At 56.5% G+C, this 57,671-nt stretch carries 50 protein-coding genes and 3 pseudogenes (1 of these 53 running past the window's edge); 19 read left to right on the forward strand and 34 right to left on the reverse strand.

The features are described from left to right. The 9 genes from BLV81_RS18665 to BLV81_RS18715 form a co-directional block, all read right to left on the reverse strand. Window positions 1-251: transposase (locus BLV81_RS18665; RefSeq protein ID WP_143036376.1), on the reverse strand; the 251-nt coding region annotated here is incomplete at its 3' end. Window positions 252-1,234: 983 nt separating this feature from the next. Next, on the reverse strand, window positions 1,235-1,861 hold the full coding sequence (locus BLV81_RS18680) for a hypothetical protein (RefSeq protein WP_143036377.1): 627 nt from the start codon (window positions 1,859-1,861) through the stop codon (window positions 1,235-1,237). 59 nt (window positions 1,862-1,920) lie between these two features. Then, a complete protein-coding gene (locus tag BLV81_RS18685; protein WP_369823904.1) occupies window positions 1,921-2,298 on the reverse strand; it encodes a hypothetical protein in 378 nt (125 codons plus the stop codon). Continuing rightward, window positions 2,295-3,809 (reverse strand): efflux transporter outer membrane subunit, encoded by a 1,515-nt coding sequence (locus tag BLV81_RS18690; protein ID WP_092359064.1) that lies wholly within the window; start codon window positions 3,807-3,809, stop codon window positions 2,295-2,297. The genes BLV81_RS18685 and BLV81_RS18690 overlap by 4 nt, the downstream gene beginning before the upstream one ends. A gap of 44 nt (window positions 3,810-3,853) precedes the next feature. Further along, complete coding sequence (locus BLV81_RS18695; RefSeq protein WP_092359066.1) at window positions 3,854-4,642, reverse strand: Ig-like domain-containing protein; 789 nt, start codon at window positions 4,640-4,642, stop codon at window positions 3,854-3,856. Between the two features lie 3 nt (window positions 4,643-4,645). After that, window positions 4,646-5,875 carry a hypothetical protein gene (locus tag BLV81_RS18700; protein WP_255365345.1) on the reverse strand — a complete coding sequence of 410 codons (1,230 nt, stop codon included), beginning with the start codon at window positions 5,873-5,875 and terminating at the stop codon, window positions 4,646-4,648. Window positions 5,876-6,124: 249 nt separating this feature from the next. Then, entirely contained in the window at window positions 6,125-6,532 is a 408-nt protein-coding gene (locus tag BLV81_RS18705; RefSeq protein ID WP_092359069.1) for a cupin domain-containing protein, read from the reverse strand. 74 nt (window positions 6,533-6,606) lie between these two features. Continuing rightward, window positions 6,607-7,086 (reverse strand): carboxymuconolactone decarboxylase family protein, encoded by a 480-nt coding sequence (locus tag BLV81_RS18710; protein ID WP_092359071.1) that lies wholly within the window; start codon window positions 7,084-7,086, stop codon window positions 6,607-6,609. A gap of 46 nt (window positions 7,087-7,132) precedes the next feature. Continuing rightward, complete coding sequence (locus BLV81_RS18715; RefSeq protein ID WP_092359073.1) at window positions 7,133-7,888, reverse strand: SDR family oxidoreductase; 756 nt, start codon at window positions 7,886-7,888, stop codon at window positions 7,133-7,135. 416 nt (window positions 7,889-8,304) lie between these two features. Between BLV81_RS18715 and BLV81_RS18720 the strand changes: the two genes are divergently transcribed. The 3 genes and pseudogenes from BLV81_RS18720 to BLV81_RS18730 form a co-directional block, all read left to right on the forward strand. Further along, window positions 8,305-9,888, forward strand: a complete 1,584-nt coding sequence (locus tag BLV81_RS18720; RefSeq protein WP_092359075.1) for a winged helix-turn-helix domain-containing tetratricopeptide repeat protein — start codon at window positions 8,305-8,307, stop codon at window positions 9,886-9,888. A 77-nt stretch (window positions 9,889-9,965) separates the two neighbouring features. After that, on the forward strand, window positions 9,966-10,157 hold the full coding sequence (locus BLV81_RS18725) for a hypothetical protein (protein WP_176992896.1): 192 nt from the start codon (window positions 9,966-9,968) through the stop codon (window positions 10,155-10,157). Between the two features lie 519 nt (window positions 10,158-10,676). Then, window positions 10,677-10,885 (forward strand): annotated as a pseudogene (locus tag BLV81_RS18730) (transposase domain-containing protein); the annotation flags it as partial. 104 nt (window positions 10,886-10,989) lie between these two features. On the opposite strand, the gene BLV81_RS18735 reads toward BLV81_RS18730, so the two are convergent. Continuing rightward, window positions 10,990-11,382, reverse strand: coding sequence for a winged helix-turn-helix transcriptional regulator (locus tag BLV81_RS18735; protein ID WP_176992897.1), 393 nt, complete (start codon window positions 11,380-11,382; stop codon window positions 10,990-10,992). A gap of 95 nt (window positions 11,383-11,477) precedes the next feature. On the opposite strand from BLV81_RS18735, the gene BLV81_RS18740 reads away from it, so the two are divergent. Further along, window positions 11,478-12,062: a glutathione binding-like protein gene (locus BLV81_RS18740; RefSeq protein ID WP_092359081.1), complete on the forward strand. Its 585-nt coding sequence runs from the start codon at window positions 11,478-11,480 to the stop codon at window positions 12,060-12,062. Between the two features lie 275 nt (window positions 12,063-12,337). On the opposite strand, the gene BLV81_RS18745 is transcribed toward BLV81_RS18740, so the two are convergent. From BLV81_RS18745 to BLV81_RS18765, 5 genes are all read right to left on the reverse strand, one after another. Further along, entirely contained in the window at window positions 12,338-13,189 is an 852-nt protein-coding gene (locus BLV81_RS18745; protein WP_092359083.1) for a carbohydrate ABC transporter permease, read from the reverse strand. 10 nt (window positions 13,190-13,199) lie between these two features. Further along, the gene (locus BLV81_RS18750) at window positions 13,200-14,132 is read right to left on the reverse strand and encodes a carbohydrate ABC transporter permease (protein ID WP_176992898.1); all 933 of its coding nucleotides are present in this window, start codon (window positions 14,130-14,132) and stop codon (window positions 13,200-13,202) included. Between the two features lie 119 nt (window positions 14,133-14,251). After that, window positions 14,252-15,490: an ABC transporter substrate-binding protein gene (locus BLV81_RS18755; RefSeq protein WP_092359085.1), complete on the reverse strand. Its 1,239-nt coding sequence runs from the start codon at window positions 15,488-15,490 to the stop codon at window positions 14,252-14,254. Window positions 15,491-15,537: 47 nt separating this feature from the next. Next, a complete protein-coding gene (locus BLV81_RS18760; RefSeq protein ID WP_092359227.1) occupies window positions 15,538-17,505 on the reverse strand; it encodes a beta-galactosidase in 1,968 nt (655 codons plus the stop codon). A 52-nt stretch (window positions 17,506-17,557) separates the two neighbouring features. Beyond that, window positions 17,558-18,697: an ABC transporter ATP-binding protein gene (locus BLV81_RS18765; RefSeq protein ID WP_092359087.1), complete on the reverse strand. Its 1,140-nt coding sequence runs from the start codon at window positions 18,695-18,697 to the stop codon at window positions 17,558-17,560. A gap of 452 nt (window positions 18,698-19,149) precedes the next feature. Here BLV81_RS18765 and BLV81_RS18770 point away from each other — a divergent pair, with 452 nt between their 5' ends. Beyond that, window positions 19,150-20,172: a LacI family DNA-binding transcriptional regulator gene (locus BLV81_RS18770; RefSeq protein ID WP_092359089.1), complete on the forward strand. Its 1,023-nt coding sequence runs from the start codon at window positions 19,150-19,152 to the stop codon at window positions 20,170-20,172. Window positions 20,173-20,979: 807 nt separating this feature from the next. On the opposite strand, the pseudogene BLV81_RS24370 reads toward BLV81_RS18770, so the two are convergent. Beyond that, window positions 20,980-21,163, reverse strand: a pseudogene (locus BLV81_RS24370) (LysR family transcriptional regulator); the annotation flags it as partial. A gap of 34 nt (window positions 21,164-21,197) precedes the next feature. After that, window positions 21,198-22,658 carry an efflux transporter outer membrane subunit gene (locus BLV81_RS18780; RefSeq protein WP_092359091.1) on the reverse strand — a complete coding sequence of 487 codons (1,461 nt, stop codon included), beginning with the start codon at window positions 22,656-22,658 and terminating at the stop codon, window positions 21,198-21,200. Window positions 22,659-22,757: 99 nt separating this feature from the next. Between BLV81_RS18780 and BLV81_RS18785 the strand changes: the two genes are divergently transcribed. From BLV81_RS18785 to BLV81_RS18820, 8 genes and pseudogenes are all read left to right on the forward strand, one after another. Continuing rightward, window positions 22,758-23,375: a TetR/AcrR family transcriptional regulator gene (locus tag BLV81_RS18785; RefSeq protein WP_092359093.1), complete on the forward strand. Its 618-nt coding sequence runs from the start codon at window positions 22,758-22,760 to the stop codon at window positions 23,373-23,375. A gap of 83 nt (window positions 23,376-23,458) precedes the next feature. After that, a complete protein-coding gene (locus tag BLV81_RS18790) occupies window positions 23,459-24,568 on the forward strand; it encodes an efflux RND transporter periplasmic adaptor subunit (RefSeq protein WP_092359095.1) in 1,110 nt (369 codons plus the stop codon). Continuing rightward, a complete protein-coding gene (locus tag BLV81_RS18795) occupies window positions 24,565-27,633 on the forward strand; it encodes an efflux RND transporter permease subunit (protein WP_092359097.1) in 3,069 nt (1,022 codons plus the stop codon). Before BLV81_RS18790 ends, BLV81_RS18795 begins: the two co-directional genes overlap by 4 nt. A gap of 42 nt (window positions 27,634-27,675) precedes the next feature. Further along, window positions 27,676-28,482 carry an oxidoreductase gene (locus BLV81_RS18800; protein ID WP_092359099.1) on the forward strand — a complete coding sequence of 269 codons (807 nt, stop codon included), beginning with the start codon at window positions 27,676-27,678 and terminating at the stop codon, window positions 28,480-28,482. Window positions 28,483-28,569: 87 nt separating this feature from the next. Beyond that, a complete protein-coding gene (locus tag BLV81_RS18805) occupies window positions 28,570-29,112 on the forward strand; it encodes a PaaI family thioesterase (protein WP_092359101.1) in 543 nt (180 codons plus the stop codon). A 1-nt stretch (window position 29,113) separates the two neighbouring features. Further along, window positions 29,114-29,266, forward strand: a pseudogene (locus BLV81_RS24285) (integrase); the annotation flags it as partial. A gap of 67 nt (window positions 29,267-29,333) precedes the next feature. Then, window positions 29,334-30,161 (forward strand): AraC family transcriptional regulator, encoded by an 828-nt coding sequence (locus tag BLV81_RS18815; RefSeq protein WP_092359103.1) that lies wholly within the window; start codon window positions 29,334-29,336, stop codon window positions 30,159-30,161. A 78-nt stretch (window positions 30,162-30,239) separates the two neighbouring features. Beyond that, a complete protein-coding gene (locus tag BLV81_RS18820; protein ID WP_092359105.1) occupies window positions 30,240-30,641 on the forward strand; it encodes a cupin domain-containing protein in 402 nt (133 codons plus the stop codon). A 207-nt stretch (window positions 30,642-30,848) separates the two neighbouring features. Here BLV81_RS18820 and BLV81_RS18825 read toward each other — a convergent pair whose 3' ends face one another. Together BLV81_RS18825 and BLV81_RS18830 are read right to left on the reverse strand one after the other, a co-directional pair. Then, entirely contained in the window at window positions 30,849-32,114 is a 1,266-nt protein-coding gene (locus BLV81_RS18825) for a hypothetical protein (RefSeq protein WP_255365346.1), read from the reverse strand. 72 nt (window positions 32,115-32,186) lie between these two features. Beyond that, window positions 32,187-34,676 carry a hypothetical protein gene (locus tag BLV81_RS18830; RefSeq protein ID WP_092359107.1) on the reverse strand — a complete coding sequence of 830 codons (2,490 nt, stop codon included), beginning with the start codon at window positions 34,674-34,676 and terminating at the stop codon, window positions 32,187-32,189. 898 nt (window positions 34,677-35,574) lie between these two features. Between BLV81_RS18830 and BLV81_RS18835 the strand changes: the two genes are divergently transcribed. Beyond that, a complete protein-coding gene (locus tag BLV81_RS18835) occupies window positions 35,575-37,935 on the forward strand; it encodes an alginate lyase family protein (protein ID WP_255365347.1) in 2,361 nt (786 codons plus the stop codon). A gap of 341 nt (window positions 37,936-38,276) precedes the next feature. Here BLV81_RS18835 and BLV81_RS18845 read toward each other — a convergent pair whose 3' ends face one another. Then, window positions 38,277-39,596: an MFS transporter gene (locus BLV81_RS18845; protein ID WP_092359109.1), complete on the reverse strand. Its 1,320-nt coding sequence runs from the start codon at window positions 39,594-39,596 to the stop codon at window positions 38,277-38,279. Between the two features lie 90 nt (window positions 39,597-39,686). Continuing rightward, window positions 39,687-40,463 (reverse strand): substrate-binding domain-containing protein, encoded by a 777-nt coding sequence (locus tag BLV81_RS18850; RefSeq protein WP_369823906.1) that lies wholly within the window; start codon window positions 40,461-40,463, stop codon window positions 39,687-39,689. A gap of 124 nt (window positions 40,464-40,587) precedes the next feature. Here BLV81_RS18850 and BLV81_RS18855 point away from each other — a divergent pair, with 124 nt between their 5' ends. After that, complete coding sequence (locus BLV81_RS18855; protein ID WP_092359111.1) at window positions 40,588-41,493, forward strand: LysR family transcriptional regulator; 906 nt, start codon at window positions 40,588-40,590, stop codon at window positions 41,491-41,493. A gap of 359 nt (window positions 41,494-41,852) precedes the next feature. On the opposite strand, the gene BLV81_RS18860 is transcribed toward BLV81_RS18855, so the two are convergent. Then, the gene (locus tag BLV81_RS18860; protein WP_092359113.1) at window positions 41,853-42,140 is read right to left on the reverse strand and encodes a YciI family protein; all 288 of its coding nucleotides are present in this window, start codon (window positions 42,138-42,140) and stop codon (window positions 41,853-41,855) included. Between the two features lie 128 nt (window positions 42,141-42,268). Beyond that, a complete protein-coding gene (locus BLV81_RS18865) occupies window positions 42,269-43,159 on the reverse strand; it encodes a LysR family transcriptional regulator (protein WP_092359115.1) in 891 nt (296 codons plus the stop codon). A gap of 182 nt (window positions 43,160-43,341) precedes the next feature. On the opposite strand from BLV81_RS18865, the gene BLV81_RS18870 reads away from it, so the two are divergent. Together BLV81_RS18870 and BLV81_RS18875 are read left to right on the forward strand one after the other, a co-directional pair. Beyond that, window positions 43,342-44,346, forward strand: a complete 1,005-nt coding sequence (locus tag BLV81_RS18870) for a zinc-dependent alcohol dehydrogenase family protein (RefSeq protein WP_092359117.1) — start codon at window positions 43,342-43,344, stop codon at window positions 44,344-44,346. A gap of 85 nt (window positions 44,347-44,431) precedes the next feature. Continuing rightward, window positions 44,432-45,433 carry a LysR substrate-binding domain-containing protein gene (locus tag BLV81_RS18875; RefSeq protein ID WP_255365349.1) on the forward strand — a complete coding sequence of 334 codons (1,002 nt, stop codon included), beginning with the start codon at window positions 44,432-44,434 and terminating at the stop codon, window positions 45,431-45,433. A 19-nt stretch (window positions 45,434-45,452) separates the two neighbouring features. Here BLV81_RS18875 and BLV81_RS18880 read toward each other — a convergent pair whose 3' ends face one another. The 3 genes from BLV81_RS18880 to BLV81_RS23975 all read right to left on the reverse strand — a co-directional run bounded on the left by BLV81_RS18880 (window position 45,453) and on the right by BLV81_RS23975 (window position 47,992). Beyond that, the gene (locus tag BLV81_RS18880) at window positions 45,453-46,652 is read right to left on the reverse strand and encodes an MFS transporter (RefSeq protein WP_092359119.1); all 1,200 of its coding nucleotides are present in this window, start codon (window positions 46,650-46,652) and stop codon (window positions 45,453-45,455) included. Window positions 46,653-46,656: 4 nt separating this feature from the next. Further along, window positions 46,657-47,481, reverse strand: coding sequence for an oxidoreductase (locus BLV81_RS18885; protein ID WP_092359121.1), 825 nt, complete (start codon window positions 47,479-47,481; stop codon window positions 46,657-46,659). Window positions 47,482-47,686: 205 nt separating this feature from the next. Further along, window positions 47,687-47,992: a hypothetical protein gene (locus BLV81_RS23975; RefSeq protein ID WP_176992899.1), complete on the reverse strand. Its 306-nt coding sequence runs from the start codon at window positions 47,990-47,992 to the stop codon at window positions 47,687-47,689. Window positions 47,993-48,045: 53 nt separating this feature from the next. Between BLV81_RS23975 and BLV81_RS18895 the strand changes: the two genes are divergently transcribed. Further along, window positions 48,046-48,348 carry a DUF4148 domain-containing protein gene (locus BLV81_RS18895; protein WP_176992900.1) on the forward strand — a complete coding sequence of 101 codons (303 nt, stop codon included), beginning with the start codon at window positions 48,046-48,048 and terminating at the stop codon, window positions 48,346-48,348. Window positions 48,349-49,034: 686 nt separating this feature from the next. On the opposite strand, the gene BLV81_RS18900 is transcribed toward BLV81_RS18895, so the two are convergent. Further along, on the reverse strand, window positions 49,035-49,943 hold the full coding sequence (locus tag BLV81_RS18900) for a LysR family transcriptional regulator (protein WP_092359127.1): 909 nt from the start codon (window positions 49,941-49,943) through the stop codon (window positions 49,035-49,037). A 112-nt stretch (window positions 49,944-50,055) separates the two neighbouring features. Between BLV81_RS18900 and BLV81_RS18905 the strand changes: the two genes are divergently transcribed. Next, a complete protein-coding gene (locus BLV81_RS18905) occupies window positions 50,056-51,474 on the forward strand; it encodes an aldehyde dehydrogenase family protein (protein WP_092359128.1) in 1,419 nt (472 codons plus the stop codon). A gap of 618 nt (window positions 51,475-52,092) precedes the next feature. Here BLV81_RS18905 and BLV81_RS18910 read toward each other — a convergent pair. The 7 genes from BLV81_RS18910 to BLV81_RS18940 form a co-directional block, all read right to left on the reverse strand. Continuing rightward, the gene (locus tag BLV81_RS18910) at window positions 52,093-53,427 is read right to left on the reverse strand and encodes an MFS transporter (RefSeq protein ID WP_092359130.1); all 1,335 of its coding nucleotides are present in this window, start codon (window positions 53,425-53,427) and stop codon (window positions 52,093-52,095) included. A 160-nt stretch (window positions 53,428-53,587) separates the two neighbouring features. Continuing rightward, entirely contained in the window at window positions 53,588-53,773 is a 186-nt protein-coding gene (locus BLV81_RS18915) for a hypothetical protein (protein WP_092359132.1), read from the reverse strand. Between the two features lie 655 nt (window positions 53,774-54,428). Beyond that, complete coding sequence (locus tag BLV81_RS18920; protein ID WP_092359133.1) at window positions 54,429-55,652, reverse strand: NAD(P)/FAD-dependent oxidoreductase; 1,224 nt, start codon at window positions 55,650-55,652, stop codon at window positions 54,429-54,431. Further along, window positions 55,649-55,972: a 2Fe-2S iron-sulfur cluster-binding protein gene (locus BLV81_RS18925; RefSeq protein ID WP_092359135.1), complete on the reverse strand. Its 324-nt coding sequence runs from the start codon at window positions 55,970-55,972 to the stop codon at window positions 55,649-55,651. The genes BLV81_RS18920 and BLV81_RS18925 overlap by 4 nt, the downstream gene beginning before the upstream one ends. Before the next feature lie 24 nt (window positions 55,973-55,996). Continuing rightward, a complete protein-coding gene (locus BLV81_RS18930; RefSeq protein WP_092359138.1) occupies window positions 55,997-56,221 on the reverse strand; it encodes a ferredoxin in 225 nt (74 codons plus the stop codon). Window positions 56,222-56,245: 24 nt separating this feature from the next. Then, window positions 56,246-57,487 (reverse strand): cytochrome P450, encoded by a 1,242-nt coding sequence (locus BLV81_RS18935; protein WP_092359139.1) that lies wholly within the window; start codon window positions 57,485-57,487, stop codon window positions 56,246-56,248. A gap of 146 nt (window positions 57,488-57,633) precedes the next feature. Continuing rightward, window positions 57,634-57,671, reverse strand: the end of a protein-coding gene (locus BLV81_RS18940) for an NAD-dependent succinate-semialdehyde dehydrogenase (RefSeq protein WP_092359141.1). The gene runs 1,405 nt beyond the window's last position; the window shows 38 of its 1,443 coding nt (coding positions 1,406-1,443); the start codon falls outside the window, past its right edge; the stop codon is at window positions 57,634-57,636.

Below are 57,671 nucleotides of genomic sequence, written 5' to 3' on the forward strand. Positions count from 1 at the left end.
TCTACATCTCCTCGCAGTTGGCGGTTCTCCTGCTCCAACTGCCTGATTCGTTGTTGCTCGGGCGTCAGCGGTTTGCCAATGCCTGGCTGGCCGGATTGCTCGGCATCGTACTGCTCTACCCAGCGACGCACGGCGGTCGGGCCAATGCTCATGCTCTCGCATACGTGCTGAACACTGAGTCCCTGTTCTTTGATCATTTTGACGACCTCAAGCTTGAAGCTGTGATCGAAAGTGCGGCGTTGCCTTGTCATGCAAATCTCCTCGGATGGTGGATTGTCCACCTATCGAGGTGTCCGGGCAAATTAGACCACTACACCTCGAATGAAACGCGCCCTTCCAGGTCACTCCATGTTTTTTTCTGTTTCCACCCCATCCAGTCATTGGCCATCTCTCGAAATAAGTCTGCGGGGGAGGAGACCACATATGTTGACGACGGCGCTGTGCCCGCAAACCAAGGCGTCTTCACCCCGACATTAAAAACTGTCTCTTCTTTATAACGCGAAATCACTTCAAAAATTAGGAGCGAGCCATCGTCCGACGATTTAAACTCTAGATGATTCATACGCCATAGCTTTCTAACGGTAAACCTAAACGGCGCGAAGCGTCGGTGCTGAGCGACGAGCTAAGCATTCGTCACCCTCCTAAACAGCGCTTCGTCACGCGTTACAAAAAACATTGTCGGTGTCCCGGCCCCAAGCACATGCAGTGGTTGACAGGCTTCTACTTGTGACCAGAACGCATTTGCTAAGTTGTTGCTTGCGTCGAGTGGTGCAAATCCAAAGTGATTTACGAATGCGCGACAGTGGCCGATGGCTCCAGAATTATCGTACACGTACCATTCGTCAAAGCCTGGCATGGGTAATTGGAAAACCTCCGAAATCCGCGGGCTAATCGCCATTCCGCGTTGGTCGCACCATCCGGTTTTTATCTCGGTGTCTGTTGGCCTATATGGTCCGCTATCGCAGGATGCGATGGCTACATACCGTCCTACAACTATTTCAGGAAAGCGACCAATGAGGTCCTTAAGAGAAGGGTCCCAATCCTCCCTCCACTCTACAACCCAATAGCCAGCTTGGGAGCCTGTACGCATAATGTTTAATCCCGCATTAACCTGAGCACTTGTGCGTCAGCGTTGAATAACAAAGCCGGCTGCTTTGGGGCAGTTTCTTCATTGCCCAGTTTTGGCCGACGGCCGCCATCTAGGGGCGGTGCTTGATACGAATCGTCCGCAATATCACGCGATAATTTTGAGCAAGCTCGCCACGGTTTCGGTATGTTCTCTGCCCACTAAGCCGAGATTCTGATGGAAGCGAAAGCGTGATTTCTTTATTTTCGCCGAATCCAGAGCAACGGAAGCACTTCGCACTGCATCTTCCTGTTTTCCCAATTCAGAAAATATCATGGCACGAGCTGCGTGGCACAAGAATGTGTCAACCGGGAACATCATATCGTTGACTCGCTCATCGAGCGCTCCAATTGCGGCCGCATATTCATCACGCATCCTGTTCGATGCAACGAAATATGGGAAATCGGCAAACATCCGTGTTTTGTTGCCTGGCTTATGCCGCTCAATAGCAAGTATCTCTTTCATGACTTGAGCTGCTTCGAAAAGGCGACCTAGTTTCCTGAGCGCGTAAGCACGAGCGCTCAGCGCCCGTATGTCATCAAAGGTTGTCGTCTTAGTGCTGAGATAGCGGTCGACCAATTGAAGCGCGACCTCGGGCTGAAGCTCGGCGATTGTCAGCGCTTGGATTGCAAGATATTGGTCACGTTGGGAGCGAGCGCGAGCTAAGCGCTCAAGAAACTCATCTTCAATCGAAGGATTCCAGTCTTTATTCCGATACCAGTTTTCGTCACTCATCTTGGCCTGCGAATAGTCGTGGAGAAAATTAATCGTCCAATATTGCCACGAAGTAATTATCAAAGCAACATCTTATTCGAAGAGCTCACGAATGTCCGCACTTGGTTCAGATCGTGGATGAAGGGCAGGATCGCCGCCAGCAGCGTGCAAGTGGCAAGCATCCACAATTCGAAGCGGCGAACCGAGAGCGTAACGCCAAACCATGCCGAAAAAGGCATGGCAATGAATTCCCCGGCGCTGTACACCGTGGTAAGCCACGAGGCGTCGTCGAGGCCAAAACCCAGTACGCCGCGTACATCTGCCAGCGCCAACGCGCCAACACGATTGTTCAACCCCGCCATCATGGCGGCGAGGAAAATGCCAACGAGTCCCGCCATGGGGTGTGTCGAAGGCGTGGTCAGGGACGCCGCTGTTTGCGACAATGCAGCGCTACTCATTGGCTGCCCCTTGACCGTGACGTGACCGGCAACACCATGGCAGCCTGCGGCGCGGTTTTGAGTGCATCCGGGTTCCAACCGCCGCCTAGCGACTTGTACAGGTTGACCAAAGTGAGCGTCGCGTTGGTTGCGCTCGCATTGAGACTGGTTTGGCTGGCAAGCAAGTTGCGCTGCGCAGTCAGTACGCTCAGATAGTCGGCAGCGCCTTCCTGATAGCCTCGCTCGGCAGCGTGCAGTGCCTGGCTGTTCTGCTCATACGAAACCAGCAATTCACCGTGCTGGCGCTGTTGAGCGGCCCAGGCATCCAACGCATTGTCCACTTCATGCCAGGCTCGCAATACCGTTTGCCGATAAGCGAGGGCGGCCGTTTTTTGCCGTGCTTCGTTCAGGGCCAGGCGCTGCGTCAACCGGCCACCCTGGAAGATAGGAAGGTAAACCGTCGGGCCGACCGAAAAGAAGCGGGAGTCCCAACTAGCGAGATCGCCAATTTCGAAGGCTTCCACGCCGATTTGCCCTCGCAAGCCGATACGTGGGTAGAAATCAGCTTTGGCTACACCGATGGCTGCTGTGGCGGCATGGAGCTGTGCTTCAGCGCGCAGGATGTCCGGCCGCCTGTGAGCCAATTCAGAGGGGATGCCGACCGGTACGCTGGTCGAAAGCGAAGGCAAGGGCATGGTTTCACGCAGTTGCACATCGAGTGTGCGCGGCTTTTCCCCCAACAACAACGCAAGTGCATTCATCAGGGCGTTGCGATGCTGGATCAGTTCGGGAACCATGGCCTTGATCGTCGCCAACTGCGCGCGAGCGGACGAGGTGTCGAAGCGAGTAGCGACGCCGTTACGCTCGCGGCTTTCGGTCAGGTTGAGGATGCGCCCGGCGACTGTCAGGTTCTGCTGGGCGATGTCCAGTTGCGCCTGCGTTCCGCGCAACTGCAAATAGGTTCGAGCCACTTCGGCGGACAAGGCCACCCGTGCTGCTTCGCGGTCATACGCCGTGGCTTCCACGGCCGCCGCGGCGCCCTCGCGTGCGCGTCGCGCACGGCCCCACAGATCGATCTCCCAACTGGCATCGAATCCAAACTGCCAGAAATCGTTGGGACTGGTAGGCGCTCCCAGTGCCGCGAACTTGCCGTGTTCGCTGAGCGCCTCACGTGCGTAGCTGGCGCCAGCGCTTACGCTGGGCAACAACTGTGAGGAGGTAATACCCAATTGCGCCCGGCTCTGTTCAATGCGTTCGGACGCTATTTGCAGATCGAGGTTGTCAGCCTGCGCGCGTAATTCCAGATCGGCTAATACCGCGTCGTTGAACAACATCCACCACTGGGAGGGAACGTTGGAATCGGAAGGCTGGACGACGTTTGCGTAGTCCGCCCTGAGCGCCAGCGTCACTTCGCCAAGCCCGTTTTCTGGCTTCACAAAGTCGGGGCCAACCGCACAGCCAGCCAGCGAGACTGCACATAGCGTCGCGCTTGCGTACCGCTGTAGTTGTGAAAGCACAGGTTGTGAGGTCATTGCAGCATCCTGTTGAAGGAAGGGATACGGGCCATAGAGCCACGCTACCGGATCGAGGCCCGTACCAAGCGAAACGGGCGCGAATCCACAGCAAAGGCGATCACGGCATCAGCCGCAGGCCCCGGCGGGTTATCTATTGCCGTTTCGAAGTGACCGCCCAAACGATTGCCGGCGGGATCCTCCAAAGTGCCACGGACGACCAGTTGGTACTGGCCGGCCCGCCATGGCACACGCGGGGTGAACGTCCAAACCCTTTCGCCGTCTTTCAGCTGGGCGCGCCCATCGACTCGGTGATTGCGGCTGTCCGCAATCGCCAGGTAGCCGGCGTCCCGGCCATCGATGGGTCCATCCAGCGTCACAACGAGGGCTTGCTTCGACGCGACGCTGATCGGCGACAGCTTCCACGCTGACGGCACCGGGCCATTCTCACGCGCAGCCCCAACGATCCACCGCTGGATGGGATGTCCATCAAGCGCAAGAGCAACCTCATCCCCAGCTGCCAGGATCGGCCCCATCTCTTCTCGCGCATTCAGACCAGTCTTGACGCGTCCGGGATGCATCATGACAGTCAAAATCCTGCCGTTCGGGGACCAAAGCTCCTGCTGAAGAAACGGTTCCTGGATCGGCCTGCCGTCGGCGTGCACCAAGGCGATCCTGGGCAGCACCGGGCCTTCGACCGGCTCCGCAAACTCGATGGAGATGCGAAGCAGGTTCGCCGGGACTTCGGGAGCCGACGGCTGAACCAGCACCGCGTGCGGCGTAGGTTGCGCGGCAGCAGTCCCACTGAGCACAAGCGCCAGCGCTGCAGCGGAGAACAATCGGCCGAGATGCATGAACTACTCCGATGCCTTGATGAATTCCGGGAAGCCCTCTTCCTTCAGCAACATGTCCTGCAGTGGCTTGACGTACTGCAATTGAAACGCGTTGCCCTTAAAGCTGTGTTCTGGGAATGCGTACTCCGAGATATGGTCGGTCAGCCGGAAGCTTAAGCCTTTTCCCATGGACACTAATTCCAGTGAGTCCTTCTCGAGTCGCCGACGCACGAAGACGAATGATTTATCATCAAGGTTGTCGAGTCGCAGCGTACCAACAAGCGGGGCCTGCATCACGTCCAGGCCAGCGATCTGCCCGTACGGCACGATCGTCTCGATGCCTGGCCGGGCTCCTGCAGCCTCGAGTTGAGAGACTGGGATGACGTTCGATACACGGTTAAAATTCACCAACAAAAGAAAATCTTCCGCTTTGCCCTGATCGGTCTTCGTGTACGCGATCATGTCGGCGGGTGTGTTGCCGTAGCCTAGTTCGGCGACAGTCTTGCCGCGGATGTGGGCGCCATCCTTCAGGTCGTCGAGCGGGATGATCACGAGGGGGGTGCAGGTATAAGCGGCCACGAGGTAGGTCTTGCCGCCCCAAGTCGCGAAGTTCATCGCCCGAATTGGCGCCCGCGTTTCGATCAGGTTGTGACCTGTATGGTAGATTTCCACCGAGGTGATCGACTGCGGCGATCCGAACGGGTATTTGACCCGCCGCAGGGTCGACGCGAAATCCTGGTTGGACAAACCGGCGACGAACAGCTCTCCATCGCGCCACTTCATGTCGGTGACAGTGAAACTGCGCTCGGGCGTTTCCCTCCAGAATTTGTAGTCCGTTGTGGGTGCGTCGCGAAGCGCTATCGATGTTGACGCCGCCGCCTTCAGGTCGACGCGCCGAACCTTTTTGTCGCTGGTCACCACGATAAGCGCCGGCGTTTTCGTACGGCCGTAGCTGACGGCAACATACACCTCTGCCGTGCCCGGTCGGACGACCATATCCTCGACAGTAACCTTGGCGCCGCCAACCTGCGTGGAAAGACGCTCCTCGAGGTCAAGCACATTGAATACCGTTCCGGCCGGCTTTTGCGGCGCAGCAGGAAGCGTGATCGCGTGGACACGCGCCGCTTTCCAGTCGGCGACGAAAAGGATGTTGTCAGGCCCTGCAGCGAGACGAGAGATGGATTTCACGTCCGCCGCGGAAGCACTGGCGGAAGCAAGCAACAAGCAAGATATGGCAATGAGAGGAATGCGCACGAACAGCTCCTATTTAACAGATGAAAAACCAAACTCCAGGCAAACGGGGCTAATCGCCCCAGCCTTACTGCGCGGACATTCGTCGTCTTCGTTGCGGCGGGTGGCAAGAAAAGACGGGCTTAGGACTGCCGACCCGCCGCGAAAGATGGCGAATGCGGACATTGGCTGCACCAAGAACGGTGGGACAGGTCAGATCAGTATCTTGGTTGAGTCAGGCGCCAACGCCACCCCACCAGACGCCGACTGTTTTCACTTCACCGGTATCAATACTGGCTTTTTCTTTTCTTTTACAAGAAAAACCAGAAGCTTTGCGGGCGTGGTGGCGCTCGCGTTCCGACCTACCGTATGGATGTCCTCAGGGCCTTCATAGAACGTCTGGCCAGACGTAAGCGTCTGTTCCTTCCCTCCTTTTACTCCCATCACGACGGAGCCCTCCAAGACGTAGATGAAGCCATGCGCATCGTGGCGATGGACCGGGTCGACATTACCCGGCGGGTATTCAACCAGAATCAAGAGCCCCTCTTTGCCGGGGATGTTATTGAATGACTTCTCGAGCAGCGGTGTAACTACAGCATCCCCAGCAGCGGTCGCGTGCTGAGTAGCGACCACACCTGCCATGGTGCAAACCACAGCGATTAGTTTCTTAATATTAAGCATGGCGTTTCTCCGTTTGTTGGCTACCGGCAGGCAGGTTCGGCGCAGCGCCCTTACGCGGCTGCGTCGATGCCTGGTCAGGACAGGCCGGACTTGTCTACGCCGAATGCTTTGTCGTATGTACCGGGTACGAGCCGGAAGCCCACGTTGATGCGATTCCAGGCATTGATCGACATCACCAGAAAGGTCAGATCGGACAATTCCTTCTCGGATAATTGCGCGCGAACATGCTCATAGACGTCATCAGGCACGCCTTGGGCGGGAATCTGGGTCAGGATTTCGGTCCACGCCAAGGCAGCGCGTTCGCGCGGACTGAACAGCGTTGACTCGCGCCAGATAGCGACATGATGCAGCCTGAGCGGCCGCTCGCCATGTATCGTGGCTTCCTTGACGTGCATGTCCACGCAGAAGGCGCAGCCGTTGATCTGCGATGCCCTGATATCCACGAGATCGCGGACCGACTCCTCGATCGCGGAATTCTTGAAGGCAAGGCTGAACTCGACGAACTTCTTGAATAGCTCGGGGGATTGCTTCTGGTAATCGATGCGTTGGGTCATGATGGCTCCTCAATGTGATAAGAACGTAGGTTAATGATTCGCTTGCTCATCCTTGCGCCAATGAGCGGCTGAGCCAGTTGTGGAAACGTGTCGGGCCGATATGCGGGTTGTCGCCCGCGACCAGAGATCGATCATTCAACTCACTGCCGAAATAGCGCGCATGCACGTCGGCGATTACCGGCCTCTTGTCGTTGCGCGCGGCAAGAAACTTGCGCCCAAGTTCGTCGAGAGGGAAGCAATCAGGTCCGGCCACCTCGACGATGCCATTCACCGGTACCCCGACCGCGAGATCGGCCAGCACAGCCGAGACGTCATCCGCTGCGATGGGCTGAATGAGGGCGGGCGACAGGCGAATCGTGTTGCCGTCGGCGCCGGCGTTAACTATGCCTTCGACGAACTCGAAGAACTGCGTCGAACGCAGGATGGTGTAGGGAATCTTCGACGCTTTGATCAGCTCTTCCTGGGCGACTTTTGCCCGAAAGAAACCGCATTCCGGAAGGCGATCGGTGCCAACGATAGAGAGCGCGACGTGGTGCTCCACGCCGGCGTCAGCTTCAGCAGCAAGAAGATTTCGACCGGAGGTTTCGAAGAATTCCAATACGGCCTGGTCCTCAAATGAGGGCGAGTTTGCCACGTCGACAACGACCTGAGCGCCCGCAAGCGCTTCAGCCAGCCCCTTCCCGGTGATGGTGTTTACGCCCGTGCGAGGCGATGCCGCCACAACCTCATGGCCATTGAGACGTAGTCTGTTCACAATGTTCGACCCGATAAGGCCGCTACCTCCAATAACGACTATTTTCATGTTTCGCTCCTCGGTTTAGTGTCGATCATCTTCATTGCGGGGATCGATGGATTCAGTCTGCGCGCCAACTGGGCGGAATGCTTTGCCAATACCTTGGGTTTTCATTGAATTTTGCTTGGAAATTTGTCCACGAGCCGGTGTCGTTTCGGCTGATCTGCGCACCATTTCCAAGAGCCGTGCGCATTTCCAAATGACGAGGCGTTGCTCAAGCTGTATTATTTAGGATTGCGCAACATCGGCAAGATATGGGTGATGCCGGGCGATGCCGATTCAGAACCGGAAGGCGGTGCTGAACCGGTTCACCATCCGCTTCGATGAACATATGCCGCGGCATTAAACGATTTCCCGATGACACAAAATCGCGGACACACTCTGACCACGTTCCCGGCGCATGAGCACGGGACAAGGAACTCTGAATGCTATTAGTGTTTGACGACTGCGTGCTCGACCTGGACCGGCGGGAGCTCCTGCGGGCGTCCCGGGTCATTGCAACCGCGCCTCAAGTATTCGACCTGCTGGCCTACCTGGCGGAGAGCCGCGAGCGCGTCGTCAGCAGGGACGACCTGATTAATACGATATGGGCCGGCCGAATCGTCTCGGAGTCGACCTTGGCCAGCCACATTAACGCGGTGCGCAAGGCGGTCGGCGACAGCGGTCAGCAGCAGAGCGTGATTCGAACGGTTGCCCGCAAAGGATTCCGGTTCGTCGCCGATATCAGGAAAGTAAAGTCATTGGATGGCGTTGACCTTTCTGGCACCGAGTCGGCCGCATCGGTTCAAGTCTCTGCATCTGCGCCAGCCCTGCCTGCCAAACCGTCCATTGCTGTCTTGCCGTTCGTGAACTTGAGCGGAGACCAGGAGCAAGACTACTTGGCTGACGGCGTGGTAGAAGACATCATCGCGGCGTTATCGCAGTATCGCTGGCTGTTCGTCGTCGCGCGTAATTCGAGCTTTACCTACAAGGCCCGAATAGTGGACGTGAAACAGGTCGGCCGTGAGCTGGGTGTTCGTTATGTGCTGGAGGGCAGTTGGCGCAAGGCAAAAAATCGTGTGCGCATCACGGTTCAGCTGATCGATGCGACAACCGGGGCACATCACTGGGCGGGCCGTTTCGAAGGCGTGCTTGGGGACATCTTCGAACTGCAGGACCAGATTACCACGAGCGTGGTCGGCGCGATCGCTCCTGAGCTCGAGCGGGCGGAGATCGAACGTGCGAGGCATAAGCCAACCGAAAACCTTGACGCCTACGATTACTATCTGCGCGGAATGGCCAAGTTGCATCAGGGCACCAGGGAGACCATCGACCAGGCGCTGCCGCTCTTCCACAAGGCAATGGAGATCGATCCGGATTTTGCGTCGGCCTATGCGATGGCGGCATGGTGTCACTGCATGCGGAAGATCAATCGCTGGATGACCGATCGCCCACGGGAAATGGCGGAGGGCGTCCGACTGGCTCGCCGCGCCGTGGAGTTGGACAAGAGCGATGCGGTTGCGCTCACCAGAAGCGGCCATGCGCTTGGCCATCTTGCCGGCGACCTCTCGGGCGGCATTGCATTGCTGGACAAGGCACTCGTGCTCAATCCGAACCTCGCAGGAGCCTGGTTCCTCGGCGCGTACCTCAGAATCTTGCACGGCGAAACCGATACAGCCATCGAGCACCTTGCATGCGCCATGCGTTTGAGTCCCCTCGACCCGGAACTGTACAGAATGCAAACCGGAATGGCGCTCGCGCATCTCTTCATGGAGCGATTCGACGCTTCGTCGTCATGGGCAGAGAAAGCGTTACGGGATTTGCCGAGTTTTCTGCCGGCGGTCGCCATCCTCGCGGCGAGCCATGCGCTTGCCGGACGGATGGCCGAAGCGCAGCGTGCGATGGATCATTTGCGCCAGCTCGACTCTACGTTGCGTCTCTCCAATATTGCAGATTGGCTACCGATCCGCCGGCCGGAGAATCTCGCCACATTTGTGGACGGTCTACGCAGAGCGGGGCTGCCGGAATAAAGGAGAGCCGCAAGGACGATTGTGAAGGCATTCTTTTGGGGGTGACCAAGCACTTCCCGAAAGGATTAGACAATCGTATGCGTGATAAAAATGGCGAAATCCGCAAAAAGCGGGACGACACCCAAGTAGGAACATCACGCAAGCAATATGGAGACAATTTCGCGAAAGGGTATAGCACCTTGAAGAAGTCGCTCGCTTTGCTCAAGAAATTCTCCGGGGATTGCCTTGAGTTCAATTCTGGAATTGTGGCGGAGCTCGGCATTGCTTAGAAAAGGGGCATTTGGCGGTCTGATACTTGTCTTGTCACTCCGTCAGCTCACCCTAGCAAAGCCGCGCCCACAAAGGGCTCGACAGTCTATGTTGTCCGTTTTGACTAAAAATTTAAAAATCGAGATTGTCCCGACAGACTTTGCGGCCAATCTCTTAATTTTTCTTTTCCATAAAAATCAGATACTTATTAAATGCGTTTCCGACAGACTTTATTGTTCGCTTTCAGGAAACTGGGAACGTCAATTAGTTTCGGATACACATGGCCTAAATAAGCTGAAAAGCCAATACTGACGCGCTGTATCCGAAACTATTGTCCATCTGGTGGTCCGTCAGAACAAAGACACTAACTACGGCGGCAGCTCTAATTGAAAATTATTAGTCGGCCTTGAATAATTCAGTTTTCCAGAAATTGGCTTAGCCCACCAACATTGATGAAGATCATCGCCACGGGTTGGTTGAGCAGCAGTCACCGCAGAGGCGCAAGTACCACCGGCAACTGCTGGCAGCCAGTGTCGGCGGCCGAACGCGCTTTGCGTGGCGTGGCCATCGACCGACGCAACTTTCTGTTGCCGGTGCCGACAGCGGCGGAGCGCGCGCCGCCGCGCTCTACTCGCTGATCTGTACGGCCAAGCTCAACGGGGTCGCCCCCGAGGCTTGTCTGCGTCATGTGCTGGCCAACATTGCTGATCATCTCGTCAATCGAGTCGACGATTTCCTGCCCTGGAACGGCGTTGCGCGGCTTTCCAGGGCTTGCAAAAACACGCCGCTTATCAGCGGTGTGATGCCATCGCCTGGCAATTCGATGCCACCAGACTCAAGGCAGCACTGGCTTTATGCTTGGTTTGTGTCGTCATTCGTTTCGTTGTTTGCGTCGTAGCGCAGGCGATTGTCGTACAGTGTATCTAAGTTCGCGAGCGCCCATTTGGCCAGTTCCCGCACTGGTTCGGACAGTGAATGTCCGAATGGCGTCAGAGCATAGTCGACCTGCGGTGGCGAGGTGGCGCGCACCGTGCGTTCGACCAAGCCGTCGCGCTCGAGCACCTTTAGCGTGCGTGTCAGCATCTGTTGCGAGATCCCGTTGACCTGACGCCGCAGATCGTTAAAGCGGCGCGGCTGGTCGCGCAGCACCACGATGACCTGCATGCTCCATTTGTCGCCGACCCGGTTGAGCACTTCGCTCACTTGGCGACAGTGACGGGTAGTGGGCAGTGTGGTCACACTCATATGACTTGGCCTCAAAAATATGCGTTTTTGTAGAAATTCAGATAGTCTCATACTAGGTCCTGGTCAACAATCCTGACTTAACACAAAGGACATTCATGATTCTCTACTACGCTCCCGGCGCCTGCAGCCAAGCCTCACACATCGCCCTGATCGAGGCGGAAATATCCCACCGGCTCGTCAAAGTTGGACGCGACCGGCGCACCGACGACGGCGCGGACTTCAATCTTATTAACTCCAAGGGTTATACCCCGGCGCTCGATCTGGGCGACGGTACGATCCTGACTGAGAACCTAGCTATTCTCGTCTACATCGCGGAGAAGTCGGGCAAGCTTCTGGCTAAAGGCGGTGTGGAGCGCTGGCGCGCTCTGGAAGCGACGACTTTCATGACCACCGAGATCCATCGCAACTTTATGCCTTTTTTCCGTAATGGAACCGCGCAGGAAAAGGAGAAGGCCGCGCAGACACTGCTTGTGCGCTTCGGCACTATCAGCGAGCAGTTGGGTAACAAAGCGTTTTTGGTGGGCGAGCAGATGACGATTGCCGACTGCTATCTGTTTGTCATGCTGTCGTGGGCCGCCATGATGGGCATCGTGCTACCTCAGCGGCTCAGCGATCATCTGACCCGGATGAAGGGCTTGCCTTCGGTGACCAAGACGCTGAGCGCAGAAGGACTCGCTTAGCGCCGGCAGCGTTGGATAGAGCGGGGACGTACTGTTCCGTACAAGGTGCCGAACACCACCATAAGGCGACTCGCGCCTTATGGCGAGGGAATCCCTGCCCACCGTGACCAGTGATTTTAAATTTCTGTGCCGGTTTCAGTCATAGCGACGTACAGCGCTCATAGAAAGCCGTTCGGCAATAGACGTTGAGATTGCCAGTACACGCCTGACTGGGCAAGCTGGCATCAACCGGGCGTGCTGGGGCAGGTCCAGTTGTAGGCGGCACTAATAGCGACTCAGCCCTTACTGGCCCCGAATGTAAGACCAACGACAAATTGCTTTTGCATCAGAAAAAACAAGAGTACGGACGGTATCGCAGCTAGAATCGATCCGGCCGAGACCAGATTCCAAGCGGTGGTCCATTGTCCCTTAAGCGCTGCCACGCCAACTGTAATCGGTGCCACATCGTCGCCCTGGGTCAGGCACAGCGCCCAGAAATAGTCGTTCCAGACAAACGTGAAGACCAGGACGGCCAGGGCCGCCAGTGCTGGCCGGATCAGCGGCAGCACGATACGATAAAAAACCGTCCATTCCCCAGCGCCCTCGATGCGCGCCGCTTCAATCATTTCGTAAGGCAATTGCTTGATAAAGTTACGCAGAAACAGCGTGCAAAAACCGGTTTGCATGGCGACATGGAAAAGAATCAGGCCACTCACCGTATTAAACAAGCCCAGCGACACGGAGATCTCGCGCACGGGAATCATGAGAATCTGCTGCGGCACAAAATTGCATGCCACGAAAGTAGCGAACAACAACGCATTACCCCGGAATTTGTAGGTCGACAGCGCATAACCGGCCATGGCGGCCAATGCAATGGCGCCGATCACCGACGGTATGGTGATCAGGCAGCTGTTCCAGAAGTAATGCGACATCGGCGACGCGGTGAGCGCTTCGCGATAATTATCCAGCATGGCGAAATCTTTAGGCCAGCCCCAATAATTACCTTCCATCAGTTCGTCGGTAGAGCGTACCGAAGTCACCAGCACTGCCAATATCGGCAGCAGCCATATCAGCAAGGCGACCGGCAACGACAGTTTGTACAGGATGCGATTGGACGCCTTCCATTTTTCTATGGGCATGGGAAACATGGCAACTCCCTTAGCGTTCATCGCGCAGCAGGCGGCGCAATTGATAAACGATGTAGATCAGCATGATGGCGAACAAGGTGACGGCAATCGCCGCCGAATAGCCCTGGCGATAGTATTTGATGGCTTGGTCATAGGTGTAATAAGCCAGCACGGTCGAGCTTTCGAATGGACCGCCGCTGCTCATGACGGAAATAAGATCGAAACTGCGCAGAGCGCCGATGATAGTCACCACAAATGCCATGAAGGTTGTCGATCTGAGTTGCGGAAGAATGACATAGCGCAGCATGCTCCAGCCTTTGGCTCCCTCCATGCGCGCCGCCTCTACCTGATCGACGTTAATTGAGGTCAGGCCGGTGAGAAACAGAATCATGCAATACGCGGTCTGCGGCCAAAGGGCGGCAAAGATGATGCCGAACGTGACATAGCGCGGGTCTCCCAATACGGGTACGCCATGCCCCAGCAAGAGCGTCAGCAAGCCAAACGTCGGATCATAAAACCAGCTGAAGATCAGCCCGACCACGACCCCCGACAAAACAAAGGGCGCAAAAAACAATGCCTTGATCAAGCGTATGCCGCGCACCTTCTGATTCAGATAGAGCGCCGCGATCAGGCCGGCCGGCGGCGCCAGCAAAAACAGCAGCAGCCAGGTCAGGTTGTTTTTCAACGCGACATGAAATGTCGGTGCGTGCAACATCTCGATATAATTCGCAAACCCGATGAACTCGGGTTTCATCATGCCATCCCAATTAAAGAAACTGAGATAGATTGTGTAAAATATCGGGTACAGCACATACACGGCCGTCATCAGGCAGGCAGGCGCAAGGAACCAGATTGCGGCGCGGTTCCGTCTGGAGGCAGTGCTGCGACGGCGCGGCTTACTGGCTGCCGCAAGATCGGAAGGCTGCGGCCTTGCTGGAATAATGGCAGGTGTTTGGGCGGACATGGCAATCAACTCCCGTTGAACCGTCTACAGCAAAAAAAATGTTGCGCGAAAGCGCAACCGCACAGTAATGCAGCGGTTGCCCCCTCGCGGGTACTGATGAACATCCGTTAGCAGGCAGCTCACGTTTTCTTGTAGATGCGCTTGCGGCTTTGTTCAAGTTCATTGAGGACTTCATCGAGCTTGCCCGGATCGCTGATGAACTTCTGCATGCCCTTCATGCCTTCATCCGCCATTTCCTTGGTCATGTCGCGATCATAGAATTGCGCGATGCCACCCTTGGTGTTCGACAGAATCTGGAAGCCGATGCGTGAAATCGATTCGGTCGGTTCCGGTGCTTTGCTATTCGCCGGCAACGATCCCAGCCCCTCGGCAAGCTTGGCGCTGATCGCCGGCGTGCCGACAAAGGCGAGGAAACGATGGGCGTCAACCTTGTTGCGCGCCTTGCTGGGGATATGGATCGATTCTGCCGGGCCGTCCTCGGCGGTAGGAATCTTGGCGTCGATGATCGGGAACTGGAAATATCCCATGTTGGCAGCCAGTTTTGGCGGGAATCCCTTTGCAATGAAAGTCCCCATCAGCATCATGGCCGCCTTGCCCTGGAACAGGAACGGCTGGGCGCCGTCGAGATCGTAAGACAGCGAATTATCGATGAAGTATTTGTTGTCGATCAGGGTTTTCCAGGCGCTGTAGACTTTTTTAACGCGCGCATCGGTGTAAGGGATTTCACCGGCCATCAGCTGCTGATGGAAAGCGTTGCCGTTCAGGCGTAAATCCAGATAATCAAACCAGCCTGCCAAGGTCCAGGAATCGCGGCCACCGACCGCGAACGGGGTAACGCCGGCCGCCTTCAATTTGTTGCAGGCATCGAGAAACTCTTCCCAGGTTTTCGGTTCTCCGGCAATGCCGGCGGTCTTGAACACGTCCTTGCGATAAAACAAACCCCAGGAATAATACACAGTCGGCAGTGCGTATTGTTTGCCCTTGTACGACGAGGCATCCTTAGTGGACGCATAGATCTCATCCCATTTGTTTTTCTTCCAGTCGTCGCTGAGGTCTTCCAGCAAGCCGCGGCTGGCGTAGAACGCCATGCGTTCGCCGTTATGCCAATTGATGACGTCCGGCGCCTGGGTTGACAGCCAGCCCGGCAGTTGCACCTTGTAAGCCTCCTCCTCGACGAATGCCGCTTTGATATCTACATCCGGGTTGGCCTTCTTGAATTCGTCCAGTGTCGATTGCCATACCGCGCGTTGGCTCGCGCCTTTGTAGGCGATATTGACGGCCAGGGTTCCGGCTGCGGCCGAACCCAACGCTGAAACCAGCAAGGCTGCCAGTAAACTTGTGCAAAACAGCTTTTTCATACTTGTCTCCTAGTTATTGTGGCTTATAAAACGACCTTACCAAATTTTCAATTCCGCCTGCGATAAATGGCGACTCCCTGTGCTGCAAGCGGGCTGGCGCCGACAATGAATTCAGCATGCTCGCCATGCGGCACAACACATGACTGATTACCGTAATTGAAGGCGAACGTCAGCCCGCCCCGATGGCTGATGCGCAAAGTTTCCGGCAAACGCTCCGGCGCCAGGCCGGCAGCAAGCGCAGTCCGCTCGAAGTAGTCGCAGGTGAAATCGGCATCGAACACGCCGGCCAGATAGTGCAAGCACTCATATTGCACTATCGCAGGATGGCCGTCGCCGAACGCGGCGACGACCTTTACATTGTCCCCGGCCTCGATCAGGTCGCGCCAGTGATACGCCTTGCCGTGCCGTCCGCCGCACTCGACCGGTTCCGTTATACCAGGTCGCATCGATTCGACCCGCCATACGCGTATCGGCAGTATTTCCTGCAGAGGCCCTGGCGGCAGATTCGCCGGTATTTGCAAGGACTCGGTCTTGGAGCCGCTACGCGGTCCGAGCAATACCTGCGCCCCGCTCGCCCTCAGGCGGGCGGCCAGGTCGGCCGGCAGCACCGGCAACGGCGGCACCACGATCATGGCGTAGCCATCAAGCTTTGCGCTGAGCGGAAGAATATCCACATCCAGGCCAAGCGAACGCAAGGCAGAATAATATTCGAAGGCGATCTGCGGATAATGAAAATCCGCCCCCTGCGGATGGATCTCGAACAGCCACTTGGCGGCGTAATCGAACAGCAGCGCGACCTTGCCGCGCGGTTGCTGCAGCGCTCCCGCCGCCAGCTCGACCTGCTGTATTTCCTCGGCCACGCGCTGCGCTTCATGGCCGCCGATATCGAGGCGATTATCGGGCGTATTCAAGCCCGCATGCATTTGTTCCTGGGCGAACGGTACTTGGCGCCAGCGGAAGTAGGAGACGCAGCCAGCGCCGTGTGCAAAAGCTTCCCAACTCCACAGGCGCACCATGCCCGGCAGAGGATTCGGATTCCATTGCGCCCAGTTCACCGGTCCCGGCTGCTGCTCCATCACCCAGAACGGTTGCGCCGACATGCCCCGATACAGATCGTGATTAAAGGAAGCGAAGTCAGGATGGCCGGTGCGCAGCCAGCGGGCTTTGACTTCCGGCGCGAACCACAGCTCCTCCAGAGCGCCGAGCGGGTAACTGTCCCAGCTGGCGACATCGAGATCCGCCGCCACCGGATAGTGGTCGAATTCGGTAAACATTTGCATGAAATTGTGCACCATGAGGCGTCCTGGCGCGTGCGCTCTCAGGATATCGACTTGCATGCGGTTATAGCGCAGCACTTCATCGGACGCAAAGCGGCGGTAATCCAGGCGATGCGAAGGATGCGCTTCGGTCACGGTGCCGACCGGCGCATCGATTTCGTCGAAACTGCGGTACTCGGCGCTCCAGAATACGGTGCCCCAAGCCTGGTTGAGCGCGTCTATGGTGTGATAGCGCTGCTGCAGCCAGTGGCGAAACCTCTGTTGTGCCGAGGCAGAATAACTCACCACGGTATGGTGGCATCCATATTCGTTATCGACCTGCCAGGCGGTAATCGCCGGATGCCGGCCATAACGTTCTGCCAGGAGAGTGACGATGCGTTGCGATTCTTTGAAATACGACGGCGAAGAGAAATCATAATGGCGGCGCGAACCGAAGCCCCGCGCCCGGCCGTTGGCATCCACCGGCAGGATATCGTCGTGCTGATCAATCAGCCACTTCGGCGGCGTCGCCGTCGGCGTGCACATGATCACTTCCAGACCTGCATCAGCCAGTACCTCAATCGCACGGTCCAGCCACGCCCATTGATATTGTCCCGGCGACGGTTCGATCCGGCTCCAGGCGAATTCGCCGATGCGCACTTGCTTGATGCCCAGCGCCGTCATGCGTTGTGCATCGCTGCTCCAGATCTCTTCGGACCAGTGTTCAGGGTAGTAGCAGACCCCTAATCGTATCGACATGAATCTCACTCCGTAGTTGTGATCGTTGTTGTAATCATTGTTGCGATGCCTGTCAGGCAGCCATTGCCGCAGCGGCCGGCTTGGCAAAGGCGACGCCGCTGGCGTCAAACAAATAGGCGCAGGCGGCGTGAACGCCGAAGCGCAAGCGCTCGCCGCGCTGTATCGGAGTGTTTCCTGGCGCCTTGGCGACCAGCGGCTGGCCGCCCGGCTGCTCCAGATGGACGTAGGTCTGCTCCCCCAGGCGCTCAACCAGGATCACTTCCCGCGTCAAACCGGCAGATGCCGTGTCGCTGCTGTCGAGATGTTCGGGGCGAATGCCTAGCGTCACCGCTTGTCCTTGCTGCAACGACTGATCGAACGCGTGCACCTGCACTGTTTCGTCTGTACCAGGCAGCCGTACAGTCACCTCACCGGGACCGATACGGGTCACCACCGCCGGTATGAAGTTCATCCGCGGCGAGCCGATAAAACCGGCGACAAATCGATTCTTCGGATGGTGATACAGCTCCATCGGCGTACCCACTTGTGCAACGCTGCCGAAAGCCGCGGTATCGGCGCCGGCATGCAGCAGCACGATACGGTCGGCCAGGGTCATCGCTTCGACCTGGTCATGCGTCACATAAATCACGCTGGCGTGCTCGAATTGCCGATGCAAGCGCGCGATCTCGATACGAGTCTGGCTGCGCAAGGTAGCGTCGAGGTTGGACAGCGGCTCGTCGAACAGGAACACGCCCGGCCGGCGGACGATGGCGCGGCCGATCGCTACCCGTTGGCGCTGGCCGCCGGACAATTCCTTGGGTTTTCGCTGCAGCAGTTCTTCAAGCTGCAAGATGCGCGCGGCCTCCCTCACCTTTTGTTCGATTTCCGCCTTCGGCATTTTGGCGAGGGTCAAACCGAAACTCATGTTTTCGAACACCGTCATGTGCGGAAACAGCGCATAGCTCTGAAACACCATGGCCACCGAGCGCTGCGCCGAAGGTACATCGTTCATTGGCTTGCCGTCGATCAGCAGCTCGCCGTCGCTCGGATCTTCGAGGCCCGCAATGATGCGCAACAAAGTAGATTTGCCGCAGCCGGACGGTCCCAGAAACACACAGAATTCGTGCTCGCCGATTTCTAGGTCGACATTGCGAATGATGGGAGCGGCGCTACCATAGGATTTTTGCAGCGAACGCAAAGAAATGCTGGCCATAGGTCCCTTTCCCTGCGGAAGTTGACAAAACTAGACTGTAAAATCGCCCAAACAAGCAGCGTCGGTTAGCGCCGCGATCCCAGCCGTTCAATCTGCTTGAACCAGCTGATGGCTTGCATGCCGCCTGGTTTGAACGGGAAAAGGGTAATAGGTTAAGCGCTTAACCTATTGTTGCAAAAAAAATGCTGCTGCTTTTTTTGAACTTCATTGATATTGTCTCCACGTTGTTATTCTGAGAATGACGCCGTTGGTATCGATCATTTCGCTTGATAATACCAACCTTCTTTTTTCTGTGCAATCGAAATTGCGGCACAGTTCAACGCTGAGTTTGCAACTACATTTGCAACCCCGAGCGCTACCATCGGCTGGGTGATTCAATCCGTGCGATATGCCTCGTTGACAATGTCGGTGATAGACGGTTGAATACGAGAGCTCAAATTTTCCTCCACCCCATGCCTACTCTTTCTGAAGTCGCCTCCCTGGCCGGCGTGACGTCCGCGACAGTCTCCAATGTCTTGCGCAAACGAGGCAAGGTCGGCGAGCAGACCCGCTTGCGCGTTCTCGCGGCAGTCGAACAGTTGGGATATCGTCCGCATCTCACCGCTCGCGCGCTGGCAGAAGGATGTGCGCCAACACTGGCCCTGATGGTATCCAGCATTGCCAATCCTTTCTATCCCGAATTTGCACTGGCCGCTGAACGCGCAGCGCATGCCAACGGACGATTTCTGATTGTATGCAACACCAATGACGACCCGGCAACGGGGCGCGCCTATCTCGACCAGATCGCAGGCACCTTGTCCGAAGGCGTGCTGGTAATGAACGCCAACCTGTCCATCGACGACCTGAAGAAAACCGAGCAGCGTGGCGCTCCGGTGGTACTCTGCATGTGGGAAAAATTGGATGCGCCACCTGAACTGCCCTGCATCGCCGTGGATTTTTTTGAAGCAGGCGCGATCGCAGGACGCCATCTCATCGGCTTGGGCCATCAGCATATTGGCGCGCTGGTTGGCAGCAAGGTCAACGGCATACACGCCGAACGCTACAAAGGATATCTGTCCGCCTGCGCCGCAGTCGGACAAAAACATCCTCAGAACCGCACGCGCTACATCGAAGACTCGGTAGAGGCCGGCTATGAAAGCGCGAAAGCCTTGCTCGAGGCGCATCCGCAGCTGACCGCCATTTTTGCCAGCAATGATCTGCCGGCGCTTGGCGCTTTGAACGCCGCGGCCGATCTGGGATTGAAGGTACCTCAGGATATTTCGATTATCGGCATCACCGACATTCAATGGGCGCGCCTTTCCCGTCCGGCCCTGACGACGGTGGCCGTGCCGACAGTCAGTGCAGCCGAGATGGCCATCACGCTGCTGCTGGACCTGATCAGCAAGCCCGGCCAATCAGCTGCAATGCGTATCACAGCAACGCCCGAATTAATAGAACGCGCATCAACCGGTCCGGCCAGGACAGCACGTGAATGAACTCATCTGGCAACTGAGATATGTCTGCATTCGACGAGGCCAGAAGCAGTCGTTGAAATTCCCTCTTTTATTTGGATGAGCGAATGTGCCAGTTTTATTTGAATTTAATTCATCGGTAAGCGTGGCGTCATTACCATATTGACGTGGGGCGCCATCTGATGCGCCCAAATCCATGGCTTCTTTGGTCCCGGCACTCGGCTTTTCGAATTTTCGCGGAATTCACTCGGCTTGCCGCTGTACGATGATTTTTTTCGGCTCGGTTGACGGGCGGGCGGGCCAACTCAGCAAGCAAACGAACACTTCCGCAGCCAAATCGGGTTACTACTTGCAAATTGAAGGCGTCCATATATGAACCCCTCGGACTGGGCCAAGGTTGTGACTGCGTCCCGACGTATCGAAACGGTTAGTTTTCGACTTTATTTGTTGAACGAACGCCGAGTCCCCGAGCTTGCGCTGATGTGTTTTCGACTTTGGACAATATGTAACTCGATTCGCATGGTCTGGAATCCGCATGGATGCTATGGTCATGTTTTCGACTTTAATAGGTCGGAATACCTATTGTGAGAACATCAATTAGTTTCGGATACACATGCCTTAGATAGGCTGAAAAGCCAATGCTGGCGCGCTGTATCCGAAACTATTGTCTTTCGTAAAAAATGCTCCCCCTGCGCTAAAAAAGTGGGATTGAGATAGTAAATTCCAATCTTTCGCATATCGAAAAGCAGACGCGGTATCTTGATTTGGTCGGAATGGGATCTTGCCAAGTACCTTGACAGTGGCCGGCTGCCGTTGATCTTCCATGCGTATACCCGCCCAGGTCAACCGCGTGCGTCGTGTCGTCCGTTCGAACAACTGCGCGGCCAAAGTGGGATTCCAGTTCCTTGATAGACCGCTACAACGGCGACTGCTCGATGCGCAATCGCTCGGCCGCACGGGCGAAGTGTAATTCTTCAGCGACGGCGGCAAAGCAGCGCAGGTGGCGAAGTTCCATATATTCTCCTCCATCTCCGCTAGCGCGTACTTTGCTATCTGATAGCTACCGCTTCGGATTCCTGGGGTTGCCAACCTCCGCCAAGTGCCTTGAATGCCGCGACCGCAGCGCGGGCGGATTCGGTTTGCGCTTGCGCTCGCATATCGGAGGCGCGTAGCAGGTTCTCATCGGCTTGCAGGACTTCGATTAGGCTGACGACCCCTTTCTGGTATGCCGCAAACGAAGCCCCTCTCGCTCGACTGAGCGAATCCACACCCTGACCGAGTATGTCGGCCTGATCCTCGCGTTTTACCAGGGCCGAGAACGCGTTTTCCACGTCTTCGGTAGCACGCAGCGCGGCGAGCCGATAACCGGCTAGCGCCTCGGCTTCCTGGCCTTTGGCTAGGTCAATCTGGGCGTTGATGCGGCCGAAGTCGAACAGACGCCAGCGAAGGCCCAGCACGCCGGCGGCTTGACTTGCGCCGCTGGTGAACAGGTTGCTGCTAGATAAAGATGTCGCGCTGCCGATCAGTCCGCTAAAGGAGAGCTTGGGGTAATACTCGGCGATTGCCATGCCGATGCGAGCGTTCGACGCAGCCAGACGGCGTTCGGCCACGATCAGATCGGGCCGACGCCGGAGCAAATCACCTGGCGATCCGGTTGATGCGATCTGTGGAGCGACCGGAATAACGCCAGCATTTGCCAGCTCCTTCCGGTGTGTACCGGGCGGCGTGCCCAGCATCACGTCCAGCGCATTCATGGCTGTATCCAGCCCTGTTTCGAGGACCGGTACAGATGCCCGCACCTGGGCGAGCGCACCCTCGACCTGCCGCACTTGAAGTTCGGCTGCCAATCCCTTGCCATAAAGCAGATTGATAGTTGAGAGTAGTTCCTGTTGCGTTTGTACCTGCCTGCGAGCAACGTCTAGGCGAGTTTGCAGTCCACGTATACTGATGTAGATGTCAGCGGTCTGCGCCGCCACCGCCAATCGTGTCGCCGCCGCGCCAGCCTCCGAAGCCTGATACTCGGCCAGTGCTGCCTCCCGTCCGCGCCGCACGCCACCGAATACGTCCAGCTCCCAGCTTGCGCCGAGGTTGGCCTCATAGGCGTTGCCGTAACGATCAAAATTGGGCCTTGAATTCAAGACTTGCCCCAATGGCGTTTCAACCGATTGATAGGCTCGCGCACCCTGAGCATTGATGTTGCCGGAAGGCAGCAACGCGGCATTCGCGGCCCCGAGTCCTGCGCGCGCCTGAGCGACGCGAGCGGATGCTTGCGCAAGATCCAAATTCTGCTCCAGCGCAAGCGTTACGAAGTGGCTCAATTGTGAATCGCCAAAGCTTCCCCACCACACAGTGAAATCGGCAGTGACGTTGGCATGCCGTTGCTCAACTGCCGTTTGACCAAGGTAGCGATCTGGCATGGGCGTGTCAGGCCGAATGTAATCTGGCCCGACAGCGCAACCCGTTGAAAGACTGGCGGCGACTAACATGAAGAGAGTGTGTTTAAGTAGCATGGGAATCTTCCGCGACGTAAAAGGAAAAATTATGCGGTGACTATATCATGAAATCGTCACTCGTTGTGCAAATCGAACAGAAGAGGTAAGCTGTTGAATATGAGCAAAGCAACCACTAATCCGGGCTCAGCCCGAGGCCCAGTCGATCACGAAGTGCGAGATCAAATTGTTGTCGCAGCTACCGAGCACTTCCGCCTGTACGGCTACGAAAAGACCACCGTCTCCGACCTTGCCAAGGCCATCGGCTTTTCCAAAGCCTATATTTATAAGTTCTTCGAGTCCAAGCAAGCCATTGGCGAACTGATTTGCGCAAATTGCCTGCACGAGATCGAAACGGATGTCAGAACAGCCGTTGACGGAGTCGACCGTCCGCCAGAGAAACTTCGGCGCATGTTCAAGACAGGCGTCGAGTCATGCCTCCGCCTGTTTTTTGAAGATCGCAAGCTCTATGACATTGCGGCTTCGGCTGCCACCGAGCGTTGGGAGGCGGTGCGTGCCTTTGAGGAGCGTATTCAGGCAATGCTGCAGGACATCCTGCGCCAGGGGCGCGAGACAGAGGAGTTTGAGCGCAAAACGCCGCTCGATGAAACGGCGACGGCGATTTACTTGGTCATTCGCCCCTATCTTAATCCGCTGCTTTTGCAGCATAGCTTTGATTCGGCGGATGATGCTCCAGCGCAACTATCTAATCTGGTGTTGCGCAGTCTATCGCCGTAAATGCCAAATATTACCGTGACCATTGACATAATTAGTCACTAGTCCCAAAATAGAAATCCTATTTAGCTCTTTATGGGATTTCTATGCTCCGCCGCCTCGTTTTCTCTGCCGCCATATCTACATTGCCGTTTGCACTGGTCGCTTGTGGCGAAAAACCGCAATCCGATCCACGTACCGAAGCGCCGTTGGTACGTGCGGCTACCATTCAAGGCGCGGTCGCCGCATCACGTACGTTCACCGGAACCGTAGCCGCTCGGGTACAAAGCGATCTTGGTTTCCGGGTCTCTGGCAAGGTATTGGAGCGGCTTGTGGACGCGGGGCAAACCGTTAAGCGTGGGCAACCGCTCATGCGCATCGACCCTGTCGATCTGAAGCTTGCCGCTCATGCTCAGCAGGAAGCCGTCGCCGCAGCCCGAGCACGGGCGCAGCAAACGGCGGACGATGAAGCCCGCTACCGCGACCTGCGCGGAACCGGCGCGATATCGGCTTCAGCCTACGACCAAGTCAAGGCTGCGGCAGATACTGCCAAAGCCCAGCTCAATGCAACCGAAGCCCAAGCCGAAGTTGCTCGCAACGCGAGCCGATACACGGAGCTGGTGGCAGATTCCGATGGCGTCGTCATGGAAACGCTGGTCGAACCCGGCCAAGTCGTCAACGCGGGCCAAATCGTGGTGCGTGTGGCCCATGCTGGACACCGCGAGGCCATCATCCAATTGCCGGAAACCTTGCGCCCTGCCATCGGTTCAGTCGGCCAAGCCACGCTCTTTGGCAAAGAGGGCGTTACCGTTCCGACCAAACTCAGGCAGCTCTCGGATGCCGCAGACCGGCTAACCCGCACCTTCGAGGCGCGGTATGTGCTGGATGGGGAGATGTCCAGCGCCCCATTAGGCACAACGGTCACAGTTCAGATCCCGGACACACATCCCGCTGAGCAAGGCGGCTTGTGGGTACCGATTGGCTCGCTGTCCGACGCGGGCAAGGGGGCGGGAGTCTGGGTCATCGAAGGCAAGCCGACAAAGGTTTCCTGGCGGGCGGTCGCGGTCCAGCGGCTGGACGACGATGGTGCGCGCATTGCAGGTCAACTCAAACCAGGTGACCGGATAGTCGCACTCGGCACTCACCTGCTGCACGAAGGCGAGCAGGTCCGGGTGGCTGACCAGGTCGCCGCCGCAACCGTGGGAGTGCGACCATGAGCGAAGGGCGCTTCAACCTGTCGGCGCTCGCCGTACGCGAGCGCTCCGTCACCTTGTTTCTGATCTGCCTGATCTCGTTGGCCGGGCTCATTTCCTTCTTCAAACTTGGACGGGCGGAAGACCCCGCGTTCACGGTGAAGGTGATGACCATCGTCACCGCCTGGCCCGGCGCCACCGCACAGGAAATGCAGGACCAAGTCGCCGAAAAGATCGAAAAGCGCATGCAGGAACTGCGCTGGTACGACCGGTCCGAGACCTACACAAGACCTGGCTTGGCCTTCACCACCTTGACCTTGCTCGACAGTACGCCACCTTCGGAGGTCCAGGGAGAGTTTTACCAAGCCCGAAAGAAAGTCAGCGATGAGGCAAACAACCTTCCGTCTGGCGTGATCGGGCCGATGGTCAACGATGAATACGCGGACGTCACCTTTGCCCTATTCGCACTCAAGGCCAAGGGCGAACCACAGCGCCTGCTTGTACGCGACGCGGAGACGCTGCGTCAGCGCCTGCTGCATGTGCCAGGTGTAAAGAAGGTCAACATCGTCGGCGAGCAGTCTGAGCGCATTTATGTCGAGTTCTCCCATGAGCGCCTGGCAACGCTGGGCGTCAGCCCGCAGGAAGTATTCTCCGCACTCAATAGTCAGAACGCGCTAACGCCGGCCGGCTCCGTGGAAACCAAGGGCCCGCAGGTGTTCATTCGCCTGGACGGCGCTTTCGATGAATTGCAAAAGATCCGCGATACGCCGGTCATGGCGCAAGGTCGCACATTGAAACTGTCGGACATCGCCACGATCAAGCGTGGCTATGAGGACCCGGCGACTTTCATGATCCGCAACGGCGGCGAACCCGCGCTGCTGTTGGGCATCGTCATGCGCGATGGCTGGAACGGATTAGACTTGGGCAAGGCGCTGGATAAAGAGGTCGGTGCGATCAACGCCGACATGCCGCAGGGTATGGGCCTGACCAAGGTCACAGACCAAGCCGTCAATATCAGCTCGGCGGTCGATGAGTTCATGATCAAGTTCTTCGCCGCGTTGCTGGTAGTCATGCTGGTGTGTTTCGTGAGCATGGGCTGGCGTGTGGGTATCGTAGTTGCTGCGGCTGTGCCGCTGACGCTGGCGGCAGTCTTCATTGTGATGGCCGCGACCGGAAAGAACTTCGACCGTATCACGCTGGGTTCGCTGATCCTGGGGCTGGGCCTGCTTGTGGACGACGCCATCATCGCCATCGAAATGATGGTGGTAAAGATGGAAGAAGGCTACGACCGTATCGCCGCGTCTGCCTATGCGTGGAGCCATACTGCCGCGCCCATGCTCTCCGGCACGCTGGTCACGGCCGTCGGCTTCATGCCCAATGGCTTCGCCCGTTCCACCGCCGGCGAATACACCAGCAATATGTTCTGGATTGTCGGCATTGCACTGATCGCGTCTTGGGTGGTCGCCGTGGTATTTACACCTTACCTTGGTGTCAAGCTACTACCCGATCTCAAAAAAGTCGAAGGCGGCCACGACGCACTCTACGATACGCCACGCTACAACCGCTTCCGCCAAGTGCTGGAGCGCGTTATCGCACGCAAGTGGCTGGTCGCCGGTACTGTAGTGGGTCTTTTCGTTGTGGCCGTGCTAGGAATGGCAGTGGTCAAGAAGCAATTTTTTCCGATCTCCGACCGCCCCGAAGTGCTGGTCGAGGTGCAGATGCCCTACGGCACCTCGATCGGCCAAACCAGCGCCGCCACAGAGAAGGTGGAAGCATGGTTGACTAAACAGCCGGAAGCGAAGATCGTCACGGCCTATGTCGGTCAAGGCGCGCCACGCTTCTACTTGGCAATGGGACCAGAACTGCCTGACCCGTCGTTTGCCAAGATCGTGATCCGCACAGACAACCAGGATGAGCGCGAGGTATTGAAAAAGCGGTTACGCAAGGCAATCGCCGACGGCCTCGCTTCTGAGGCGCGCGTGCGCGTCACTCAGCTCGTATTCGGCCCGTACTCGCCGTTCCCGGTCGCCTACCGGGTCATTGGCCCGGACCAGGACAAGCTGCGCAGTATCGCGGCTGAAGTGCAACAGGTCATGGACGCCAGTCCGATGATGCGCACAGTCAACGCTGACTGGGGCACCCGCACGCCTATGCTGCACTTCACCTTACAGCAGGACCGTTTACAGGCCGTCGGGCTGACCTCCAGCGCCGTGGCGCAGCAACTGCAATTTTTGCTCAGCGGTGTGCCTGTCACCGCCGTCCGTGAGGACATTCGCACGGTGCAAGTCACGGCCCGTTCGGCTGGCGACAGCCGGCTCGACCTGGCCAAGATCGCGGACTTCACGCTGGCCGGCGCCAATGGGCAACGCATCCCGCTGTCGCAGGTGGGTAAGGTTGACGTGCGCATGGAGGAAGCAATCATGCGCCGTCGCGACCGAATGCCGACGATTACCGTACGGGGCGATATTGCCGATGGCTTGCAGCCGCCGGACGTGTCAGCAGCCATCACCCAGCAGCTCCAGCCCATCATGGACAAACTGCCTGGCGGCTACCACATCGAGCAGGCCGGCTCCATCGAAGAGTCAGGAAAAGCGACGAAAGCAATGTTGCCGCTATTCCCCATCATGCTGGCAGTAACCCTGCTCATCATCATCTTCCAGGTGCGCTCGATCTCCGCAATGGTCATGGTCTTCTTGACCAGTCCACTTGGACTGATCGGTGTGGTGCCAACCTTGATTCTGTTCCAACAGCCATTTGGCATCAATGCGCTGGTTGGCCTGATTGCACTGTCGGGTATCCTGATGCGCAACACACTGATCCTGATCGGGCAAATCCGCCACAACGAACAGGCGGGATTGAGTCCATTCCACGCGGTTGTCGAGGCAACCGTGCAGCGTTCCCGGCCGGTGGTCTTGACCGCATTGGCGGCGATCTTGGCCTTCATTCCGCTTACCCATTCGGTGTTCTGGGGCACGCTCGCTTACACGCTGATCGGCGGCACATTTGCAGGGACGATTCTGACTCTCGTGTTCTTGCCGGCGATGTATTCCATCTGGTTCAAGATCAGGCCAGTCCCATCGCAAAGCTGATCTGCCGTTCATCCCAATTCACCCACATAAAAAGGAACTGTTATGTCGAATTCTAAAGTTGTCGTTGTTACCGGCGTGTCATCGGGTATCGGGCGCGTGACCGCAGAGAAGTTTGCCAAGCGTGGATGCCGAGTATTCGGAACCGTACGCAATACTACAAAAGCACAGGCAATACCCGGTGTTGTGCTGGTCGAAATGGATATCCGCGACGAAGCGTCAGTGCAACATGGAATCCAAGCCATCATCGCTCAGGCCGGACGCATAGATGTACTCGTCAATAGTGCAGGCGTGACCCTGCTCGGAGCGACTGAAGAAACGTCGATTCCCGAAGCCCAGTCGCTGTTCGATACCAACGTCTTTGGCATCTTGCGCACAACACAAGCGGTACTGCCGCACATGCGCGAACAACGTTCGGGAAGAATCGTCAACATCAGCTCAGTGCTGGGCTTCCTTCCGGCTCCGTACATGGGGCTCTATTCAGCATCCAAGCATGCCGTTGAGGGGATGTCTGAGACCTTGGATCATGAGGTGCGCAAATTCGGAATCCGCGTGGCGCTGGTCGAGCCGTCCTTCACCAAGACCAGTCTGGACCTCAATGCACCTCATGCGGTTTCCCAGCTTTCAGCCTATGACGATGAGCGCAGCGTGGTTTCCCAGGCAATTCAAAAAAATGTCCAAAAAGCACCTGCGCCCGATGAGGTCGCCAGCACGATTGTCGATGCCGCTTTGGGCGCGTGGAAGATGCGCCGTACGCCTAAAGGCGAGGCCTCTCTTTTGGCCAAACTGCGCCGTTTCATGCCAGCTGGCCCGGTAGGGGCAGGCATCAGGAAAACATTTGGACTCGCCTGAAATCATCCCCCAGACTTCATGTCACGGCCAGAATTCAATGCGCTTTGCTCCAGAGAATCTGGCGCACCTAATTATCAGGAGAATCCTATGACCGTAACGACGGCTATTGACTGGAGCGTTCAGCAAGTGGCTTCGCTGCAACGTTCGATTGCAGGCGGCGGCAAGCCTGGTCTCGTTCGAATGGAGCAACTCGCAGGTAAGAGCGGGCGAGAGATTCTCGAAGCCATGATGTCTGGCGAGTTGCCGTATCCACCCATGAACGAAACCATGAACATGACGTTGCTGGAGGTGGGCGACGGACGCGCCGTGTTTCAAGGTATCCCGCTGCTGCAGCACTACAACCCGCTTGGCTCGGTGCACGGTGGCTGGTTTGCCACACTCCTCGACTCGGCACTGGGTTGCGCAGTGCAAACCACACTACCGGCCGGGCGTTCCTACACTACGGCCGAACTCAGCTTGAACATCGTGCGGCCGGCGTCACACAAGACAGGCCCGCTACGTGCGGTTGGCACGGTTATCCACGGTGGCCGACAGATCGCCACCGCAGAGGCCCGTATCGAAGACGAAAAAGGTAAGCTGTACGCTCATGCGACTACAACCTGTTTTGTCTTCGACGTGCCTATAGTTTGATGGCACGCACACCATGCGACGAACCAAAGCGACATTGATCTACCGGCGGACAAAAAATCTACCTGCCGTCCAGCTTCTGCTTGGCCATACGAAACTGGAAAGCACGGTTCGTTACCTGGGTATTGAAGTAGATGACGCTCTTGAAATTTCCGATCTGGTAGTGTTATGTAAATTCATTCGCAATCAAATATTTCAAATCGCTCTCCGCCAATATACTCATAATGGTTAATAGAAAAAATGTTACTGACTGGATTCATCGCGCACCGTGCTCAAGCAAGCTAGAGCGCATCGAGGCATTCATCTCGGGTTACGGCTACGATCTTCATCGTCACGATACTTATGCGATAGGAAGAACTCTCTCCGGAGTTCAAAGTTTTCAATATCGAGGCCAGGAACGCCACAGCCTTCCTGGCGGAACCATTGTTTTGCATCCCGATGAAGCACACGACGGACAGGCTGGAACGGTAGATGGTTTTCAGTATCGAATGATTTACGTCGAACCAGCACTGATACAGCAGATTCTTGGCGGCAAGCCATTACCCTTCATCAAGAGCGGAATATCCTCTGATCCAAGGCTCTACGCGGCTACGAATGCATTACTCCAAAGCATGGGCAGCCCGATTGATACCCTAGAAGAGGACGATGCTGTGTTCGATCTTGCACATGCTTTGAGCGCGGTATCCGGTATTGTGGAAAGCAGGAAAACCTTCGATTATCGAGCGGCAGAGAAGGCGAGGGAATTCATCCATAGCGCAATTGACCGTACCATCACCCTCGACGAACTGGCAGAGCAGAGCGGGCGGGATCGCTGGAGTCTGTCACGCGACTTCCGGCTTCTTTTTGGAACCAGCCCGTACCGGTATCTGACGATGCGCCGCCTTGATCTGGTCCGCTCAATGCTGATTCAGGGCGAATCGCTAGTCGCCGCGGCGCTGATCGCCGGGTTTGTTGATCAAAGCCACATGACCCGGCACTTTAGTAAAACCTACGGCTTATCGCCTTCACGCTGGTTGAAAATGCAGCGTGTTGGTTTGGCTATTGCTCCTTGATGCTCGCACAATCGTACAAGAATCGATGCCTTTCTTTGACTATGCTTGGCGTTCCTGATCAACCAATAGGACGACCCGATGAGCCAGCATCAAACGCCAGCAACAACCTCCGGAAGAAAATATCAGAGCATCAATTTTTCGGGGAAATTCAGTTTAATTAATGAGCAGTGGGCGCCCAAGACCATCGCTGAAATGAATGACTACCAGTTCAAACTGGTAAAGCTGCAAGGAGATTTTATTTGGCATGACCATGTCGATACCGATGAGACCTTTATCGTCTTGGAAGGGCAGCTGCGCATCGATTTTCGTGATGGCCAAGTTCTGGTGTCTCAAGGCGAGATGTTCGTGGTGCATAAGGGCGTCGAGCACAAGACGTTTGCCGAGAGCGAGGTCAAACTTCTTTTGATTGAACCACGGGGCGTGTTAAATACTGGGCATGAGGGCGGAGAGCGAACTGCCACCAATGATGTTTGGATTTAAGCGCAGTCGGCTGGGGCAAAAACACTGTATGTTTTGATCGATGATGGCTGGGATTACGCTCCAGCCATTACCTTCTGACGGTCCGCTATAAAGCGATCGATTGTCGCTTGTGGGTCGGGTCCGGTCTCCCAAAGTTTAGAAACCGGCTATTCAAGAAAGTAACGCCAAAGTATTTGTCGTTTGAATCGGCGAACGGCGGTTATGCGACTATCGCAAGGCGGCACCACCTTGCGCGAGATACTGCCCCAGAAGGCGGGCGAATTGTCCACCGTCAGTGTTGATCGAGGTCTGGAAGGTGCCTCCGGAGCTGAAGACGATTGCGAAGGTATGGATGTCCCCGTATTCCTGCGTGTTGCGCAGCATGTAGTCAACATGGTTGTCGCGATAGTGCTGACTAGTACCACCGGGCGCGGTGGACGGCACCCCCATTGGCGTCTGCCACCACAGGATCGGGAGTCCATTGCTGAGAGCGGCGCGATAGTCCGAGATCGCGCTCTGCGATTGATGGAAATTCGGCGTAGCGATATTGTTTTCGTCCCAATAGAATGAGCCGGTTCGTCCTGCGCATTCCGCTGGAGGCGACGCGACCTCCATGCAGCCGGCGTCTCGATCGCTCGTCTGTGCAACGATGAAATCCGCGAGATGTGCTCCGACCGCATGCATTTCCGTGCCGATCGCAGTCGGCGAGGCGCCCCAGAATGAGGGCGGGAATCCGAGCAACGCATTGGGCGCAATCTTCCTGCCCATCTGCACCAGGCACTGGCCGATGCCGGCGGCGGTATTCGGCAATCCGCTACATTCGGCCTGGCTGCTGACGACGGCTGGTATCTGGGCCGGATCATGCCCCGGCGCCTGCGCCCATACGAAACCCCAGAAATCCGGCTCTAGATTGACCAGAACGGGCGTATTGAGCGCGGCAATGCGTTGATACATTAGCCGGGCCTGTGCCCAGTAATTGTTCATGAACGTCGCATCGTTGATTCCGCTCAAGTTGCCGCCGCCGTTCTGGGCCATCTGATAGAACGTGAACATCGGGGTCGCGCCGTAGGCCTGTACAGCCTGCGCGGTATAGGTGATGTACGCGCCGTCAGGACTGTTCCAGGTAGGCCACGCGCCGGCGCCGACTCCCACCAGGTAGGTATCGACGATATCCGGATGAATGCTCTGGCTTTGCATTTGCGCCAACGAATTGCCCGCGCCGAGGCCGACCAGCACCCGAGAAGGTTTGCCGAGCTTGGTCACTAAAGCGGTGGTGGCCGCGGTGCCGGAAGTACCACCTGCGGTGCCACCCGATGTACCCCCCGATGTACCACCTGATGTGCCGCCTGTAGTGCCACCTGATGCGGCGCCTGTACTGCCGCCCTGGCTGACTGTACTGCCACCTTGGGTGGTGCTATCGCTTCCGCCGCCGCATCCAAAGAGGAACAGCGCGAGCAGTAGCGTAGCAGCGTGTCGAGGGGTAAATATAGTCATTTAAAAGTCCGTAAAAATATACTGGAGCGTCCGCGATTCGGATCAGCGACACTCCAGATTAACAAAGCCAACTCAGTAGTTGTAATTCATTCCTCGGCCGGCCAGGAACACCCGGCCATAGACGCTGGTATCGGCTACGATCCGGGCAACGCCGCCATAGCGGTGATTATCGTCGTCGATACGGATCCAAGTAATGCCCTGATCGTCGGACCGATAAACCCCGTCCTTTCCATTGATCGTTCCGACAAGGTAGATCGCCGCCGAGTAAGCGGAACCCGCAGCCGGCACCCCCAGCGCGACCTTGATGGCGCCGTGCACATTCGTGAATTCCGCACCTACCGTTGCCATTGCGGTCAGCTTGGTCCAGGTGGCCCCGGAGTCAACGGAATGCCACAGATTGTTCGCATCGGCCAGCCAAACATCGCCCTCGGTGAAGGGATTTACTGCCAAGTCGGTCATGCCGTTGCCGTTAGGGTTCCAGGTTTGCGAACTGGCGGTGAAGGTGTGTCCCCCATCCTTTGAGTAGTAGAACTTTCCAGAATTTGCGGGATACCACCAGTTTCCGCCGTGTTCGTAGGCATACACCTTGAGCGGATTCTTGCGGTCGGCGGCGATATGATAGGCCACTGCCGGAGTCGGCAGGTTGGTTGCCGTCCAGCTAGCGCCATTGTTGGTGGTGTAATAGGGAACCTTGCCCGCGACCGCCCAGATCACATTGGAACCGTCGGCCGTTACCGCCACTTTGGATTCATCGCCAGAAGCCGATGCAGACGGAGGCAAGGTCGGGAAGTTCGTCCAGGTGACGCCGGAGTCGGTTGAATATGCCCCTTTGGACGTAGTAAACGTACCTACGGCCGCAATGTAGGCCGGGTTATTCCAGGCCATGTCGATTCCGGTCCCGTTACCGCCGCTCCAAAGGGGGGACGCACCCACGTTGGGTGACCGGGTCGGCGCGGCAGTCAAGGATGTGTGGACGTAAATGCCGGTATCACCGTGACCGCTGGCCAGAATGTACGAAGCTCCCGGTGGCGGCGCCATCATGTCGAGGTTGACCATTTCCTCAATCCCGTTGACGTCAACGGTCCAGTGCGGAGTCGATGTCGAGAAGGCTTCGCTTGTCGACCAGACCCCGCCACCGGTCACATAGGACACATGATTGGGATTGAACGGATCAATCTTCAGGTCGTCGATCCAACCCCAATAACTCGGGCTGGCCGCACCAGTGGTCCCGCTTGCATCGTGATAATTGTGGGAGCCATTGGAGTCCCCTGACCTGCCAATTTCGGCCCAGGTTTGTCCGCCGTCGGCAGAGCGCATCACAATCTGCACCCAGCCAGCGTCCCCCCATGTATCAGATACGCCAAAAGCAATTTTTGTCGTCGAACCGGTACCATAAACCGAAAGGCCTCCAATGCCACCATAGTATCCGGAGCCGGAGGAGATCAGTTGCGTCCAATTCTTGCCATCGAACTTATAAAGAAACGAAGGCGCACTGCTACCAGGACCCGAGCCTGTGGTGAAAGGTACATAGAACATTCCATCAGCGGCTCGCGCCAGGTGCGGAATATGAACTTGGTTGCTTCCTATGGCGCTCGTAACAGCGCTGGGAGTTGCGACTGCCGTCCAAGTGGCTCCGCCATCGGTCGACTTGTAGAGGTAGGAGGAAAGTCCCGCAAGGCCTTTGTAGTCAGGGGCGATGCCGACGTAGATGGTTTGGGTGGGGTTTCCCGTAGGCGTGAAACCCGTCGTTGGGACAGTCGTATCAAAGACAACGAACTCCACGCCAACGGGACTTCCGCCGTTGGAACTAGTGATGTCGTTAGCCGTCATCACATACGGAGACAGCGATGCGAGCTGGCTCCAATTCATCCCGTAGTTCGTGCTCTTCCAAAGTCCTGCCGTCCGCGATGCATAAAACAGCGTCGAAGGGAGATTGGGGTCGACCATCAACCGCTCACCGATCGCCCGCCCCTGGTTATTCGAACCGACCGGGAACGGCAGGCCCACGTAATTCCAACTATTGCCTTGATTGGACGAGTAATAGAATCGCCCGTTTCCATACGAGACAGACATGCTCGTCGTCATGTACACCTTATTTGCATTCGTCGGGTCTAGGGCCATGCTCTCGGCGCCTTCATTGCTTCCATCCGGCCGACCAAAACCATCGGTGAGCGCAGTCCACATAGAATTACCATTGTCCCACCGGTATACGCCGGCGACATCCGTTCGCGCGTAGCGCAGATTGGCCACGGTTGGGTGGTAGATAACGCCAGGGACATACCCACCGCCGCCCATCTTTACGTTTGCCCAACCCGTGGAGGGGGCCACAGATCCATTAGTTGGAGTGGAACCCGTGCCGGTTGGGGTAGAACCTGTGCCGACTGGGGTGGAACCCGTGACGGTTGGGGTGGAACCCGTGACGGTTGGGGTGGAGGTGGGGGTGGAGGTGGAGCCGGTTGACGAGGAACCTGTTCCGGCATCACTTGCGCCGCCACCGCACGCGCTGAGTATCAGGCAGATAGTGACCGTTGTAAAAAATTGTTTTTTCAAAATGGAGGTCATATTTTTCAAAAGATAAAATTACCCGCAAGAACAATTTTTCCAGAAGGAATTTCGAACGGTAATAATGTGGAGAGACAATACTGACTTGCTACGCGTGCACTCATTTCTCGGCGACAACAGCACAATCCGTGCCACATCGAATGTTGAACACGCAGTAGAACGAATTCAGGCGAAAAGGCCGAAGGTGATTCGAAGTTGTGCCAACAGGATATGGACAGAAAGTTAATCGAAAAACAAAAAGACTGACAAATTTTGTTAGCGCTAACACCGACTGAGCAGTCTCGTTTAACTTGAACAGGCCCAAATAACTGCACTCAAAATTCGAAACAACGAAAATCCAGTTTGTTCGATAGACCCTGTTCCACAGCATGATGGCGACGTCACCAGGTTGAAGCCGCTGGCCCGGTAGCGCTGCGGCTCAAAGCCGCGGTCACGGATTTCACCCAGATCAAAATTTGTCGGGTTTTCATCCTTCAGTCAAAGTTACTTCAGGGTTTCGGCATGTTCTTCTGATTCATCCGGCTTCGTATTAGGAATTCGATATGGCACGGATAGTGCTGGAGGTGTCACCCGAAGATGGTTGCGCACGTATCGACTCCGCATCTTATTACCATTCGAAATTCCTTCTGGAAAAATAATTTTTCCTCTTTTGACAAGATGAAAAAATTATTCTTACGGACACCTTTTTCCTTTGAATAAAATGACTTTTTTTTTGAAAAAACAATTTTTTATAACGATCTCTGCCTGTCTGATACTCAGCGCTTGCGGTGGCGAACCGATGGGAAATACCTCTGTGGAAGGCGCCCAAGTGGGAGGCGCCCCAGCGGGAGGTGCCACAGTGGGAAGTACTTCGGTGGGAGGTGCTCCAGTGGGAAGTACTCCGGTGGGAAGTGCTCCGGTGGTCCGCGTTATCAAGCATCCAGGCGCTCCACTCACCCTCTCGGATCTCCAGACTCTCAAGGCGTACGTCGATCAGGGCAAGGAGCCGTGGAAGTCTGCCTACAACATGTTGGCGAATGACGGCACGGCCCATTTCACCTACCTCATGTCAGGCCCGTTCGCGAAAGTGAGTCGCGCCCCCGACGAGCATCTTTGGCCCTGGCGTAAGGACATGGGCGCGATTTGGAATCTTTCGCGGATGTGGTATTTCACCCAGGACGAACGATACGCGAAGAAGGCGCGCGAGGTCCTGCTTGCTTGGGCCAGCACCCAGACTGAGTTCTCGGGTCGCGAGTCGATGCTCGATCTGGGCGATTACGCTCTCCAGGTCGTGGGCGGCGCGGACATCCTGCGCGGCACATGGCCGGGCTGGACGGAAGCCGACACGGCGATCGTCAAGAAGTACTTCAAGGACGTCCTGATGCCGGCATCGAACCCCTATGGCGATAGCTCCTACGGGGCCGCCAACAAGGGCGCACTGGCCCTCACCGCTCTTGGACTGATGGCGATCTACAACGACGACATCGCGGCATTGGACAAGGTCGTCTATCAGGCTCGCACGCTAGCCCATATCGGACTGCGCAATTCCAACGACATCGGCATGCTCGGCGACTACCTTCGCGACCAAGGACACTCCTACGGGCAGCTCAAGTCGCTGACCATGCTCGCCGAGGCGCTCTGGAGCCAAGGCATCGACATCTATTCCGACTTTGACAACCGCCTGCTGGCGGCGGGTGAGTATTTCGCGCGGGTGAACGAACTCGTCCCGACGACCGCCCTTCCTTTCGGCACCACCGATCGCTACTACCTCACCGACGTCACCAATCGCGGCTGGAACGGCGCCAATGGCGGGAACATCGGGCTCAACCAGATCTATGACGCCTACGTCCTCCGCAAGGGGCTCCAGGCCCCCTTCATCGCCCAGAGACGCCTCTGGATGCCCGTGGACGGCACCAGCTTCATGTTCCTCAAGGAGTCCGACACTTCGAAGGCTACGCCGCCGCCGGCGCTGCCCATTCCTTCGGCCGCCTCGATCACCTCGGGGTTCAACGATGTTGACTTCGGGGGCGCCACCCCAGCCAGCATGGCCACATACGCCAATGGCAAATGGACGGTTCAGGGAGCAGGCAACGACATATTCTGGGGCGCACAAGACGCTTGCCACTTCACCTACAAGGCCATCACCGGCAATGCCGCCATCATCGCGAAAGTCGAGTCCGTCCAGAACACCAGTCCGGCCGCAGTGGCGGGCGTGATGATGCGAACAAGCCTGGAAACAGGCGCTCCCCGTGCCTGGATGGCCGTTGCGAACAACGGCCTGGCCAAACAGAGCATGCCGAAGCTCGCGGTGTATGGCGGCACGAACTATGGGACCAAGGCCTTCAACATCGCCAGTTCCACGCCCTCGTACTGGGTGAAGCTCGAGCGCATCGGGAATATCATTACCGGCTACGTTTCTCCCGATGGCACCAATTGGGCTGCCACCGATGTCGGCCGTATCGACGCCCCTGTTCCCGAAACGATCTATGTTGGTCTGGTGGTCGCCTCGGCCTCCTGGGGTACCCAGAACAGTTCCACCTTCAGCAACGTGCAAATCACCGGTGGCGACGGTGGTGCGCCCAGCGTCGTTCCCGCGGCGCCCGCCATGCTTCTGGCCTCGCCGGGCGATGGCGCCGTGCCGCTGCGCTGGCAGGCGTCCTTTGGGGCCACCAGCTACACGGTCAAGCGCTCCGCCTTCAGCGGCGGCCCAACCACAACCATCGCGTCGGGCGTCACGGGCAGCAGCTACACGGACAAGTCGGTGATCAATAACACGACTTATTACTACACCGTCACGGCAACTAACTCCGCCGGCACGAGCGGTAATTCTCCCGCGGACAGCGCCACACCGGTTCGTCCGATGATGAACGTTGCCTCGGGCGGCACCGCCAATGACAGTGCGAACAACCCGACCAACGCCAGAAGCGCCTTCGACCAAAACTCGGCGACGCAATGGTTCTACTCGGGCGTGAGCGGCTGGCTGCAGTATGACCTCGGCCACACGGAGATCGTCCAACGCTATACGGTCACCAGCTCCGACGACAAGGTCCCGCGCGATCCGAAGAACTGGCAGTTCCAGGGCTCCAACGACGGCTTTACCTGGACGACGCTCGACACGCAAAGCAACCAGGTGTTCGCCGAACGCTTCCAGCTGAAAAACTACGCGGTCGCAAGCCCGGCCTCCTATCGCTACTACCGACTCAACATCACAGCCAATAATGGCGACAGCACCTTTACGGCTCTCTCTGAATTTGGGCTGTTCGCTCCCAAGTCGCAGTGAACCTGATACTCGATTGACGTCGGGAGCAGCCGAGCAACCGGGCGCGTCGTACTCGCCCAGATATCCGACCTGACGTTGCGTGACCCGGGTTCGGGTACGTTGGGTCAGCCCCGACCTGACCGAGATCACCCGGCAGGCGCTGATCGATGACCGGGTTGACATGGTCATTTCGCATCCGCAAGAATGGATAGCCCTCCGCCTGCTAGAGGTGATGTCAGACGCCATTTGTGCCAGGGCACAAAAGATTTGGTGCAGAGATTCTGCCGTTTACCACCTACACTGCAGCGAACGTCTAGCGATAACGGCAAAGCTGGTCGTGTTTGCATATATTCAGTCCTTCTTTAGGACGCGTTTTGGATGGAACATCGCTCCTCAGAATCTGCCCGATGTTTAACGCTACGTTTGCGGTACAGCACCAACGTTGCGATCAGGCCGCACACAGCAGCAAATGTCATCCATAAGCCCGGCGCGGCCTTATCGCCCGTCGCTTCGATCAACGCGGTGGCGATAGCCGGCGTGAAGCCGCCAAAAATCGCTGTCGCCAGACTGTAAGCCAGGGAAAAACCGGCAGTGCGCACCTCGACCGGCATCACCTCGGTGAGCGCAACGACCATAGCCCCGTTGTAGCTGGCATACAGGAACGACAACCACAGCTCGACGACCAGCATCTTCTCGAAGCTGGGGGCGCCGGTTAGCCAGGTCATGGCCGGATAGGCGCTCAGAATGGTCAGCGCGGTGAAAAAAATCAGGATAGGGCGGCGACCGAGCCGGTCCGACAACGCACCCATGATCGGCAGCCAAATAAAGTTGGAAATACCAACGCACAGGGTCACGATCAGACTGTCGGTAGTACTGAGTTTGAGTACGTTCTTGCCGAAAGTAGGTGTGTAAATCGTGATCAGGTAGAACGAGACGGTGGTCATCGCCACCAGCATCATCCCGGTGATCACCAGGCCCCAGTTATCGAGCATCGAACGGAAAATGGCGCGCGCATTGGGACGATGCTTGCGCTTCATGAATTCTTCCGTCTCTTGCAGGGAGCGGCGGATCATGAACAGTACAGGCACGATCATGCAACCGATGAAGAACGGAATACGCCAGCCCCAGGAACCGATTTGCAGCGGAGTCAGCCATATGTTGAGCGCGTAACCCAATGCTGCCGCGACAATGATGGCCACCTGCTGGCTGGCTGATTGCCAGCTGACGTAGAATCCTTTGTTGCCCGGCGTTGCCATTTCAGCCAGGTAGACCGAAACACCGCCCAATTCGACGCCGGCGGAAAAGCCTTGCAGCAAACGGCCGATCAGCACCAGGAATGGCGCCAGATAGCCGATGGTCGCAAAACCCGGCACGAAAGCAATCAGAACGGTGCCAAGCGCCATCAGGGCCAGGGTCACGATCAAGCCTTGGCGGCGGCCGACGCGGTCGACGTAGGCGCCAAGCAGGATGGCGCCGAGCGGACGCATCAAAAAACCAGCGCCGAAGGTCATGAAAGTCAGCATCAGAGAGGCGAATTCGTCACCCGAGGGGAAGAAGGTTTTGGAAATGTAAGTGGCGTAAAATCCGAACAGGAAAAAGTCAAACATTTCCATGAAATTGCCGCTGGTGACACGGAGGACCGTGCCGAACTTCGACGGAGTTGCTGCTGCGATGGCTGTCATTTTGATCTCACAAACGATTGGAGCCTTGCGCCTCGCACAAGGACATGGCGCAGACTTCTACGAATACCTTTGCTAATAGCGCAGGCGGAGTTATTGCTTCGGATCCAGTCCGCTTTTGATCACTTCATCGCGCGCTTCGGGCGAGGCTAGGTAACGGATCAGTGCACGAGCAGCGTTCGGATGTTTGGCGCCGACCGGTATCCCGGCCGAGAAGATGGTGACACTTTGGACCTGCTCCGGAATCTTCGCGACAAAGTCGACACCTTGCACGGGCAGAATTTCGCTTACCTGCTGGAAGCCCAACTCGTATTCGCCGCTGGCCACCAACGACCCGACAGGGGTTTTCTGGATCATGTGTGCTTTTGGTTTGACTTGTTCTTCAATGCCTAGCTTCTTGAACAATTCACGCTCGATGTAGACGCCGCTTGCGCTGTCGGAATAGGCGATCGATTTAGCACTGAGCATGGCTGATTTCAAACCCTCCACCGTGCTGATGTCTGGCTTCGCAGCGCCGGCCTTGACCGCCATGCCGATGCCGGAATCGGCCAGGTCGACGCGACTGCCGGCGTCGACTTTGCCCTGCTTGATCAGGTCGCTCAGTGCATAACCGACCATGATCACGACATCGGCCGGTTCGCCACGTTCGAGGCGGTTGGGAATCGCCTCCGGCGCCTTGCCCATTGAGGGGCCGAAGGCGGTAGACAAGGTGTTGCCAGTAGCCGCCTCGAATTTAGGCGCCAATGCTTTGTAGGCTGCGGTGAAGCCCCCCGAAATCATCACGTTAATCTCTTCAGCCTGAGTCGTGCCAGACAACAGGGCTAGACTGACTGCGCCGAGAGCGAACAGTCGGTAAATTGCTTGTTTGATACGCACTTTCTTTGTCTCCTGTTTTTTATGCAACTACGGGTTTTATCGAGCAATTATCACGAACCTGATTGATAAAGTAAAATGCATAAATACTTACTTTTGATGCGTTAAAGGTATCAATAAAATGTATCAACTACGTTTTGATTTAAGCGACCTGCAAGCCATGGTGGCGGTTGTGGAACAGGGCGGTTTCCGGGCAGCAGCGTTGGCGCTGAATATCTCGCAGCCGGCGCTGTCACGCCGCATCGGCAAGCTGGAAGACGCACTCAACGTCAAACTGTTTGAACGTACCACCCGGCGTGTGGCGCTAACTCTGGTGGGGCGTGAATTTTTTGCCAAGGCAGTCGAGATCCTCGATGGCGTCGAAACGTCTTTGCACAACATCAGCGACATTTCCTATACGCATTTTGGGCAGATCACGGTGGCCTGCGTGCCTTCGATAGCACACAATTTTCTGGCACCGATCCTGCAGCGCTTCAATACGCAATTTCCTACGATTCGCATCCGCATCGTGGATGAAGGCGCACATGAAGTGCTGAACAATGTTGCGCGCGGAGATTCCGATTTTGGCGTCAATTTTCTCGGTGCGCAGGAACAGGGCATCGACTTCGAACCGATCCTGCAAGAGAGTTTTGTGATGGCCTGCTTACCCGACCATCCATTGGCGCGCCGGCGTGCTGTCAATTGGCAGGATATCGGCAAGTATCCCTACATGACGGTGGCCAAATCGAGTGGTAATCGGATGATGCTGGATATGGCGATGGCGCCGTCGGAAAAGCAGCCCGCTTCGTTCATTGAAGTGCGCCATGTTTCAACGTTGCTTGAGATGGTGAAGGCCGGGCTCGGCATTGCCGTGGTGCCGCAACTCGCGATGCCGTCGGATCGCTCAAGCGTGCTGCGCGCAATCCCGCTCAAGGAGCCGGCTATCACGCGTACATTGGGCATTATTCGCCGGTCCGGCCGCGTGTTCTCGCCAGGTGCGCAGAATCTCTATGAAATGCTGAAAAAGGCGTCAGCATTTTCGACCTAAAACTGAATCGCCCCCCATTTTCCAGGTATTCGTCATCTTTCAAAATACAGCTGCTTGTGATATACCCGCAAAGGGCTCGACAGACTATATTTCCGGTTCTTACTAAAAATTGAAAAATCGGGGCCAGCCCGACAGACTTTATAGTCGATCTCTTGATTTTTCTTTTCTATAAAAATCAGATACTTACGAAATACGACTCCGACCGACTTTATTGTTCGTTTTCACGCCTGTGTCGGCGCAAAATAAAATTCTTTACTGAAAATTATTGGGTCGGTACGCGCTGCAACACAAGGTTTTGATCCAGCGCGGAAACACGGGCATCGCCGATCAACATGGCGTGCCTCGCGCCCGTCAACTCTTTAACGAAAGAACTCTTCCGCGCCAACAGCGAACTTAGTTGGGGTGAATTCGATGATTTGGTACTTAGCCAACTGCTCGCGATGGAACGGATCTTCATTCAGTACAACATCCAATTCTTCGCGGCTCAGGTTCTTAGCCAAAATAACGCCGCCGGTTCGAGGTACTTGGGCACCAGAGGCAAGGAAATGACCGGCAGCGTAGTTCTTATCCAGGAAATTGCGGTGTTCTTGCAGATATTTTTCGACTACCGTAAGCGGTTGAACGTAGTGTAGTAGAACGATGAACATTAGTATTTTCCTTCTCAAAATTCATTGAAATAGTATCTGTTTGAGAATAGCAGTATTTCAAGCACTATTCCCGAGAAATGCAACGTCTTGATTGCCCGTGTCGCAAGTGCAGGGCCAACGCCTCCTGCCTAAGGCTTGAATAGTTGTTCGACGAAATCCACGAATACCTTCACCTTCGCAGCACGGTGATGGCGCTGATGATAGACGACAGATACATCCGGACCTGGGGCGCTCCACTGCTCCAAGATAGGTACGAGCGCCCCGGTCCGGATAGGCTCCTCCACCGAGAGCGACAGGTGCTGCACAATGCCGCAGCCGGCTTTGGCTGCCTCGACCAGCGACTCCACGTGGTCCATTTCCAGCACTCCGCGCGGCGTAAACGGGAACTGTTGCCCCTCCCGTTCAAACATCCATTGCCTGACTTTTCGCGACTTCGGGTATAGGAAATTCAAGCAAACAAAATTGGATAGTTGCTCTGGCGTTTCCGGCCGGCCGTGTGCAGCAAGGTAGGCCGGCGAGGCGCAGCAAATGTATTTCGTCTTCAACACGGTCTTGGCAATCAGATTTGAGTTTTGCAATTCTCCAATACGGATCAGTACGTCCACCCCGTCCTCCACCATGTCAATCATTCGGTCGCCCGCGGTCATCCGCAGGCGGATGTCGGGGTACGCCGCCAAGAACGCTGGCAAGGCTGGCGCGACGAACAATCTACTGATAATGTTTGGCATGTCGACACGCAGACTACCTCGTGGATTTTGGTTTGAATCGAGCATGTTAGTCTCTAGCTCGCTCATATCGCCCAGCAAGGCGAGCGCCATTTCGTAGCACTGGCGCCCTTCGTCGGTAACCGACATGCGGCGTGTGGTGCGGTGAAGAAGCTTGATTTTGAAGTGGGCTTCCAACGCCAATACCTGATTCGTCACTGACGACGTCGAGATCGCCAGCTTGTCGGCCGCACGACTGAAGCCGCCAGCATCGACGACTGCGCAAAAGACTTTTAGTGCATCCAACCGATCCATAGCGATACTCCCTTACCAAGCGGGCCAGTCGGGCTTCACCCCACCTGCTCCATTATTTACGATTTCGAAATTGTGTGTTGGACCTGGACCCATTTTTCCGTCAGACCTTTGTTCCTATACTGGATTCATCGGTTGGGGCTAGAAACCCCACCGTTCTCTTCCCAACTATTAAGGAAACTATCATGTCTGCTACCACCACTATGCAAGCCGTCGTCCTGAATGCCTTTGGCGAGCCGATGACCCTCAGCAACATTCCCCGCCCTGCGGCCGGCCCCGGACAAGTCCTGGTCCGCATCCTTGCAAGCGGTGTCAATCCGCTCGACATCAAAATCGCCGCTGGCCAGGCCGCTCATGCTCGCCCCGTACTGCCAGCCGTGCTCGGCATCGACTTGGCCGGCGTGGTCGAGGCCGTCGGCCCTGGCGTTACCGCGTTTAAGATCGGCGACGAAGTCTACGGCATGGCTGGCGGCATCGGTGGCGTGCAAGGCTCGCTGGCGCAATTTTCCGCAGTAGATGCCGATTTGCTCGCCATTAAACCGTCGAACATCTCGATGCGCGAAGCGGCCGCCCTGCCGTTGGTCTTCATCACCGCCTGGGAAGGTCTGGTTGACCGCGCCCACCTCTCCGTCGACAAGACCGTCCTGGTACATGGCGGCGCCGGCGGTGTCGGCCATATCGCGGTACAGATTGCCGTCGCAGCCGGCGCCCGCGTGTTCGCCACCGGAACGGCTGAACAGAAGGAAATCATCGAGTCGTACGGCGCCACTGCGATCGACTACGTCAGCACGACGGTCGAAGAATACGTCGAACAGCATACCGGTGGCGAGGGCTTCGACCTGATCTACGACACCGTCGGCGGCGCAACCCTCGATGCCTCCTTCCGTGCCGCCCGCCAATACCACGGACACGTGGTGAGCTGCCTGGGCTGGGGTACTCACGCGCTGGCGCCGCTCTCGTTCCGCGCCGCGACCTACTCCGGCGTGTTCACCCTGCTCCCGCTGCTGAGCGGAAAAGGACGCGCCCAACATGGCGCCATCATGCGCGAAGCTACCGGGCTGGTCGAAGCAGGCAAGGTCCGCGTCAACCTGGACCCGTCCACCTACAGCATCAATACGGTCGCTGCAGCCCACAGCGCCATCATTCACGGCACTGCTACGGGAAAAATCGTCGTCGATATTGATCAATAAACCGCCAAAGCTCCCAAACAAGCTTTCGCTGATGCCGCGTTGTGGCCCAGCCGACCATAGCCTGAATTGATTTTTCGCTTAAGCTATGCAATCAACGCGCTCATCGGACAGCCGCCATCCCGGCTCGCCGTCAGCGCAATACGGCACAGACGAGGCAACAATGCGGGGAATCGAACTTAGGCAACTCAGGTACTTCTCCATACTTGCGAAAGAGCTGCACTTCCGCAAAGCGGCCGACCTGGCCTTCGTCACCCAGCCGGCTCTCAGCCAGCAGATCAACAAACTGGAAAAGACCATCGGCGTGGCGCTATTCACGCGCGACCGCCGTAAGGTCGAACTGACGCCGGCAGGTATGATGCTGCGAGACGAAGTCGAGAAGATGTTCGATCAGTTGCAAACGGCTATACGCAAGACACGCGAGACCGGCAATGAACGCGAATACCGCCTCTCCATCGGCCTGATCGAATACACCAACCTCCCCTTCGTACCGCCGGCGCTGATGCGGCTCCAAGAAGTTTATCCTGCATTGAAGGTGCAGCGGCATGAAATGAATGCCAGCATGCAGATCGAAGCTTTGTTCAAGCGCGTCATTGATATTGGCATAGGCGTACCCTGGGCACCGTTACCCTCCGATATCAGCCTGCGCACCGAACCCGTGCTGACGGCGCCTTGGATGCTGCTGATGCGGGAGAATCATCGGTTAGCGAGTCTGAAAGAAGTCCGGATCGACGACTTGGCAGGCGAGCGCCTGATCATGTTCGAGCGCAGCGTTAATTCCATGCTGTATGACGATGTGATGGCGCGTTGTCGCAAGGCTGGCTTCACCCCCAACTACGTTTATGAAACACTGCAATCGCAGGTGGGGATATCTATGGTGAACCAAGGTTTAGGATTGATGCTGGGCGCCGCATATGTGTTCTCCATTGTGCCGCCCGGGCTTACTTGCCGTCCGATCATCGATCTGGATCCGCTCAATGTGCATATATTCACACGTGCTGATGACGCAGATCCTCTCCTGATGGAGTTCATGGAGCTAATAACTGAAGAAGCGCGCCGCATGCAGATAGCCCAGGATGCCAGCTACTAGCGTAGCGGCCGCATCTTCATCAGGCCGTCGCGTCCTGCACACCCCGGACAAGCGGCGCACCGATATAGCTAAATGCGACGGCACTGCTGGTGGCGACAAAACCCAATGCACAGACGCCATACCAGCCAAACCCGCTCCATACCCAAGCAGTCAAGCCAGACATCAACGCGCCGCCCACGAACAGGCCAAGGATATAGATGGTAGTGACACGTCCACGTATCTCCTGGCCTAACTGGTAGATGATGGTTTGGTTCGACACATGCGAGGCGGTTACGCCCAGATCCAGCATCAGTACACCGATGACCAGACCGGCAATATGATGCCCTACCGCGGCCAAAACCACCCACGAAGCCGCCGCCACCATGGAGCCGACACGCACTGAGAAATGTGCGCCACGGCGATCAGCTAGTTTGCCGAACATCGGCGCGGCGAATGCGCCCACCACGCCGACGACTCCAAATAAGCCAGCGGTATCGCTACCCATGCGGAAGTTCGGTCCCTCAAGAAAGAACACCAGGCTGATCCAGAAGGCATTGAACGCGCCAAACATCAGCCCTTGCCGGATAGCGGCGTAACGCAATTGCGGCTGCTCACGGAATACGGTAGCCAGCGAACCGAGCAAGCCGAAGTAGCCAAGCTCACTATGCGGCTCGGTCGACGGCAGGCGCCATGCCAGCAGCACAATCATCACCACCATCAGGCCGGATGCTATGAAGTAAATCGTGTTCCAGCTGGCGTAGTGGCCCACGTAACCACTCGCGGTCCGCGCCAGCAAGATGCCGGCAAAGATCCCTCGCGCCAGCAAGCCGGTAACGTGTCCACGCTCGGCCGGCGCAACGATCTTGGCTGCGTATGCTGGCAGCAGGTATGGCGTCACCGTGGTTACACCCATCAATGCACTGCCCCAGACCAGCGTATGCGCTGACGGCGACAGCGCCACCAGCAGAAGTGTGACTACGTGGGCGCTAGCCATCCACAATATCAGCTTGCGGTCGTTGACGATGTCGCCGAGCGGCAGGAACAGCAGCGCGCCCAGTGCAATACCCATCTGTGTGAACATCGGAATGGTTCCGGCGAACGACTCGGACACGTCAAAGGCGCGTCCGATGTCGGCCAGCAGCGGCTGCGCGTAGTAGCCGCTGGCGATGGACACGCCACACATCAATGCAAGCAAGCCGATCAAGCCTTTCGGCAGTTGATCCAGTTGTCGGGTGCCCATGATGTCACTCGAAGTTGGTGCTGCTGGTTACAGCTGCCCAGCCGTCGAACTCTTCTTTGAGTCCGGCTAGCTTGGTGCGCGCAAAGCTGAGAGCATCAGAGCCGAGCAGCAGGTGTACTGGCGCTTTCTCTGCCTCGACTGCGGCGATGATTGCAACTGCAGCTTTCCGCGGGTCGCCCTGCTGTTTGCCATTGCGCTCCAGTCGCGCTTGGCGGATCGGAGCAAACAGCGCGTCATAATCAGTCAGTTTCGATTCGCCACGCGTCATCGAGCGGCCAGCCCAGTCGGTACGGAACATCCCTGGCTCGATAGCCGTCACGCGGATGCCGAAATCGGCCACTTCCTTGGACAACGCTTCGGAGAAGCCTTCCAGCGCAAATTTGCTGCTGTTATAGATGCCCACACCCGGGAAGGTAACAATGCCGCCAATCGAAGTCACCGTCAGTATGTGTCCACTGCGGCGCTGACGCATGAGCGGCAGCACCGCCTGGGTCACGGCGAAGGTGCCAAATACGTTGACCTCGAACTGACTGCGGATATCTTCCATCGTCGCTTCTTCGATGGTGCCTTCGTAACCGTAGCCGGCATTGTTGACCAGGATATCGATGGCGCCGACGTCACGCTCAATGCTGGCGACCACGCGCTTCACGCTGTCATGGTCGGTCACGTCCAGCAATACGCCCACAGCATTCGGATGGCTGCCGCTGAATGCTGCACGCTGCTCTTCGGTACGCAGGGTACCCACTACGCGGTAGCCCTTGTTCAATGCCGCTTCTGCCATTGCCAGACCGAGGCCGCTGCTTACGCCGGTAATAAACCATGTTTTCATGATGCTCTCCACTCGTTGAGGCCGGTTCCAGAATGATCCGGCGATGTAAGAAGTATGGCGAGCGGGACGAAATTTCTCCAATTCGAGTTACTAGCCCAGTGTAATAAGCTGGGCTTATCAAGCTTTCACCTCATACATGACGTTAGCCTACGGCAAGGCGCTGACGGATTCCGTGAGCAAACTGCATCCACTCCTGTAAGGCGCATCAGCGGTTGGCGGAAGCCCGATGCTTCCATTTCGCCGGCACGCTGTCAGCGTGGTGTCCCATGGCGCGGGCGCTCGACTGAAATATTTTTTGTGTAATCAGTTCTACGCAGATTTTCGTATGTATATGTATTGACCGCCAATTGACGTCGAACCTCAAGGCAATCCATTGTCCACGAATCGCGAATTGTGCATTACGCACATCCCCATTTTTCTGTGTCGTGATGATCGATAAACTTTGCTTCATCGATGAGCGAACAATCTCAGCAATACCCTTCATCGACGGCGCTTCCGGGCGGACGGACATTGTGTCCGGATTTTTGCCACGGCGTTACCCTCAACTTAATCTGGAGAATGAAAATGAACGTGAAACATATGATTGCCACTGTTGTTGCATTGGTTGCCGCAGGCTCTGCTTTTGCTGATGCGACGAGCAATATGGACGATTTCCCCAAATTCGCGTCGGCCAAGGCGCGTGCAGAGATCATCTCTGAACTGATTCAGGCCGAAGCTGATGGCAGCTTTGTTGCAACGGAAGGGGAAAAATATCCTTCCGTACTAGTAGCGTCAAACAAGACGCGTGCCGAAGTGATTCAAGAACTGCAGCAGGCTAAGGCCGACGGCAGCTATGCCCGTGACGTAAGAAGCTACCACGGTCAATAAATTGCGGGCGCGGATAGGCTGATTCGGGAGCATTGACAGCAGTACCTACACGTCAACTGCTGCCCGACAGCCCCCCAAAATTTTATCCAGAAAAATGATACGTCCAATTAAAAATATTCTGCACAAAGCTTTGCAGATTACGATCAATAAGCGTGAACCAGCTCAATCTAGCTATTAAATCTAATTCGACCGGACCGCTGTACCAAGCAACTCGACGATGCTGGCTGCCCAAAGACCAATATCGCCAAGAATAGACGTCTCGAATTCAAAAAGCCGGTCTATGTTTTTAGCTCCCCCGATGCAGCGAGTACCAAGCAGCTCCTATGTGCGAGGCATCGCCAAAGAGTTGGCCACTGGGAGATTCATGCAAGCGATCTCTGCTGCGGGCTTTACCTGTTATAGCGAAGTATTTTCAACGAAATTACATTGAATGTAGTTGCGTCCGCATAGGCGTAGAACCATAGCCGCGCCTCAAACTTGCCATGCATTGCCATTTTTGTTGGGTTCGCCGACCGAACGACGAGTCACTGCTACCAAAGTGGACGTTGCAAAATCTCGTGGCTTCCGGCTGCGATACCCTCTTAGCTGCCATCGAGGAAATCTGATGCCTTGCGCAAAGTCATACTTTCATCTTGCACAAGCTTCTGTTGAGACAGGCGCCAAGCAAATACGTTGCAAGGCGGTTTTTACAAAAGTGAATGCCGTTCGCGAAGTTCATGAATGAGGTCAACGAAAGCGCGCAGTCCAGCAGGTAGCTGCCTGCCAGGAGGATAGTAAAGCGCCAGACCACGATAGCTGGGCGTCCAATCCTGCAGCACGCGCACCAATCGTCCTGACGCCAGATCGTCACGCACATACCACTCGGCCAGGTAGGCTAGGCCGGTACCGGCCAAGGTGGCTTCGCGCATAAGACCCGGATCATCGAGCGTAAGCGGCCCGGTTACCTCGATATTCAATGGTTCGCCATGATGGGAGAACTCCCAGCGCGACGGCGCACCGCTGGGAAACCGGGCCCGGACACAGGGGTGGCCGGCAAGATCGGCGGGCGAAGCCGGGATTGGAAACCGTGAAAAGTGCGCAGGCGATCCCACCACAGCCATCTGGAGATCAGCGCCGATCGGTATGCGGACCATGTCTTGCGGCACCATGTCGCTAAGGCGAATCCCCGCATCAAACCCTTCGGCCACAATATCGACCATCCGCCCCTCGGTCACGATCTCCACCTTCATATCGGGGTAGCGGCTCAGGTACGCCAGTACGATCGGCGCAAACACCATACGGACAGCGCCCAGCGAAGCATTGATGCGAAGTGTGCCAATGGGTGATAGGCGATGGAGGGTGGTTTCCTCCATGGCGCCGCGAATCTCAGACAAGGCCGGCGTGATTCGGGCAACGAAGTGTTCGCCGGCCTCGGTCAGCGAGACACTGCGCGTGGTCCGATGAAACAGGCGAACACCGAGCCGCGCCTCCAGTCCCGCGACAGCGTTGCTTAGCGCCGTCGTCGAGATACCTAGTTCATTCGCCGCACGCCGAAAGCTGTGGCATCGGGCGACAGCGAGTGCGGCCTCTAGGCCGACTAAACCGGATTTCTGCATTGTCCTGATTTTCGAAATAAAACATCAACTTTTATCTATCTTATCAGATCAATTAGGCGAACGTACACTGCATGCATGGCTTCGGATAGTCCGGGCAAACTTAGGAGCGATCATGCAAACCATCCATCAGATCTATATCGACGGCGCCTTCGTCACACCACACGGCACCGAGACAGTTGATATCATTAACCCGACAACCGAAAGGGCTCTCGCACGCGCCACCCTTGCCGATGGCGAGGATACGCGTCGCGCCATCGCGGCGGCCAAGAGGGCACTCCCGGCATTTGCGCAAACAACAGTCGTCGATCGCGTCAACATGCTGAAGCGGCTACATGCTGCCGTCCTGGCATGCAGCGATGCGCTGCGCGATACGACGATTGAAGAATATGGTGCACCTGTTTCACGGGCTACGTGGATCTCCCGCTTCGCGGCGCAATCGTTTCTTGACGCCGCATCGACGCTCGAAGCCTATGACTTCACACGTATCATGGGCACCTCAACTGTAGTGATGGAACCTATTGGTATTGCTGCCCTCATCACTCCGTGGAACAGCACTGCTGGTTCGATCTGCAGCAAATTGGCGATGGCCGTCGCCGCAGGCTGCACGACCGTGATCAAACCGAGCGAACTAAGCCCGATACAGAACAGGATAGTGACGGAAGCGATCCATGCGGCAGGGTTGCCGGCCGGCGTCGTCAATATCGTCGCCGGACGCGGCGACGTCGTAGGTGCAGAATTGAGCACACACCCGGATGTTGCCAAGATTTCGTTCACCGGCTCCACGGCGGTGGGCAAGATCATCCGGCGCGCGGCGACCGAATCCATGAAGCGCGTCCACTTGGCCTTGGGCGGAAAATCCCCGACCATCCTTCTAGACGATGCCGACTTGACAAAGGCCGTTCCTCTCGCGCTCAATGCGGCGTTCATGAATAACGGGCAGGCATGTATCTCAGGGAGCCGCTTGCTGGTGCCTAAGCGGTGCTTGGCGGAAGTCATCGAGGCAGTGAAAGAGGCGGTGGCGCAGATGAAGGTGGGCGACCCCACCGACCCAACGACCGTCATTGGCCCCCTGGCCAATGACAATCAATATAAACGCATTCAGCGCTACATCAGGCTCGGTCTCGCTGAGGGCGCTACACTTATCGCGGGTGGCGAGGGGCATCCGGCCGGGCTGGAGCAGGGCTACTTCGTCAAGCCGACGGTATTTGCCAATGTGCGCAGTGAGATGACCATCGCACGGGAGGAGATCTTTGGCCCGGTTCTGTCCATCCTGACATATGGCGACGACGAGGAAGCGATAGCCATGGCTAACGAAACGGTGTTCGGTCTGCACGCCTACGTCATGTCATCGAACCCTGCGCGGGCAAAGGCTGTAGCGGCAAGGCTGCAGGCCGGGCGAGTGATGATCAACACGCTACAGCACGATCCTTTGGCGCCGTTCGGTGGCTTTAAACAGTCGGGGGTCGGCCGCGAGTACGGCGTGCTTGGTCTGGAATCGTATTTGGAGCCAAAGACGCTCATTGGGGTGTAGCGTGTCACTAATAGCATGGCATCACTATGAGTGTCGATCAGGAAACATTCGCAGCCATTGACTTTGCTGACAGCCAGATTCACTACCTCACGCGTGTTCCCGAAATACTGCTTTTGGTGCTCTGGAAGTCAAGGTGACTGCTTAGAGGGTGTTGCCGACGGTCAGCGTCAAAATTCTTTGCGTTTCTAATGGCCGATTCCTGGCGTACTGCGGCCCGTCGCGACCTGACCATCAAATTCTGGTGGCAGCATTGGGATGCTAATCGGTGGCAACATTGATGCGAATATGCAATCTGTTCAAAATGCAGCTGTTCGCAATACCCTTGTATACCGCGTCCACAAAGGGCTCGACAGATTTTATTGTTCGCTTTCAACGCAGCGACGCGTTGAGCACAATTCGCATACCAACTTGATAGGCAGTTATTGCTATCCAACCACCTACAAGGGGTTGTGTCGAGATAAAGCCATATGCGCTGCAGCGCATATGGCTGGACCATTTCGGACGCAAGATTGCTGCAAAGTGATTTGCCATCCGGACCGTCGTCTATTCGGACAACGCGATTAAAAAAACTGCAGCCTTCGCGTTAAGTGACTATGAGGTAGAGCCCGCACGACAAAATCATCTCGTAGCCCCTTTGGATGATTGGTTTGCCGGAATTGCAATCAACAAAATAAGAGCGCCAACCAAAGTAATTCCACCCATTAGCGTCAGTCCGAGATAAATGCTTCCTGTGCTGGCTTTCATCCAGCCAACCAACGTTGGACTTACAAATGCCGCCATTCCTCCCACACTGGTAATCAGGGCAATACCGCTAGCTTTAGTGTTCCCGGGCAGGAAAGTTGCGGGGATTGTCCAAAACACCGTATAGGTCCCGTAGGATGCTGCGGCCGCGATTGCAAGCAGCGTAATGGCAATCGGTGTGTTGTGGGATGCTAGTGGCAAAAGTGCGAAGCATAGGGCGACGACAGTGCAACTCGCGGCGAAGTGCCAGCGTCGCTCCATTTTGCGATCAGAGCTATAGCCTACTAGATAGGTACCGGCCCCTCCAGCCAAAAAAACTATGCTGGACAACAATCCGACATTGAACAAATCCTTCACACCAACATCGCGGATGATGGTTGGCGCCCAAAGTACTATAGAGTTGAACGATACCACTATGCAAAAGTACACAATGATTCCAACGTAGACTTTGGCATTCTTTAATGCTTCAACCAGTCCGTGTCCGCTACGGGTTGTTCCTTTTTCCTCCGCCGCGAGGTCGCCGAGGACAATGGCTTTCTCGCGCGCGGTCAGCCATGTCGCATCCCGTGGTTGATCGCTGAGGAAAAAGAATGCGACGACGCCCAGAACGACTGCAGGTATCCCTTCCAGCAGGAACAACCATTGCCAGCCATGCAGGCCATGCAACCCCGCCAGGTGGACCATGATCCAGGTGGAAACAGGTCCGCCAATGACGCCAGCCGCGGCGGCACCCATCATGAAGAAACCCGTCGCTCGTCCTCGACGCGCAGCCGGAAACCAATAGGTTAAATAAAACATGACACCCGGGAAAAATCCAGCCTCTGCAGCTCCGAGGAGAAAACGCATTACGTAGAATTGAAGCGGCGAGCTCACGAACATCAGGGCGCTTGAGGTCAATCCCCAGAGAACCATGATGCGCAGCAGCGTGCGGCGGGCGCCGACACGCTGCATCATGATATTGCTTGGAACCTCAAACAGCGAATAGCCGATGAAGAAAAGCCCCGCTCCAAATCCGTAGGCAGCCTCAGAAAAACCCAGGTCGCTCATGAACTGGAGTTTGGCGAAACTGATGTTCGCGCGGTCGATGTAGGAGACGAAATAGCAAAGGACGAGAAACGGCATGATCCGAACGGCCACCTTGCGGTAAGTCCGCTCGATTTCGTCAGGCGGATGGCCGGCCGCGACTGAATCATATGATTGAGAAGTGTGCATGTAATCCCTATAGACTGTTAAGTACAGATTCGATTCAAAGGAGCGATAGTCGATACAGACGACTTCCGATGTTTACGGGAAGCGTGGCGTTTCCAGGGTGGCAAACGAGCGCGATTCACGTACCATGGAGGCCGCTTGGGCTCTGTCATGCCCCAACGCTTTAAGCGACGGGCACCGCACTCCAGATGACAGACGTGGATTGGCCGTGAATGCGCCGACACGCGCGTGTTTGTCTATTCGTACGTTGTCCGGTGTCCGGATATTGCTCAGCCTGCGCGAATACATTCCATTTGGCGCAGGTGGTCAGCAGCACGGCCAAAATCACCTTGAAAAGTTCTTTTTGCATTAGCGTCTATCTCCATATCTTATAGTTTTTTATAGTTTCTTATTGTTTGAATCACGACCAATTGTGACACTACGGCGGCCATAGTGCTGATGGGAAAATCTCAATCAGTGCGGCTCGTCTACGAGCGTTTTTTGCAACCGAATTATCTTGCGAAGACTTATGCAATCAAGGTTATTTCGGCTGTCAATTTAATGATATCCGCCGCAAGAACCGTGGTTATAAGAAATCGGCAGGATACTGTCTCTTTTGTTGCACTTCGAGTCGCCGTCAATACCTTGCCCTGTTAAGTAGCAATAACGTAGCACTAAGACAATGACGGTAAAAATTGCCGCCAGCAAATGATTCGACAGGCGTTTTTCATGAACGCTTCGTGGATGAAAGTGAGGTGTTCAAAGTGAGATATTTGAATCGTACGGGCAACGCCTGAAGGGGGCTGTCACGTTGGAGGGGCCGTCGGGTAAGAGCACGAGATGAGAAAAACGAAATCTCTCTATCATGGCTAGCGCTTTCCGGGAGGAATCATCAGTTGCGCAGTGTCGCCAGGAATGCGCTCTCGATCGGTTCGTCGCTAAAATGGATCTTCGTCATGATTTCCATTCTCAGTTGGAAGCCATGACGAAGAGGACTTACCTGATCTTTTCAGAGCCGATCGAAATTATGCCAAGAACTTGATAGCAGCCTTCAAGCCCATTTCAGCGGCCGGCCGCAATTCCGACAGTGTCGGTGCCGTATTCTCAGCAAGGAGCTTGCGGATGGTTACGTGCTCGCTTGGACTGTTGATAGATTCGCCATACACCAGCTTGTTGTTGCGCCAACCAAGCACGCTGAACGAGTTCGACTCGACAGCACCAGTAAGCAACCATTCCTCCACGCGGTCGATGCGGCCGGCCATCTGCAGCCGAACACCTGCTTGCTGGGTCCAGAACCATGGCACATCAGGTAAGGGCACAGAAATGCCTGCAATGGTTGCTGCTACTCGCCGCGCATGATCGGCGGCATTGCCGACGGACTCCAGTCGCGTGCCTCCCCCTTCATCATCCAGGAAGCGCGCGCAGTCGCCGATCGCGAAGATATCCGGATCCTTGGTGCGCAAGGTTCCGTCCACGACGATTCCGTTGTCGAAATCGAGGCCGAAATCTGTAACCCATCCGCCATTTGCGATGGCGCCGACACCCTGCACCACAAGGTCGGCCTCGACATATGTTCCGTCTGACAGGTTGACCCGCCCGACGCGGCCTGATTGATCGGTTATTTCCTGAACAGTGGCGTTGAAACGGAAATTCGTGCCACCCTCTTCGTGCCGGGCGCGCATGTAGCCTGACGTGAACTCGCTCGCGGTTCTGGGCATCGCGCGTCCCGCAGTCTCCATGACCGTCACGGGCAGCCCGCGTTTTGCGGCCGATGAAGCGAATTCCAGCCCGATGAAACCGGCACCGATGACGCCCACGCTGGTGGCGGACGCAAGGTCGTCTCTGAGCGCGGTGGCTTGCTCGAGCGTGTGCAGGTGATGCACGCCAGCCAGCGCGGCGCCCGAAAGCCGGAGTTGCCGCGGACTCGATCCAAGAGCCAGCACGAGCGTCGAATAGTCGAGGCTCCCATTGCTGGTCTCCACGATCTTGCTATCCCGGTCGATGCTCAACACCTCGCAGTTAAGCATAAGCTCGATATTGGCGCCTGAGAAAGCGTCATGGCCACGTAGCGTCAGCTCCTCCGGACCGCAGGCCCCGTTGATCCATGATTTGGACATGGGTGGACGCTCGTATGGGACAAAGCCACTTTTGTCCAGCACAGTGATGCGTCCTGTGTAACCACGCTCGCGCAGGCCGAATGCGACGTCGACGCCACCATGCCCGCCACCGACGATAATGACGCTGCTCATCGCTGCAACTTAGGAAGATGAACGACCAGGTTCTCATGCTCCGGTTTGATGATGATCGCACACGACAGTCGGCTGTTGGGCAGGCGATCAGATGCCGTCGCTTCGAGCATTTCGTCTTCATCGACGGAAATTTCTGGCAATGTATCGAGAAACTCTTCGGCAACGTAGACGTGGCATGTGGCGCACATCTTCTGGCCACCGCATTCGGCGTAGATACCCGAGATCCCGTGGAGCTGCGCGGACTTCATCAGGCTGGTCCCAACCGTGCAATCGATGGTTCTCGACTTGCCGTTGGCATCTATAAAAATCACGTTAGGCATAATATTCCTCTTCCATGAAGGTAATTACTCCGCGCCATCGCGCGGCAGTAGTTTCAGCGCCTGCTTCGGGCATCGGCGAACGGCCAGCTTTACACGCTCGAGCATTTCCGGCGTTTCTGGCTGAGAGATAATGCGCACGACGTCATCGTCCTCAGCGAACTGAAAAATCGATTTTTCGACGCGCTGGCACACCGCATACCCTTCGCAAATCTCGGGTTCGACGGCAACTGTCCATTTTTTTTCGGTCATTGCAGATATTCCTCCCAACCCGATTCAACGCGAAAGACGCACTTGCAAGTGTTTGAAACCATTCGATTGCAGGGATCGTTCGCGAACCGGGTCTGCAATGGCCTGCGCGTTGGGAAAGCGAGCAAACAACTCTTGGAACAGCATCCAGATTTCCCGGCGTGCAATGTTCGCACCCATGCAAAAGTGGGGTCCACCTGCACCGAAGCTCTGGTGCAGATTGGGATCGCGTGTGATGTCGAAATTGAACGGATCCGTGAACAGGCGTGGATCGCGGTTGGCAGCGATAAACCACATGCCGATCTTCTGCCCCTTCTTCATCTGGACGCCCTTGAATTCGATGTCTCGGGTCAGAACGCGCCCTTGATGCTTGATCGGCGTCGCCCAGCGAATGACCTCATCTGCCATCGTCCTCTCGTGCAGCACAGGGTCGCTGATGAACAGGCGGCGCTGCTCCGGGAACTGCGTGAACGCCAGCATCCCGTGCGACAGCGCTGCACGCGTGGTGCCACTGCCGGCAGCGATCATCAGACCAAAATATCCGCCCAACTCTTCCTTGTCGAGCAACTGACCGTCGACCCGCACCTGCGCCAGTTCTGAAATCAGATCTTCCTTAGGGTCGAGCAAACGCTTTGCGGCTAGGTTGATGCCGTATTCGCGCAGTTCCATGACCGCTTGCTGCGGGATCTCAGGTTTTCCGGCATATTCAGGTTCCTGCTCGGAGCGGCCGATCTTCGACAATTCCAGCAGACGCGGCCGGTCTACGGGGTCGATGCCAACCAGGTCACTGATGATCTCGAAAGGAAGAATGGCCGCCAGATCGTCTACAAAATCGATCTCTTGGCCATCGGAGAATTGCGACACCAGCCGGCGCGCCTGCTCCCGCACGTACTCCTCCATCCGGCCAACCTGGCGCGGCATGAACGCCTTGCTTACGCGCTTGCGGTTGACGGTATGGTCGGGCGGATCGAGTTCGATCAACGCGCCCGTGCCGGGCCGGATCTTGGTGCCGGCATCGTGATAGACACGCACACCATATTTGCTGCAAAAAGTTTCCCAGTCCTTGTCAACTTCGGCGATGTCTTCGTAGTCGAGGAGTGCCCAAAAGCCCTTGCCACACTCTGGATGCTCGTGCCACGAAATCGGCTGCTTCTTACGTAAAATCGCAAGCGCACCATGGAAGTCATCTCTCAGCCAGAAATCTGGATCCGCGAGATTGATCTCGGGGAGGCTTAAAGTCGTTTGAAGTGCGGTCTCTTGCAATAGCATTTTTATCTCCTTTTAACGCCTTCGATGCTGCTTTCTTCTTCAGTGGCAGACATATACTTTCTAAGCGTCGTGTTATTCATCACAAAAAATTGCTGACAGGATCAGCATGGGCGGCGCAGGATTTTTTCCCGCTCTCCCCCTTGCGGTCAAACCCGCGCGGTCCGTTGCAGCACTGTCTTCGTAA

This window comes from Collimonas sp. OK242 (assembly GCF_900107095.1).
In the GTDB taxonomy this organism is placed as follows: Bacteria; Pseudomonadota; Gammaproteobacteria; order Burkholderiales; family Burkholderiaceae_D; genus Collimonas.

What these genes read in the sequence shown, in the direction of transcription:
- BLV81_RS18860 (WP_092359113.1), bottom strand. Translation starts at nt 42,140, where the DNA reads ATGTTCATCGTTCTACTACACTACGTTCAACCGCTTACGGTAGTCGAA.
- BLV81_RS18695 (WP_092359066.1), bottom strand. Translation starts at nt 4,642, where the DNA reads ATGCATCTCGGCCGATTGTTCTCCGCTGCAGCGCTGGCGCTTGTGCTC.
- BLV81_RS18765 (WP_092359087.1), bottom strand. Translation starts at nt 18,697, where the DNA reads ATGGCCAGCATTTCTTTGCGTTCGCTGCAAAAATCCTATGGTAGCGCC.
- BLV81_RS18935 (WP_092359139.1), bottom strand. Translation starts at nt 57,487, where the DNA reads ATGCTATTGCAAGAGACCGCACTTCAAACGACTTTAAGCCTCCCCGAG.
- BLV81_RS18815 (WP_092359103.1), top strand. Translation starts at nt 29,334, where the DNA reads ATGGTTAATAGAAAAAATGTTACTGACTGGATTCATCGCGCACCGTGC.
- BLV81_RS18680 (WP_143036377.1), bottom strand. Translation starts at nt 1,861, where the DNA reads ATGAGTGACGAAAACTGGTATCGGAATAAAGACTGGAATCCTTCGATT.
- BLV81_RS18930 (WP_092359138.1), bottom strand. Translation starts at nt 56,221, where the DNA reads ATGACCGAAAAAAAATGGACAGTTGCCGTCGAACCCGAGATTTGCGAA.
- BLV81_RS18755 (WP_092359085.1), bottom strand. Translation starts at nt 15,490, where the DNA reads ATGAAAAAGCTGTTTTGCACAAGTTTACTGGCAGCCTTGCTGGTTTCA.
- BLV81_RS18925 (WP_092359135.1), bottom strand. Translation starts at nt 55,972, where the DNA reads ATGCCTAACGTGATTTTTATAGATGCCAACGGCAAGTCGAGAACCATC.
- BLV81_RS18880 (WP_092359119.1), bottom strand. Translation starts at nt 46,652, where the DNA reads ATGGGCACCCGACAACTGGATCAACTGCCGAAAGGCTTGATCGGCTTG.
- BLV81_RS18875 (WP_255365349.1), top strand. Translation starts at nt 44,432, where the DNA reads ATGCAATCAACGCGCTCATCGGACAGCCGCCATCCCGGCTCGCCGTCA.
- BLV81_RS18685 (WP_369823904.1), bottom strand. Translation starts at nt 2,298, where the DNA reads ATGAGTAGCGCTGCATTGTCGCAAACAGCGGCGTCCCTGACCACGCCT.
- BLV81_RS18740 (WP_092359081.1), top strand. Translation starts at nt 11,478, where the DNA reads ATGATTCTCTACTACGCTCCCGGCGCCTGCAGCCAAGCCTCACACATC.
- BLV81_RS18705 (WP_092359069.1), bottom strand. Translation starts at nt 6,532, where the DNA reads ATGCTTAATATTAAGAAACTAATCGCTGTGGTTTGCACCATGGCAGGT.
- BLV81_RS18725 (WP_176992896.1), top strand. Translation starts at nt 9,966, where the DNA reads ATGCGTGATAAAAATGGCGAAATCCGCAAAAAGCGGGACGACACCCAA.
- BLV81_RS18790 (WP_092359095.1), top strand. Translation starts at nt 23,459, where the DNA reads ATGCTCCGCCGCCTCGTTTTCTCTGCCGCCATATCTACATTGCCGTTT.
- BLV81_RS18825 (WP_255365346.1), bottom strand. Translation starts at nt 32,114, where the DNA reads ATGACTATATTTACCCCTCGACACGCTGCTACGCTACTGCTCGCGCTG.
- BLV81_RS18690 (WP_092359064.1), bottom strand. Translation starts at nt 3,809, where the DNA reads ATGACCTCACAACCTGTGCTTTCACAACTACAGCGGTACGCAAGCGCG.
- BLV81_RS18830 (WP_092359107.1), bottom strand. Translation starts at nt 34,676, where the DNA reads ATGACCTCCATTTTGAAAAAACAATTTTTTACAACGGTCACTATCTGC.
- BLV81_RS18885 (WP_092359121.1), bottom strand. Translation starts at nt 47,481, where the DNA reads ATGAAAACATGGTTTATTACCGGCGTAAGCAGCGGCCTCGGTCTGGCA.
- BLV81_RS18845 (WP_092359109.1), bottom strand. Translation starts at nt 39,596, where the DNA reads ATGACAGCCATCGCAGCAGCAACTCCGTCGAAGTTCGGCACGGTCCTC.
- BLV81_RS18780 (WP_092359091.1), bottom strand. Translation starts at nt 22,658, where the DNA reads ATGCTACTTAAACACACTCTCTTCATGTTAGTCGCCGCCAGTCTTTCA.
- BLV81_RS18770 (WP_092359089.1), top strand. Translation starts at nt 19,150, where the DNA reads ATGCCTACTCTTTCTGAAGTCGCCTCCCTGGCCGGCGTGACGTCCGCG.
- BLV81_RS18865 (WP_092359115.1), bottom strand. Translation starts at nt 43,159, where the DNA reads ATGGATCGGTTGGATGCACTAAAAGTCTTTTGCGCAGTCGTCGATGCT.
- BLV81_RS18785 (WP_092359093.1), top strand. Translation starts at nt 22,758, where the DNA reads ATGAGCAAAGCAACCACTAATCCGGGCTCAGCCCGAGGCCCAGTCGAT.
- BLV81_RS18820 (WP_092359105.1), top strand. Translation starts at nt 30,240, where the DNA reads ATGAGCCAGCATCAAACGCCAGCAACAACCTCCGGAAGAAAATATCAG.
- BLV81_RS18735 (WP_176992897.1), bottom strand. Translation starts at nt 11,382, where the DNA reads ATGAGTGTGACCACACTGCCCACTACCCGTCACTGTCGCCAAGTGAGC.
- BLV81_RS18800 (WP_092359099.1), top strand. Translation starts at nt 27,676, where the DNA reads ATGTCGAATTCTAAAGTTGTCGTTGTTACCGGCGTGTCATCGGGTATC.
- BLV81_RS18710 (WP_092359071.1), bottom strand. Translation starts at nt 7,086, where the DNA reads ATGACCCAACGCATCGATTACCAGAAGCAATCCCCCGAGCTATTCAAG.
- BLV81_RS18870 (WP_092359117.1), top strand. Translation starts at nt 43,342, where the DNA reads ATGTCTGCTACCACCACTATGCAAGCCGTCGTCCTGAATGCCTTTGGC.
- BLV81_RS18795 (WP_092359097.1), top strand. Translation starts at nt 24,565, where the DNA reads ATGAGCGAAGGGCGCTTCAACCTGTCGGCGCTCGCCGTACGCGAGCGC.
- BLV81_RS18750 (WP_176992898.1), bottom strand. Translation starts at nt 14,132, where the DNA reads ATGTCCGCCCAAACACCTGCCATTATTCCAGCAAGGCCGCAGCCTTCC.
- BLV81_RS18895 (WP_176992900.1), top strand. Translation starts at nt 48,046, where the DNA reads ATGAACGTGAAACATATGATTGCCACTGTTGTTGCATTGGTTGCCGCA.
- BLV81_RS18715 (WP_092359073.1), bottom strand. Translation starts at nt 7,888, where the DNA reads ATGAAAATAGTCGTTATTGGAGGTAGCGGCCTTATCGGGTCGAACATT.
- BLV81_RS18720 (WP_092359075.1), top strand. Translation starts at nt 8,305, where the DNA reads ATGCTATTAGTGTTTGACGACTGCGTGCTCGACCTGGACCGGCGGGAG.
- BLV81_RS18900 (WP_092359127.1), bottom strand. Translation starts at nt 49,943, where the DNA reads ATGCAGAAATCCGGTTTAGTCGGCCTAGAGGCCGCACTCGCTGTCGCC.
- BLV81_RS18915 (WP_092359132.1), bottom strand. Translation starts at nt 53,773, where the DNA reads ATGCAAAAAGAACTTTTCAAGGTGATTTTGGCCGTGCTGCTGACCACC.
- BLV81_RS18760 (WP_092359227.1), bottom strand. Translation starts at nt 17,505, where the DNA reads ATGTCGATACGATTAGGGGTCTGCTACTACCCTGAACACTGGTCCGAA.
- BLV81_RS18855 (WP_092359111.1), top strand. Translation starts at nt 40,588, where the DNA reads ATGTATCAACTACGTTTTGATTTAAGCGACCTGCAAGCCATGGTGGCG.
- BLV81_RS23975 (WP_176992899.1), bottom strand. Translation starts at nt 47,992, where the DNA reads ATGTCCGTCCGCCCGGAAGCGCCGTCGATGAAGGGTATTGCTGAGATT.
- BLV81_RS18910 (WP_092359130.1), bottom strand. Translation starts at nt 53,427, where the DNA reads ATGCACACTTCTCAATCATATGATTCAGTCGCGGCCGGCCATCCGCCT.
- BLV81_RS18745 (WP_092359083.1), bottom strand. Translation starts at nt 13,189, where the DNA reads ATGTTTCCCATGCCCATAGAAAAATGGAAGGCGTCCAATCGCATCCTG.
- BLV81_RS18920 (WP_092359133.1), bottom strand. Translation starts at nt 55,652, where the DNA reads ATGAGCAGCGTCATTATCGTCGGTGGCGGGCATGGTGGCGTCGACGTC.
- BLV81_RS18905 (WP_092359128.1), top strand. Translation starts at nt 50,056, where the DNA reads ATGCAAACCATCCATCAGATCTATATCGACGGCGCCTTCGTCACACCA.
- BLV81_RS18805 (WP_092359101.1), top strand. Translation starts at nt 28,570, where the DNA reads ATGACCGTAACGACGGCTATTGACTGGAGCGTTCAGCAAGTGGCTTCG.